This is a genomic window from Methylophaga sp. UBA3613 (assembly GCF_002375415.1).
In the GTDB taxonomy this organism is placed as follows: domain Bacteria; phylum Pseudomonadota; class Gammaproteobacteria; order Nitrosococcales; family Methylophagaceae; genus Methylophaga.
This window is the reverse complement of sequence record NZ_DFLS01000008.1, coordinates 260,341-303,724: the sequence shown is the minus strand read 5'-3', so window position 1 is coordinate 303,724 and position 43,384 is coordinate 260,341. Positions and strand designations below refer to the sequence as shown.

General features: G+C 44.4%; 40 protein-coding genes and 1 riboswitch (1 of these 41 cut by a window edge). Of the genes, 7 read left to right on the top strand and 33 right to left on the bottom strand.

The genetic code is table 11. The features are described from left to right. Positions 1-340: 340 nt before the first annotated feature. Positions 341-943, bottom strand: coding sequence for a transcriptional repressor LexA (lexA, locus tag B3S93_RS11305; RefSeq protein WP_292355543.1), 603 nt, complete (start codon positions 941-943; stop codon positions 341-343). Positions 944-1,964: 1,021 nt separating this feature from the next. Next, complete coding sequence (locus B3S93_RS11300; protein WP_292355541.1) at positions 1,965-2,102, bottom strand: hypothetical protein; 138 nt, start codon at positions 2,100-2,102, stop codon at positions 1,965-1,967. A gap of 19 nt (positions 2,103-2,121) precedes the next feature. Here B3S93_RS11300 and B3S93_RS11295 point away from each other — a divergent pair, with 19 nt between their 5' ends. Then, on the top strand, positions 2,122-3,012 hold the full coding sequence (locus B3S93_RS11295) for a pyruvate, water dikinase regulatory protein (protein WP_292355538.1): 891 nt from the start codon (positions 2,122-2,124) through the stop codon (positions 3,010-3,012). Positions 3,013-3,017: 5 nt separating this feature from the next. Next, complete coding sequence (ppsA, locus tag B3S93_RS11290; RefSeq protein WP_292355536.1) at positions 3,018-5,375, top strand: phosphoenolpyruvate synthase; 2,358 nt, start codon at positions 3,018-3,020, stop codon at positions 5,373-5,375. Between the two features lie 85 nt (positions 5,376-5,460). On the opposite strand, the gene B3S93_RS11285 is transcribed toward ppsA, so the two are convergent. From B3S93_RS11285 to lepA, 14 genes are all read right to left on the bottom strand, one after another. Further along, the gene (locus tag B3S93_RS11285; protein ID WP_292402182.1) at positions 5,461-6,603 is read right to left on the bottom strand and encodes a DNA alkylation repair protein; all 1,143 of its coding nucleotides are present in this window, start codon (positions 6,601-6,603) and stop codon (positions 5,461-5,463) included. Between the two features lie 80 nt (positions 6,604-6,683). Then, positions 6,684-7,274, bottom strand: coding sequence for a VPLPA-CTERM sorting domain-containing protein (locus B3S93_RS11280; RefSeq protein ID WP_292355532.1), 591 nt, complete (start codon positions 7,272-7,274; stop codon positions 6,684-6,686). A gap of 17 nt (positions 7,275-7,291) precedes the next feature. Next, a riboswitch (cyclic di-GMP riboswitch) is annotated at positions 7,292-7,371 on the bottom strand. 156 nt (positions 7,372-7,527) lie between these two features. Further along, on the bottom strand, positions 7,528-8,856 hold the full coding sequence (gene rlmD / locus B3S93_RS11275) for a 23S rRNA (uracil(1939)-C(5))-methyltransferase RlmD (RefSeq protein WP_292355530.1): 1,329 nt from the start codon (positions 8,854-8,856) through the stop codon (positions 7,528-7,530). 81 nt (positions 8,857-8,937) lie between these two features. Then, positions 8,938-9,537 carry a YdbL family protein gene (locus tag B3S93_RS11270; RefSeq protein ID WP_292355528.1) on the bottom strand — a complete coding sequence of 200 codons (600 nt, stop codon included), beginning with the start codon at positions 9,535-9,537 and terminating at the stop codon, positions 8,938-8,940. Between the two features lie 11 nt (positions 9,538-9,548). Next, the gene (locus B3S93_RS11265) at positions 9,549-11,606 is read right to left on the bottom strand and encodes a hypothetical protein (protein ID WP_292402181.1); all 2,058 of its coding nucleotides are present in this window, start codon (positions 11,604-11,606) and stop codon (positions 9,549-9,551) included. Next, positions 11,606-12,493, bottom strand: coding sequence for a cysteine synthase CysM (gene cysM / locus B3S93_RS11260; RefSeq protein ID WP_292402179.1), 888 nt, complete (start codon positions 12,491-12,493; stop codon positions 11,606-11,608). The genes B3S93_RS11265 and cysM overlap by 1 nt, the downstream gene beginning before the upstream one ends. 1 nt (position 12,494) lies before the next feature. Then, a complete protein-coding gene (acpS, locus tag B3S93_RS11255; RefSeq protein ID WP_292355521.1) occupies positions 12,495-12,875 on the bottom strand; it encodes a holo-ACP synthase in 381 nt (126 codons plus the stop codon). Further along, the gene (gene pdxJ / locus B3S93_RS11250; RefSeq protein WP_292355520.1) at positions 12,872-13,603 is read right to left on the bottom strand and encodes a pyridoxine 5'-phosphate synthase; all 732 of its coding nucleotides are present in this window, start codon (positions 13,601-13,603) and stop codon (positions 12,872-12,874) included. The genes acpS and pdxJ overlap by 4 nt, the downstream gene beginning before the upstream one ends. 12 nt (positions 13,604-13,615) lie before the next feature. Next, a complete protein-coding gene (recO, locus tag B3S93_RS11245) occupies positions 13,616-14,335 on the bottom strand; it encodes a DNA repair protein RecO (protein WP_292402176.1) in 720 nt (239 codons plus the stop codon). Between the two features lie 12 nt (positions 14,336-14,347). Continuing rightward, on the bottom strand, positions 14,348-15,253 hold the full coding sequence (gene era / locus B3S93_RS11240) for a GTPase Era (protein ID WP_292355516.1): 906 nt from the start codon (positions 15,251-15,253) through the stop codon (positions 14,348-14,350). Then, positions 15,250-15,933, bottom strand: a complete 684-nt coding sequence (gene rnc, locus B3S93_RS11235) for a ribonuclease III (RefSeq protein WP_292355514.1) — start codon at positions 15,931-15,933, stop codon at positions 15,250-15,252. The genes era and rnc overlap by 4 nt, the downstream gene beginning before the upstream one ends. After that, positions 15,930-16,316 (bottom strand): DUF4845 domain-containing protein, encoded by a 387-nt coding sequence (locus tag B3S93_RS11230; RefSeq protein ID WP_292355512.1) that lies wholly within the window; start codon positions 16,314-16,316, stop codon positions 15,930-15,932. Before B3S93_RS11230 ends, rnc begins: the two co-directional genes overlap by 4 nt. 387 nt (positions 16,317-16,703) lie before the next feature. Continuing rightward, positions 16,704-17,465, bottom strand: coding sequence for a signal peptidase I (lepB, locus tag B3S93_RS11225; protein WP_292355510.1), 762 nt, complete (start codon positions 17,463-17,465; stop codon positions 16,704-16,706). 13 nt (positions 17,466-17,478) lie between these two features. Continuing rightward, positions 17,479-19,275, bottom strand: coding sequence for a translation elongation factor 4 (lepA, locus tag B3S93_RS11220; RefSeq protein ID WP_292402174.1), 1,797 nt, complete (start codon positions 19,273-19,275; stop codon positions 17,479-17,481). 265 nt (positions 19,276-19,540) lie between these two features. Here lepA and B3S93_RS11215 point away from each other — a divergent pair, with 265 nt between their 5' ends. Beyond that, positions 19,541-20,896: an MATE family efflux transporter gene (locus B3S93_RS11215; RefSeq protein ID WP_292402173.1), complete on the top strand. Its 1,356-nt coding sequence runs from the start codon at positions 19,541-19,543 to the stop codon at positions 20,894-20,896. Positions 20,897-20,980: 84 nt separating this feature from the next. Here B3S93_RS11215 and B3S93_RS11210 read toward each other — a convergent pair whose 3' ends face one another. From B3S93_RS11210 to rpoE, 8 genes are all read right to left on the bottom strand, one after another. Further along, positions 20,981-22,999, bottom strand: a complete 2,019-nt coding sequence (locus B3S93_RS11210) for a TonB-dependent receptor domain-containing protein (protein ID WP_292402170.1) — start codon at positions 22,997-22,999, stop codon at positions 20,981-20,983. A gap of 115 nt (positions 23,000-23,114) precedes the next feature. Continuing rightward, positions 23,115-24,464 (bottom strand): sensor histidine kinase, encoded by a 1,350-nt coding sequence (locus B3S93_RS11205; protein WP_292402167.1) that lies wholly within the window; start codon positions 24,462-24,464, stop codon positions 23,115-23,117. Beyond that, a complete protein-coding gene (locus tag B3S93_RS11200) occupies positions 24,461-25,165 on the bottom strand; it encodes a response regulator transcription factor (RefSeq protein WP_292402164.1) in 705 nt (234 codons plus the stop codon). The genes B3S93_RS11205 and B3S93_RS11200 overlap by 4 nt, the downstream gene beginning before the upstream one ends. Positions 25,166-25,333: 168 nt before the next feature. Then, positions 25,334-26,764: a DegQ family serine endoprotease gene (locus B3S93_RS11195; RefSeq protein ID WP_292355498.1), complete on the bottom strand. Its 1,431-nt coding sequence runs from the start codon at positions 26,762-26,764 to the stop codon at positions 25,334-25,336. Next, positions 26,764-27,186 carry a SoxR reducing system RseC family protein gene (locus tag B3S93_RS11190; RefSeq protein ID WP_292355496.1) on the bottom strand — a complete coding sequence of 141 codons (423 nt, stop codon included), beginning with the start codon at positions 27,184-27,186 and terminating at the stop codon, positions 26,764-26,766. Before B3S93_RS11190 ends, B3S93_RS11195 begins: the two co-directional genes overlap by 1 nt. Positions 27,187-27,191: 5 nt before the next feature. Then, on the bottom strand, positions 27,192-28,163 hold the full coding sequence (locus tag B3S93_RS11185) for a MucB/RseB C-terminal domain-containing protein (RefSeq protein WP_292402161.1): 972 nt from the start codon (positions 28,161-28,163) through the stop codon (positions 27,192-27,194). A 2-nt stretch (positions 28,164-28,165) separates the two neighbouring features. Beyond that, positions 28,166-28,732, bottom strand: a complete 567-nt coding sequence (locus B3S93_RS11180; protein ID WP_292402159.1) for a sigma-E factor negative regulatory protein — start codon at positions 28,730-28,732, stop codon at positions 28,166-28,168. Positions 28,733-28,734: 2 nt separating this feature from the next. Next, positions 28,735-29,310: an RNA polymerase sigma factor RpoE gene (rpoE, locus tag B3S93_RS11175; protein ID WP_292355489.1), complete on the bottom strand. Its 576-nt coding sequence runs from the start codon at positions 29,308-29,310 to the stop codon at positions 28,735-28,737. Positions 29,311-29,438: 128 nt separating this feature from the next. Here rpoE and nadB point away from each other — a divergent pair, with 128 nt between their 5' ends. Further along, the gene (nadB, locus tag B3S93_RS11170) at positions 29,439-31,040 is read left to right on the top strand and encodes an L-aspartate oxidase (protein ID WP_292355487.1); all 1,602 of its coding nucleotides are present in this window, start codon (positions 29,439-29,441) and stop codon (positions 31,038-31,040) included. On the opposite strand, the gene B3S93_RS15590 is transcribed toward nadB, so the two are convergent. Then, positions 31,015-31,380 carry a protein YgfX gene (locus B3S93_RS15590; protein ID WP_349677842.1) on the bottom strand — a complete coding sequence of 122 codons (366 nt, stop codon included), beginning with the start codon at positions 31,378-31,380 and terminating at the stop codon, positions 31,015-31,017. The genes nadB and B3S93_RS15590 overlap by 26 nt on opposite strands. Before the next feature lie 148 nt (positions 31,381-31,528). On the opposite strand from B3S93_RS15590, the gene B3S93_RS11160 reads away from it, so the two are divergent. Further along, positions 31,529-32,437: a YgfZ/GcvT domain-containing protein gene (locus B3S93_RS11160; RefSeq protein ID WP_292402153.1), complete on the top strand. Its 909-nt coding sequence runs from the start codon at positions 31,529-31,531 to the stop codon at positions 32,435-32,437. A gap of 14 nt (positions 32,438-32,451) precedes the next feature. Here B3S93_RS11160 and B3S93_RS11155 read toward each other — a convergent pair whose 3' ends face one another. The 5 genes from B3S93_RS11155 to suhB form a co-directional block, all read right to left on the bottom strand. Beyond that, entirely contained in the window at positions 32,452-33,807 is a 1,356-nt protein-coding gene (locus B3S93_RS11155; protein WP_292402151.1) for a sigma-54-dependent transcriptional regulator, read from the bottom strand. Continuing rightward, entirely contained in the window at positions 33,804-35,399 is a 1,596-nt protein-coding gene (locus tag B3S93_RS11150; protein WP_292402148.1) for a sensor histidine kinase, read from the bottom strand. Before B3S93_RS11150 ends, B3S93_RS11155 begins: the two co-directional genes overlap by 4 nt. Then, positions 35,399-35,617 carry a PP0621 family protein gene (locus tag B3S93_RS11145; RefSeq protein WP_292355479.1) on the bottom strand — a complete coding sequence of 73 codons (219 nt, stop codon included), beginning with the start codon at positions 35,615-35,617 and terminating at the stop codon, positions 35,399-35,401. Before B3S93_RS11145 ends, B3S93_RS11150 begins: the two co-directional genes overlap by 1 nt. A gap of 64 nt (positions 35,618-35,681) precedes the next feature. Then, positions 35,682-37,514, bottom strand: coding sequence for a translational GTPase TypA (typA, locus tag B3S93_RS11140; protein ID WP_292355477.1), 1,833 nt, complete (start codon positions 37,512-37,514; stop codon positions 35,682-35,684). A 64-nt stretch (positions 37,515-37,578) separates the two neighbouring features. Beyond that, positions 37,579-38,373, bottom strand: a complete 795-nt coding sequence (gene suhB / locus B3S93_RS11135; RefSeq protein ID WP_292402145.1) for an inositol-1-monophosphatase — start codon at positions 38,371-38,373, stop codon at positions 37,579-37,581. Between the two features lie 224 nt (positions 38,374-38,597). Between suhB and B3S93_RS11130 the strand changes: the two genes are divergently transcribed. Beyond that, positions 38,598-38,897 carry an Lpp/OprI family alanine-zipper lipoprotein gene (locus B3S93_RS11130; protein ID WP_226073992.1) on the top strand — a complete coding sequence of 100 codons (300 nt, stop codon included), beginning with the start codon at positions 38,598-38,600 and terminating at the stop codon, positions 38,895-38,897. A 407-nt stretch (positions 38,898-39,304) separates the two neighbouring features. Here B3S93_RS11130 and B3S93_RS11125 read toward each other — a convergent pair whose 3' ends face one another. Then, positions 39,305-40,468, bottom strand: coding sequence for a L,D-transpeptidase family protein (locus tag B3S93_RS11125; RefSeq protein ID WP_292355471.1), 1,164 nt, complete (start codon positions 40,466-40,468; stop codon positions 39,305-39,307). A gap of 518 nt (positions 40,469-40,986) precedes the next feature. On the opposite strand from B3S93_RS11125, the gene B3S93_RS11120 reads away from it, so the two are divergent. Further along, complete coding sequence (locus tag B3S93_RS11120; RefSeq protein ID WP_292402142.1) at positions 40,987-41,769, top strand: outer membrane protein assembly factor BamD; 783 nt, start codon at positions 40,987-40,989, stop codon at positions 41,767-41,769. 25 nt (positions 41,770-41,794) lie between these two features. On the opposite strand, the gene B3S93_RS11115 is transcribed toward B3S93_RS11120, so the two are convergent. Beyond that, positions 41,795-42,133, bottom strand: coding sequence for a P-II family nitrogen regulator (locus B3S93_RS11115; RefSeq protein ID WP_292355467.1), 339 nt, complete (start codon positions 42,131-42,133; stop codon positions 41,795-41,797). 8 nt (positions 42,134-42,141) lie between these two features. After that, positions 42,142-43,384, bottom strand: the 3' portion of a protein-coding gene (locus tag B3S93_RS11110; RefSeq protein ID WP_292402139.1) for an NAD+ synthase. 401 nt of this gene lie beyond the right edge of the window; 1,243 of the gene's 1,644 nt are visible here — the last part of the coding sequence; its start codon lies off the right edge, out of view; it ends in the stop codon at positions 42,142-42,144.

Genomic DNA, 43,384 nt, shown 5'->3' with positions numbered 1-43,384 from the left:
GCCTTTTGTGAGATACATCCATGTATCTCACCCCGAAGAGGCTTGCGCTCAAAAACGTTCCTGACGTTTTTGTAGTTGTTCTAAATAAGCGACGAGCAAAACTTCCGCATCCTGCTCACGCCCCTGACCTACATCCTTGTAGGCCACGCAGAGTGGCGCTTTTAAGTCACAACCCGAAGGGCTGGGACTATTTTTGCGGCCGCCTACGTTGTCAATCACTTATGTAGGATGGCTACACTGCGTGCTTTCCGCCTTGTCGGACACAAAAATAGCCGCCAGCAGTGGTGGATATGAAAGATCAACAAGCCCTAGTTCAGTTTTTGGCAACTTTCATCAGTATTCAGGGATAGGTGCGTAACTGACCTACCACAACGCCCTGGATGCTGAGTCGCTTTGCATCGATCGTAACAGGCTCAAATTCGTCATTCGCTGGCATTAAGGTAATCGTTCCATCCTGGTTGACCAGCATGGTTTTCAGGGTCGCATCAAAACCATCGACTAAAGCCACAATCATGTCTCCATGTCTGGCCTGCCGGGTTGATTCAATCACCACATAATCGCCCGGCATAATACCTTTGCCAATCATCGATTCACCGCTGATTTTCAGGACATATCTACCCTTGCCTTTAAACATGATGCCAAGATCAATTTCTGATTCGTCGGCTACGGCCTCTATCAATCTGCCTGCTGCAATTTTTCCCATCATGGGGAGAATAAGCGATTGATCGGCCCCCTCCTGCTCAGTTAACTGTAAGCCCCGAGTTCTTCCCGATAATCGCTCCAGATATCCCCCGTCAATCAACGCCTGAATGTATCTGTGCGTGGTGCCTTGTGATTTGATTCCTAACCCTTCGGCAATTTCGGTAACCAAAGGTGCTTCATCATTTTCTTCAATGTAATGGCGAATAAAGTTGAGCGTATCTTGCTGTCTTTTAGTTAACATAAATTTTCCCCTAGCGAGAGAACATACCGAGAAGAGAAAATATAGAGAATCTTCTTCTTAAATACAAGCAAAATCTGTCATTTATCGTGCGTAGTCGCCATATCATTGAAAACGTAGAAAAACAGTTTATTTGAACTGGTATAATCTCCGCGCAAATGATATCGTTTCCAGTTAAAAATGAATTGCTACGAGGTAATCATGTTCAAAAAAATTGATGAATTTTTGATGCAAAAATTTCCACATATCATCTTACTCTTCACCGCTTTCTGGTTGGGGTTAGTGGCTATCGGGTGGTTTTTGTCTAAATAGTTACAACTGCTTTTTAGTGAAAAAAAACAACACTGGTTTGATTTGATCCAGATCAATGTCTTCTAGCCCAGCCAGCACGATAATCAACAACGAAAACTTGTTATTAAGCAACGTTGTTAAGGAGGATTATCATGCACAAGTTAGAAGAATGGCTGATGGAGCACTTCATTGAGTTTATTGTATTTATTTCAGTGGTCTGTATTGGCCTGGTAGCATTTGGTTTATTCATGTCCTGAATAGACCACTCTGTTTATACATTAAAGAGCTGGAGTCTTTAGAGGTAATAATTCCGGTTACAGTTTAGTATCTGATAATAAAACTTAATTTGCTTTATCGGATTGCTGGCTGAAAGATTGTTTCGGGGTCACATCTTTATGTAGGGCCGGGTATCAAAATACTGAATACGTTTCAGTTTACGTTTTGGTGTCTGATGGAATATTGGATGTCCGTTTCAAGCTAAAACAATCAATATCCAGTTTGTTAAAACTTAGTTATTATTCGGCATATTCCATTAAATGCTGAAGCATTTTTTATGCATTAAATAAAACACCTTATTATGCCTCCATTGTCAAATGAACAAATTTGGTGTAACCCTGCCAACGTCCTTTAATAGGCTCTAATACGCCAGTTTTGAAAGTACCAGATAACTTTATTTAGCTTTCTGAACGTCGCTAAATCAGCTTTCTAAGTGCAATACTACAGAGTTGAATTTTTAGTGTTCTATCGGTGCAGGATGAACGGCGATACCGGCTGATAAATTACCATACAAAGCGTTACCATCAATTGAGCGAAATTGATATTTGAGCTTATCTCTTCCTGCAACAAACTTTTTGTTGATCAATACAGCCATTTCAGCACATCATTATCTAATGAACGATGTAACCGAAAATAATACTCAACAAATCAGAAACGTATTTTTTGTATCAGATCGGACCGGTTTGACCGCAGAATCTTACGGAAAATGTCTATTGGCGCAATTTCCTGATATTGAATTCGAAACAATTACTCTGGCTTTTGTCGACACTAAAGAAAAAGCTGAGGAAGCACGCGAGCAAATTAATGCGCTTTGTGCCGAATCGCATTTGCCCCCACTGGTTTTCAGCACCTTAGTGAATAACGAAGCCCAAGAGATTATCGAAGACTGTGATGGATTTGTAATCAGTTTATTTCATCAGTTCATCGGTTCGATGGAAAAATTTCTGAATATTGAATCATCACAGAAACTCGGTGTATCGCGAATTTCAATTAGCGATACCACTTATCAGAAACGTCTGGATGCCATAGATTATGCGCTGACGCATGATGATGGTATTCGTCCCGATCAGTATGAAGAATCTGATATCATTTTAGTCGGTGTTTCACGATGTGGTAAAACACCCACCAGTTTGTATTTAGCAATGAACTTCTCCCTCAAAGTGGCTAACTATCCGTTAACCGTTGAAGATTTGGAAGCAGAAGAACTACCTGAGTATCTTAAAATTCATCAACATAAACTTGCCGGCTTAACTATTAAACCGGTGCCGCTGAGTCGAATTCGCCGACAACGCCGCCCTGATAGTAATTATTCCTCTTTGGAAATCTGTCAGGCAGAATTAGACAAAGCGATGATTATGTTTGAGAAAGTGAATATTCCGGTATTTGATACTACAAATACTTCTATTGAGGAAATATCCAGCCGTGTTGTTCGCTCTATGGGCCTCGCGCGTGAGCGCATCCGCGAATCAACCATTACATTTAATAAAACTAAAAATTTAAGGTAGTAGTCATGACCGAATATGTAATTCCACTTGATAAGTTGTGCATGAATGATGTCGGCAGAGTTGGTGGGAAAAATGCTTCTTTAGGTGAAATGTTGCAGAATTTAGCACCGTTGGGTGTAGCTGTTCCAAGCGGTTTTGCGACTACGGCAGATGCTTACAGAGAGTTTTTAAAGCATGACGGACTACAAGACCAGATAAACGAATTATTACGTGAACTGAATGTTGACGATGTCGTTGCACTTCAGAAAGCGGGTAAAACCATCCGTGAATGGATCATGACCATTCCTTATCCGGAAAAAATGGAAGCCGCAATTGATGAAGCTTATGAAAAGCTAGTAGAAGAATACGGTACTTCTACCAGCTGGGCGGTACGTTCATCTGCCACCGCAGAAGACTTACCCGATGCATCGTTTGCCGGACAACAGGAAACCTTTCTGAATGTTTCCGGTTTAGACCATATCAAGTTTGCTATCAGAGAAGTCTTTGCATCACTGTTTAACGATCGAGCGATTGCCTATCGCGATCACCAAGGATTTGAACACAGCGAAGTGGCTTTGTCTGCCGGTATCCAGAAGATGGTGCGCTCTGACATTGCTTCTGCCGGTGTGGCTTTTACCCTGGATACTGAAAGCGGTTTTCGTGATGTGGTCTTTATCACTGGCAGTTACGGTCTTGGCGAGATGGTGGTACAAGGCGCGGTTAATCCAGATGAGTTTTACGTGCATAAAACCACATTAACTGCTGATCGTCCTGCGGTATTACGCAGAACTCTGGGCCAGAAAGCGCTTAAAATGGTTTACTCAGGTGATGCAAAATCACCGGTTAAAACCGTTGATGTCGATCCCGAAGAACGATTGCATTTTTGTCTGAATGATGAAGAAATTGAATCATTGGCCCGCATGGCGATGATTATTGAAAAGCATTACCAAAGACCAATGGATATCGAATGGGCAAAAGATGGTAACGATGGCCAGATTTACATTGTTCAGGCTCGCCCGGAAACGGTTGAAAGCCGCAGTGTAAATGTTACTGAGCAATTCATTTTAAAAGATAAAGGTGAATTGTTGGCCCGTGGTCGCGCCATTGGTAGGAAAATTGGCAGTGGTCGGGTTCGGATTCTGAGCAGCCTCGATCAGATGGATCAATTTGAAGCGGGCGATGTATTACTAACAGATATGACGGATCCTGATTGGGAACCGATCATGAAAAAAGCGGCGGCGATTATTACTAATCGTGGTGGTCGCACCTGTCATGCCGCTATCATTGCACGTGAATTAGGTATCCCGGCTGTAGTAGGCTGTGGCGATGCTACTGAAAAAGTTGCTGAAGGCATTTCAGCCACAGTTTCCTGTGCCGAAGGCGATGAAGGTTATATTTATCAGGGACTGCTTGAGTTTGAACATCGGGTTCAGTCTTTGGACCAAATGCCTGAGTTACCCGTCAAAATTATGATGAATGTGGGGAATCCTGACCGTGCATTCAGCTTTTCACAACTCCCTAATGACGGTGTTGGTCTGGCTCGGCTGGAATTCATTATAAATAATATGATCGGTATTCATCCGAAAGCATTGATGGCCGCCGATAAAATGGATGCGGAAGTACAACAGGTTATCCGCGAAAAAACTACTGCTTATGGCGACCCGGTTGAGTTTTATATCAGCCGTATTACGGAAGGTGTTTCGACTATTGCTGCGGCATTTTATCCATCCAAAGTGATTGTGCGTATGTCCGATTTTAAATCGAATGAATATGGCAACCTCGTTGGTGGCGCTGAATTTGAACCACACGAAGAAAATCCCATGATTGGTTTCCGTGGTGCAGCACGCTACAGCTCTCCGGAATTCGAGGCCTGCTTTGAATTGGAATGTGAAGCGATCAAGCGTGTCCGTGATGTCATGGGTTTAACCAATGTTGAAGTCATGATTCCTTTTGTACGGACGTTGAGTGAAGCTGAAGCCGTCATCAAAATTTTGAAAAAGAATGGTCTGGAACGCGGTAAAAATGGCCTGCGGTTGATCATGATGTGTGAATTACCTTCCAATGCAGTACTGGCAGATCAATTTCTGGAATTCTTTGATGGCTTTTCAATCGGGTCTAACGATATGACTCAGCTGACATTGGGGCTCGACCGGGATTCTGCACAAATTGCCGCAGCATTTGATGAACGTGATCCAGCGGTATTGGCGATGCTGGAGATGGCGATTAATGCCTGTCACAAAGCAGATAAATACGTCGGTATCTGTGGACAAGGACCTTCGGATCATCCTGATTTAGCAGCATGGCTGCTTGAACGTGGAATCAGCAGTATTTCACTAAATCCGGATACGGTGGTCAGTACCTGGCAGGCGTTAGCTAAACAGTAAAATCGATTAAATTTGCACCAAACAAAATGAGCCCTCCGGGGCTCATTCTATTTCTGTTGATAATTTATTTGGTAGTATCTTTAATTCAATCAAGTACTAGATTCACCGTCGCCTGGTTATGAACCACGCCGTTGATAAGTATTTCAATAGTGTGTTGGCCACCATAGTATTGCCGGGTAGTCAGTTTTAAAAATCCGTGTGACTTCTTTAGATAGATACTTTCCTTGGCCGGTAAAGCGATGTTTTTCCATTTATAAACTTTCGCGGTGGTCTTGCCGTTGTTTTTGACATACCAGACACGATAATCCACCACCAATTGTTGAGCCTGACTGGTTTTAGAATGGATAGACAACAACATTTCCAATTTTTGACCCAATGTCACATCTTGCTCAGTTAAATCAAAGTCTATCTCAACGGCTGGGTGGTCACTATAACCCAGTAATGGGAATACAGCTGGCTCACCTGCCTTAATCAGACTGCGAAGCCCGTGACGGATAATCCAGCGACGTTGAGGTGTGGAATTTTTCAACCAATCACGACAGATATCGATTACTCGCTGTGGATGGTCTTTACTAATGTCATTTAAATTATTGGCAACAGATTTTTGGACATATTTACTTTTGTCATCTCTGAGCTGACTCAGTATTTCAAATACCGGCTGCGGGTCTTGTTTTAATGCCTTTAAATGCCCTCCCCAAGGTAATCTTGGCCGCATCCCTTCTGATGCCAGTCGCCGGACATGCTCATTCTCATCATCACACCATCGCAATAATTCTTTGAAGGTCAGCTCAAAATGTTGTTCTATGTAGGGTCTGATAGCAAATTCTGCAGTAAACAATGGTGTGAGATGCTTTAACACATCCAGTGCGATTGTCGGCTGCTGCAGCCCTTGCTTTCCAGCATAGTCAATTAATGGCCATGCCATAAAACTATGCCAACCTTTACTGGGCTCCTGATTGGGCCAGTGCGCGGCAACCTGCTTCAACCATTTGGCATTCACAGAGAAATCCTCAACCAGTAATACTGCCAAAACGTTACTAAGATGGTTGACGCGGGTTTTAAGTGGCATGGATTCCAACTGTGACATTGCCATAACCCTGAACTTATCGTCAGGAAAATCCGGTTGATAGCCTTTGATTAATCCTGCTAACACATCGATAGAATTGGCATTTATATGATCTTTTAATAAAGCTGGGGGCGATTCAGCTAACGGATCAGACTTTGCCATTTCAACTCACTCTTTTTTTCAGACATAAAAAAACCGTGGCTCGAAAGCCACGGTTTTTATTTTACGGTATTACGAGAGAGTTAAGCTTGTTGGTTTGCTTTTGTTCTTCTGCGAACAGCCATAAAGCCCATTAAACCTGAACCGAACAACCATACCGCTGCTGGTAAAGGAACCTCACTAATAGGCGGACAGTAGACGCCAGAAACTTCCAGTTTTGACCAAAAAACGTCTTCTGAATTATCGGTGAAAAGCGCTTTCAGTGATAAACCATCAATAATTTCATCAAAAAGACTAGAGCTTAATGAAAAAACATCGTAACCGCCATCTAGCCAGCCAATATGCTCAAGTCCAGTGCCATACCAATTATCTGTATAAGCGAAAATTTTATCCCACCCGAAAATAAAAAAGTTATCAGCATTAGATTTTACAGTTAAAGTTGCTGATTCAATTGTCAAATCAGCTACATCGATACTATCGAAACCCCAGTAAGCGTATTTTCCACTGTTATTAATATCGCCAGTCGTCAAGGTAGTTGAGAAAGGCTGGCTATTATCACAGAGATCACCATTATCACAGTAATGTGGTTTAGGATGATAAAAAGTGGCTGATGCAGTTGTAGAAAAACCTAACATCAAAAGTGTCGCGGCAAAGATTGGTGTTAATAATTTCATTTACATTTCCTTCCTGAAAATGCAACCCGGCTATCTTATTAAGGAAGACCCGTGGCTTTCCGTCTCTTGGCTCACACCAAGGTTGGCACTCAAATATTTAGTATTGCTCCGGTTCATTCCTGGAGCAATGGTGCCTATATTAAAGGAAAAATTTCCTAAAACTATTGTACCTTGGTACTAAATAGGGAACTTTTTTAACTTCAATTTCCGAGTACTTTGTGAACCATTTAAAACTACTAGAAATATTTTCCCATCATTTTTGAAATAATGCGATCGATTCAACATGACTGGTATGAGGAAACATATCCATGATGCCGGTTTGTACAAGCGTATATCCATATTGATTCACCAGTTCACCGGCATCACGGGCCAGAGTAGCGGGGTTACAGGAAACGTAAACAATGGTTTTGGCGCCCAGATCAGCAATCTGACCCAGCACTTCAAACGCGCCGCTTCTGGGAGGATCCAGTAATACTTTTGTGAAACCTTCCTGTGCCCAAGGATAATCTTTCAATTGTGTTATCGTTAAATCAGCCATTTCAAATACAGCGTTGTCCAGACCATTCATCCCGGCATTTCTCTGTGCATGTGCCACTAGAGATTTATCCCCTTCTACCCCAATCACACTTCGGACACGTTTTGCCAAAGGCAGGGTAAAGTTACCCAAACCACAAAACAGATCCAGTACCCGATCGGTTTCCTGCAAATCAAGCATCTCAATCGCCTTGGCAATCATTTTATGGTTGATAGCGGCGTTGACCTGAGTAAAGTCGCCCGGGGCAAATTCCAGTCTGAGACCTTCTTCAGGTGCATAATGCAATTGTGGTGCTTCAGGCCATAATGGACTGACGGTATCCGGCCCGCCTGGTTGTTGATAGATCCACAAATCCTTTTGCTGACCATAGTTAATCAATTTTTGCTTATCTGTTTCACACAATGGATCCATGTTCCGGAAAACCAGAGCTGTATTGGCATCATCCATCGCCACTTCTATTTGTGCGATTCGGTTATAGGCTTCAAGGCTGGCAATCATTTCCCCTAGCTCTTCCAGGCGTAATCCAACGCGTGGATCCAATACTTCACATTGCGTTAACTCAGCCAGATAAGGTGACCCTTTTTCTCTAAAGCCGACCAGCACTTTTTCTTTTTTGGTCACATAACGGACACCTAAACGAGCTTTACGTCGATAGCCCCACAGAGGGCCAGTTAACGGTGCTAACCAATTCTCTGGTGTCAGTTGTCCAAAGTGCGAAAGCTGTTCCTTTAAGGTGTCTTGTTTCAGGCTTAACTGAGCTTCTGGTGACATATGCATCAAACTGCACCCACCACACACACCAAAATGTTGGCATTTTGCTTCAACGCGATCCTTGGAGGCAGACTCAATCGAGATTACTTTGGCCTCATCATATTTTTTATGCAGCCGGGTATATTTAAACGACACATTTTCACCCGCCAACGCACCGTCGACAAAGACGGTTTTACCCTCAATTCGGGCAATGCCACGACCATCATGAGAAAGACTCTCTATAGTTGCCTGAACAGCTTCTGTAGGGAGCCGTTTTCTGTGATTACGTCGTGCCATTTGTTAAACCTTTAAACGAAAATTACATAAAAAAAGTCCGGTCATGCTTTTGCATAACCGGACTTAAACTTGATTGAAAAATTATTTTTGCTTCCAGCTGCCGCCTTGCTGATACCACCAACCTTTGGCTGCATTGCTTATCCAGCGTCTGGCAAAGGTTTCCTGGATATCAGATTCCCATTCAGGATGCCCGTTAGCACGGGCTATTTCAGCGTATAAGGCGTTACGATCCTGATTCTCTTCAGCGATCAGAGTATTTACTGTATTACGATCTTTTAATGGCACTGCAGAGGCATCACGCAAGGTAATCAGACCATTACTGGTTAATCCCACCGCACCGGTTTGATAAAAAGGATGCAGTTTCTCATGGCGCTGTTTCATTTTTGCCTGCAAAGCATTAATTGCCGGCGAATTAATATTCAAATTGGCTTCTGCCTGCGCCGGTGAGACCAACCAGTTCAATACCTGCATTGCAAGCGGCATATTCTGTTTTAAAGCACTAGTACTGTCTTCCGATTCAGTCGGTTGTGGCTGCGTCGGGTTTTCGCGTCCCCATACATCTTCAATAATTCGATCTGCAGCTTTTTCAGCAGCCGCTGCCGGAAAATAGATATTGATTGTCACACAGGAAATCAGCATTAACCCTGCGGTAGTGCCCGTTAACCATTTTAATAAACCCATTCGATTTTCCTTTATTGAATAACTGGCCCGTCGCTTTGACTGACCGCTTTTAATCTGGCGATTAATTCTGGCCAATCCACCTCACGGTTATAGCCAATCACATTAATCCATGGTGGCAGGCCGCCACCTTTAACAATATAGTACCCTTGCTCAGCAGGTTCTATACCATCCATCTGACAGACAGAATTCATCAAACGACAACTTAGACCAATTTTGCTATAGGAAAAATCTTCAAACAGGCCCATAAACCCACGCGATAAAATGGCAGCCGGACCACCACCAATCTGCGAAAGATTATTGACGGCACGCTGACTTATTCGCCGCCGACCTGGATCCTCTTCTGGTGTCTCAAATAATGCATCAAATTGCACCGGTTGCCAGTTTGATAAGCGTAAATTATGGATACGACCATCTAATTTGCCGCTTATATTACCAAAATCGAAAGTATTGGTGAGCGTCTGTAGATCCAGACGGTTAATATCGATATTGGCATACAACTGAGGCAGGCTTCCGAATGGCTGTTGTAAACGGAGATCTCTAATCACCGTCGTGCCATCAAATAATTTCAGTAACAATGCTCCATCGACAGTGATCTCTTCATCAGCATAACTGACTTTGGGGATCATGCCGGACAATTTACCTTGAAGCGTTGGCCAGCCCAGTAAAGGACTTAATTGATCCATTGAAATCGGGCTTAATAATCCCTCAAACTGCCAGCTTCTTCCCTGCTCTTCATCAAGACTTAATTGAAAGTCATTCAGTGATAATGCTCCATCCAGAATAGGTACTGACAAATTGGAAAATTGAATCTGATTCTGACTCGCTTCTGCCTGTAAGGTTGAGCCACCCAATGGCAAGGATAAAATAGAAGCCGAGTTCCAGCGTAAATCAATCGGTATCACTGACTCCTGGTTAGTCCATCCCAGTTTTCCTTCAAGGTTATCAATAGCAAACCGTCCAGCATCATCGACTATAGTGACCGACTGTAAATTCATTTGAAACAGATATTGCTCTGGCTGCCATTGCAAACTGGCTGTTAACTCCCCGCTGGTTTGCAAATGACTCAGGGACGAACCTGGAATAAATGGTTGTAACCAGTCTTTATATAATTGTGCTAAATCAGTGCTACGGAGGTCCATTTGCAGATGTGTTAATTGCGTTGCCTTACCATTTAACTCTGCATTGGCTGAAATGGAAGTGCTTTGTGAAAATTCAACATCATTTATCTGCCATGTTTTGTTGGCATTATTGAATTGTCCTTCACTGCTTAACGTGACAGAGTGTTCAGCCAAATCCAAAAAGATCGGTTCAAAGTAGGTCTGGCCCTCATCGATAGTCAGCGTTTGCTGCCATGACCAGCGATCATTTTCGATTTGCAGTGCCAGTTGTATTTGGGCCGCCAGAGCTTCGCCAGCATAACTTCCGCTGGGATCAGCAAACATTACATCTCTTAGTTTTCCGGAAACGTTTGCCGAGGCTAAGCGTGTTTGATTACCGGTAAGTTCTGCATCAATATCCATTAGGGCATTGATATTCCATTGCGAAAGTAATTCCAGTTGCTTTTCATTAACGTATGGACCGATAAATTTAACCAAACTCTTTAACGCAACATTTTCCCCGGCCACCTGAGCTTGCCATTGACCCTGTTGGTAATCCGCCTGAACATCCATGCTGCCTTGATCCAGCTGGATACCTGTTAAAGTCAGTTGATAATTTTCTTCTTCTGCACGAGATTTAATATTGAATGCTATTTTTTGGTTGCCCCAAATAGCATGGGTGAAGTCCAGTTGACCAGACTGACAATCTATTTGCCCGGATAACCAGCGTAAGGTTTCACAGCGCAGTCTGACATTTTTTAACAGACCTACTGGTGCTGTTAACTGTAATTGTTTGGCTGTGGCAGTAAGCGCTAATCCGGTGGATTGTAAATTGACTTCAACTTGCAAATCAGTGATGTCGACTTGCTCGCTTGACCAGGAGCCGATCTGAATAGCTGCCTGTTCTATTGCATGTAACTGGGAGGTCGCTACCAGTAATAAAACCAATAAGACTAGAGTCCTGGCTAACATTAGTCTGCCGGAAACACACCTGTAGAAAGATAGCGGTCACCACGATCACAAATAATGCAAACGATAACAGCATTGGAAACCGTTTCCGATAATCGTAACGCAGCAGCAACACTGCCACCTGATGAAACGCCACAGAAGATGCCTTCATCACTGGCCAGTTTGCGCATGGTGTCTTCAGCAACTTCCTGTTCTACATCAAGCGTCATATCTACTCGTTCCGGCTCAAAGATTTCTGGCAGATAAGCAGCTGACCAGCGTCGGATACCCGGTATTTTTGAGCCTTCGACGGGTTGAACCCCGACTATCTGAACTGCTGGATTCTGTTGTTTCAAATATCTGGAAACCCCCATAATGGTGCCAGTTGTTCCCATGGCGCTGACAAAATGGGTTACTTCTCCATTGGTATCCCGCCAGATTTCAGGTCCGGTCGTTTCATAATGCGCTAATGGATTATCAAAATTACCAAACTGATTCAGAACTTTGCCTTCCCCCATCGCCTGCATCTGCAGCGCCAAATCACGTGCGGATTCCATTCCATCGGTTAAAATAATTTCGGCACCATAAGCCCGCATTGAAGCCCGCCGTTCCGAACTCATATTTTCCGGCATAATCAGAATCATCCGATATCCCAGAATAGCGGTGACCATTGCCAGCGCAATACCGGTATTGCCACTGGTCGCCTCTATCAGCGTATCGCCAGGCTCAATATCACCTCTCAGTTGAGCATGGCGAATCATGCTGGCAACCGGCCGATCTTTAACCGATCCGGCAGGGTTATTACCTTCCAGCTTAGCCAAAATCGTATTACTGGTATTGCCGGGCAATCGCTGTAAACGGACCAGAGGTGTATTGCCTATGCAGGATTCAATGGTGGGATATTGTGACATTCTAACCTTCCACCAGGACAACATAGGCGGTGGCATAATCACCATCGTCACTCAGACTGAGCATAGCTGTCTGGATATTTTTTTCTGACAATAACTGTTCGGCATAAGCATTAAAGACCAGTTCCGGTTTGCCCAGACTATTATTGCGAACGGCGATATGTTGCAGGCTTAACCCATCCCGAAAGCCTGTGCCCAGGGCTTTGGCCGTGGCTTCTTTTGCAGCAAACCGTTTAGCCAGAAATGCGGCAGGTTGCTGGTTTTTTTGAAACTGCTCGAATTCGCTCACATCCAGAATACGCTGTGCGGCTTTATCGCCGTACTTTTTTAACATTTCTGCGATACGGGGAATATGCACTAAATCCGTGCCAATACCACTAATCATGAATGTCGTGCACCTAACATCAGTTTTTTCATTTCCCGGACGGCTTCCTGAAAGCCGGTAAAGAATGATCGTGCCACAATGGCGTGGCCGATATTCAGCTCCACCAGCTCTTTAATCTCTGCGATGGGTCTTACATTGTGATAATGCAAACCATGACCAGCATTCACCTGCAAGCCCATAGCATGGGCTTTTTCAGCAGCTTGACGAATGATTTTCAGCTCATGCTGGGCTTCAGCCGCTGAACTGGCCTCTGCATAACGACCGGTATGTAACTCAATGACCGGCGCACCACAGGCCGCAGCAGCTTCAATTTGTTTCATTTCTGGATCAATAAATAATGAAACAGTAATGCCGGCTTCTGCTAATCGCGAACAGGCGTCATGCATTCTGGATTGTTGTCCGGCAACATCCAGCCCACCTTCCGTGGTTAACTCTTCTCTGCGTTCCGGTACCAGACAGCAATCAGCTGGACGGTATAGTTCAGCGATGCCAAGCATTTCTTCGGTTACCGCCATCTCCAGATTCATTTTGGTTTGCAGAATATCGGCCAGCATTCTGACATCGCGATCCTGAATATGCCGGCGATCTTCGCGTAAATGCAGCGTAATACTGTCAGCACCGGCTTGTTCGGCTTCAATAGCTGCCTGAATCGGATCGGGGTAACGGGTACCGCGGGCTTGTCTTAACGTGGCCACATGATCAATATTAACGCCAAGATAAATCGACATGATGTTCCTTAATTAATTCGCTGTTTTAGGGCCGGCATAACGTTGCATTTCAGCAAACAACTGCCGGCTTTTCAGCGGTTTGCCATCCAAATGATAGTTTATTATCAAACGCATTAAGTGTTTTGTTTCATTGAGGCTAACCGGATCACTCAGTTTTTCCTGCTGTAGCTGTGACAAACTGGCTCCTGAAATAATCCTTTTTCTGTCATTTGCCAGACAAGGTTGCAACCCAAGCTCCGGCTGATAACTGTAATGCTGTTCATCGGACACTGGCTCACCCTGACTATCGTTGTTCAGGTCCAGCCCATAACCTAACGCTTCCAGCAATCGCTTTTCAAAAAGTCTTAACACTTGCTCAGCCTTCTCAGCCTGCTGTAAGCCATCCAAAGCTTTTTGATATGCATCAAACACCATTGGTTCTTCTTGCTGCTGGGTTAACAATCTGACTAATAATTCATTGATATAAAGACCGCATAAAGCAGCATGACCCTGCAACCAATAAGGTGCGCTGGTCGTTTCAATTTTGCTTATTGTCAGTAAGTCACCTCTTCCAAACCAGTTTACCCAAAGCGGTTGGAATAATTGGAGTGGGTTGTTGTGACGGCGTTTGTTTTGGCGCATGCCGCGGGCTACCAAGCTTAATCGACCATAATCTTCAGTAAATACATCCAGCAAAAAACTGGTTTCCCGATAAGGACGTTGGTGTAAAACAAATGCCTGGGTGAATTCCACCGTAATGCCTAATCAGAGATCGTCGTTATAGCCCAGATTTCTGAGCATGCGCTCGTTATCAGACCAGCCCTCACGCACTTTGACCCATAATTGCAAGAACACCTTACAGTCAAATAACTTTTCCATATCTTCTCGGGCATCTTTACCGACTTGCTTGAGTAACTCACCTTTTTTGCCAATAACAATGGATTTCTGACCACTGCGTTCTACATAGATAACAGCGCTGATACGGTACATGCCGTTATCATCTTCAAACTGTTCGATATCTACAGTTAGTGAATACGGTAATTCCTGGCCTAAATGACGGAACAGTTTTTCACGAACCATTTCAGCGGCCAGAAAACGTGAGCTACGGTCGGTGAGCTGATCTTCATCAAAGATCATCTCGCCTTCTGGCATTAATTTATATATCGATTCTTCAAGAGATTCCAGATTGATGCCTTTGCGGGCTGATAATGGCACGATATCAGTAAATTTAAACAATGCAGCAAGCTTTTCTACCTGTGGAAACAAAGTAGCTTTATCTTCCAGTTTATCTATTTTGTTCATCACCAAAATGACTGGCTTGCTGGTCCCCTGCAGTTTTTGCAAAACCCGCTCATCTTCCTCAGTCCATTTCATACCTTCGATTACAAACACCACCACATCCACATCTTCAACGGAAGCGGCTGCAGCACGGTTCATATAGCGATTCATGGCCCGTTTGCCATCACTGTGGATACCAGGTGTATCAACGTAAATGAACTGTCCCAATTCCGAAGTTTTAATCCCCAGAATGCGGTGACGGGTGGTTTGCGGGCGACGCGAGGTAATACATAACTTTTGACCCAACACCCGATTAATCAGGGTGGATTTGCCGACATTGGGACGGCCTATAATGGCTACATAGCCACTGCGAAAAGCAGGTTGATCATTCATAATTTTGACTCGATTAGCGTCAGGGCGCGTTCAGCGGCTTTTTTCTCAGCCTTACGATGACTGCTTCCCTGAGCCACCACTAATTTATTCAGCAAACTTACCTGACAAGAGGCTTCAAAAACAGGCTGTTTATCAGCGGATTCAATTTCTCTCACACTGTATAGCGGCAAAGGTAATTTGCGGCTTTGTAGTAATTCCTGCAAGCGGGTTTTGGGATCTTTTATGGTTTCAGTAACATCAATAGAATCCAGCCGTTCATCATAAAGACGCAGAATCAACGGCTTGACGATATCAATGCCACTATCCAGAAACAGTGCACCTAGAATGGCTTCTAAGGCATCGGCCAGAATTGACTCACGGCGGAAACCACCACTCTTCAATTCCCCCTGTCCGAGGATTAACACATCACCCAATTTGAGTTCACGGGCTATTTCCGCCAGGGTTTCCCCTTTCACCAGGCTGGCACGCAGGCGACTCATCTTGCCTTCCTTGGCTTGGGGAAAACGATTAAACAGTTCTTCGGCAATCACGAAACTCAAAATCGCATCGCCCAGAAATTCCAGCCGTTCATTATTTTTTGGATCAGCACTGCGATGTGTCAGTGCCTGCAATAACAATGTTTCATTTTTAAATTGAATGCCAAGTTGCTGGCAGAGTTTTTTCTGTTTGATGCTTGTCATCGATTTGTCGGTTCCGGTTCCACATCCACTTCTGTCACAAAATGCCCAACTAAATCAATGTGGGCAAAAAACGGCTTCCGCACTTCATAATCAAGCACTATTTTGGTGACATAGGCATTGCTTCTGCCACGGAATAATTCGATATTTTCTTTTTTCACACTGGAGATATAACCGGTATTAAACCTTTTACTCAGTAGTAACATTACTTGTTGATTGCTCAGCTTATTGTTTTTTAATTCGGTTTCCATAGACTTCATGATTTGCAAAACACCATAGTATTCCTGGTACATCGGTACCAATCGCATGGTTAAAGTGGCAAAAAATGCGATGATTGCCAGTACTATCACCCAACTGATTAGTGTCATTCCCTGTTGTTTTTTCATGATGCACTCCTAGGTCTTGTTTATCTTTCACATCCACCACTGCTGGCGACTATTTTTGTATCCACCAAGGCCGAAAGCACGCAATGTTGCCTTCCGTCATAAGTTATTCACAACGCAGTCGGACGCAAAAATAGTCCCAGCCCTTTGGGTTGTGACTGAAAAAGCGTCACTCTGCGTTACTCGTCGCTTATTTAGAATAACTAAAAGGCGCTCCTCGTGCCTTGATTTACACTTTTTCAGCTCACAACAGAGGCGGATATGAAAGATAAAACAAGCCCTAGAGTCTAATTATCTTCCCTCCCCATCACTGCTGGAGGCTCCTTTCATCAAACAAGGTGGAAATGATGTATTAGATTCTAAAATCATTTCCAATGGAAAAACTCGCTCTTAGTTAATAGAGCTTCCCACCCTTGACCAGACCAAACCACCCTGGTCCCAATCCCAGCTCATCCAGACAAAGAAGGCTTTGCCGACAAGATTTTCTTCCGGCACAGTTCCCCACACACGGCTGTCATTACTATTGTCGCGGTTATCACCCATAACAAAATAATGGCCTTCCGGAACTGTAACCTCACCTTCCATTGATTGACGTTGCGGATCCAAAAATATTTCATGAGGTTCAGCGTCCAGAAATTCATGCTTCAGCTGTACTCGCGGCGCAATGATACCCAGCATTTCTACTGGTTTATCAACTACCTCGGTTTTAACTTCCTGACCATTTATGTACAACGTTTTATTGAAATAACCAACTTTGTCGCCCGGTAAGCCAATTACCCGTTTGATATAGTCAATTTCAGGTTGTTTGGGATAACGGAATACCATCACATCACCGCGTTCCGGCGAACCGGTATCGAGAATTTTAGTGTTAATGACCGGCAGCCGAACGCCATAGGAAAATTTGTTCACCAAAATAAAATCGCCGACATGCAAAGTCGGCAACATAGATTCTGACGGGATGCGGAACGGTTCAGCGATAAACGAGCGAATCACCAACACCAGCAACAGAATGGGGAAAAATGATTTGGCGTATTCAACAATCGCCGGTTCATTGTCATTTACTTTACGTTTAGGTGCTAACCAAAAGCGGTCCACCAACCATATCAGACCGGTTATCGCGACCAGTAACACCATTATTGCTGGGAAACTCACTTGACGCTCCTTATTAAGATTTCTTGGATAACTGCAATACCGCCAAGAATGCTTCCTGCGGCACATCCACTTTGCCGATGGATTTCATTCGTTTTTTACCGGCTTTTTGTTTTTCAAGCAATTTACGTTTACGAGAAACGTCGCCTCCGTAACATTTTGCCAAAACATTCTTCCGCATTGCCTTGACTGTTGAGCGCGCAATAATGTGTCCGCCAATAGCGGCCTGAATGGCGACATCAAACATTTGTCGCGGGATCAGCTCTTGCATTTTTTCAACTAACTGACGACCACGAGAAACGCTTTGATCTTTATGCACTATCATTGACAAAGCATCAACTTTTTCGCCGTTAATCAACACATCAAGTTTCACCAGAGGTGCCGCCTGAAAGCGGATAAAATGATAGTCCAATGAGGCATAGCCGCGGCTGACCGATTTGATGCGATCAAAGAAATCGATCACCACTTCATTCATTGGCAATTCGTAACTCAGTGCAACCTGTTTGCCCATGTAATGCATGGATTTCTGTACGCCACGTTTTTCTACACACAGGGTAATGACCGCTCCAAGATAATCCTGCGGCACCAGCATGTCAGCCGCTACGATAGGTTCACGGATTTCTTCAACGGAACCGGCATCAGGTAATGAGGCCGGATTTTCGATCTTAATTACATCACCTTTTTTGGTGACCACTTCAAATACCACGGTCGGAGCCGTGGTAATCAGATCCAGATCATATTCACGTTCCAGGCGTTCCTGGATGATTTCCATATGCAAAAGACCGAGGAAACCACAGCGAAAACCGAAGCCTAAAGCCTGAGAGTTTTCCGGTTCAAAAAACAGTGATGAATCGTTTAATCGTAATTTGCCCAGTGCTTCACGAAATGCATCGTAATCATCACTGCTAACAGGAAATACACCTGCATAAACCTGCGGCGTTACCGATTTAAAGCCCGGCAACATTTCCGTCGCACCATGTTGAGCTGTCGTTAAGGTATCCCCTACCGGCGCACCATCAATTTCCTTGACCCCGGAAATAACATAACCCACTTCACCACAATTTAAAGCAGTGCGTTTACTGCGCTTGGGCGTAAATACGCCGACTTCGTCAACCTGATATTCCTGTCCGGTGGACATAACTTTGATTTTATCGCGGGTTTTCAGTCTGCCCTGTTTGATTCGCACCAAAGAGATAACACCGACATAGCTATCAAACCAGGAATCAATAATCAGTGCTTTTAATTGACCTTCTGGATCGCCTTGTGGTGGCGGAATACGCGCAACCAACTCTTCAAGGACTTCATCAATACCGACACCCGTTTTGGCACTGCAGCGTACGGCATTCAGTGCATCCACACCTATAATATCCTCGATTTCCTGAGCGACTCGATCGGGTTCTGCAGCAGGTAAATCAATTTTGTTTAACACGGGCAGAACTTCAAGGCCAAGATCGATAGCGGTATAACAGTTGGCCACACTTTGCGCTTCAACCCCTTGAGCAGCATCAACGACCAGCAAAGCACCTTCACAGGCAGCCAGTGAGCGGGAAACTTCATAGGAAAAGTCTACGTGGCCCGGCGTATCGATAAAGTTGAGGTGATAGGTTTCACCATCTTTTGCCGTGTAATCCAATGAAACACTTTGCGCCTTGATGGTAATGCCGCGCTCTTTTTCGATATCCATCGAATCAAGCACCTGTTGCGACATCTCACGTGCAGTCAGACCGCCGCAGATTTGAATAAAGCGGTCTGCTATGGTGGACTTACCGTGATCAATATGAGCAATGATTGAAAAGTTTCTGATATTTTTCATTGAATAGCGATTATGAACGTGTCGGAGGTTGAAATGACGTGTTGCAAAATGTGTTCAGCTCCATGTTTTAAAATGTGTTGCCAACGCGAAACACGCATCGAACAAATGACCCGGTATTATACGCACTTAACTGAGTTATAACGATAATAAATACCGCATTACTCAATCGTTTTGATGTGCTCCGGTGAAAAGAGCGCTGCTAAAATAAAAAGAATTATTAGCATTCAGCGATCCCCGACCCTACTTCTTTGAAAATGGAAACCAAATGCAGGCTAGCCACACCGACAATGACGTCCTCAACGGTCCGATTATTTCCACTTTTCTCCGCTTTGCCATTCCATCCATTCTGGGCTTGTTGGCGATTACCACCGCCAGCATAGTCGACGGAATTTTTATCGGGCAGTTTGTCAGTTCGGCGGGTCTGGCCGCCATAACGTTGTTGATTCCATTTTTTACGCTGATTTTTGCTATTGCTCTGATGTTTTCCATTGGTGGGGCTGTTCGTGCCGGTAGTTATTTGGGGCAAAACAATATCGAAGCCGCTGCTACCGTGTTCAGTAAATGCCTGATAAGTATTTTAATTGTCAGTCTGCTGTTTATGGGGTTTTCACTCATTTTGGATCGACAAATACTAACGTTATTGGGTGCGCCGGATGAATTGATAACGTTGGTTCTGCCTTATTTTCATATTATTTGTGTGGTACTGGTTCTACAAGTGACCAGCATGGTGCTGTATTACTTTATCCGGCTGGATAACCGCCAAAAACTGGGGACATTCGCTTTGGTTGCCGGGGCGTTAATAAACATTGCACTTGATGCGCTATTCATTATCAGCCTGGAAATGGGGTTAAAGGGTGCGGCTCTGGCAACTCTTGCAGCACAGATCGTACAGATGCTGATTCTTTCAACGTATTTTCTCAGCAAAAATAGACGCTTAAGGTTACTTTTAATGCCGGGAAACTGGTCGGAAGTGACTAAAGTCGCTTACAACGGGCTATCAGAATTTGTGAATGAGCTTTCCGGTGGAATGGTGATTTTATTGCTTAACTGGCTACTGATTATCTATCAGGGGGTCAATGGTTTAGCGGCGTTTGCAGTGATTAACTATCTTATTTTCATCAGTCTGATGATTTATTACGGTATAGCAGATGCTCTGCATTTATTAATCAGTCAAAATCATGGTGCTGCTCAGGCAAAGCGGATTCGAGACTTTTTAATCACCGCTATGTCATTGGTACTGGTTTTATCACTTTTATTAATTAGTGTTTTACTGCTTTATCCACAGTGGTTGATACAATTGTTTTTGCAGGATAATGCCGTGGAAAGCCAGCAGTTATCTGCCCAGTTTATTATGCTGGTTTGGCCGTTATTTGTTGTCAATGGACTGAATGTCACGTTATCCGTGTATTTAACCGCTATGCAAAAGCCGCTACCATCTATGTTAGTTGCTTTAACCCGAGGCTTACTACTGCCTGCAGCTTTATTATTATTGTTTGTCACATGGTTGCCAGATAAACAGTTTCTTATTGCCCTTCCGCTGGCCGAATGGCTGACTTTTATTCTGGCTCTGGTGCTTTGCTGGAAATATTCTCCCAGCAATATTATTGAGAAAAAAAGTTAACCTAAATATAGAAAAAAGCCGGATGTCATTGCAACATCCGGCCAAAGCTCATCAAGCATTTTCAGGGAAAACCTGCTTTATGAATTAGAATTGCCAGGCCACGCTCAGACGAACATCACGTCCGGGTTCATTGTAGCCTCTCACTAAACCATAACCTGGTAAGCCAGTGAAATCGGCTACGCTCGCATGATCAATATAATTTTTATCAAAAATATTCTGTACCGTAAGCGTTATCCGTACATCTTCTGATAATGACGGTCTCCATTGCGTATAAAAGTCATGGATGCCATAGCCAGGCTGGTCAATTTCTGCATCTGGAAATGTGGTTTGAGCCACAAAATCAATATCATCACGGCCTTTCACAAAACGCGCATTCCAACCAAAATTCCATTGTGAATTAAGTTGGTAATCAAGTTGAGCAATGAATGTGTCACGAACCGTATTAGCTATACCGTTATGATCATAAGCATTCGCTTCCACACCATCCACTTCGGCATCGTTGTAGTGATAGCTGACTCTCGCCATTAAGCTATCCCAGCGATGACCTATTTCCAGAATATAACCATCTGACTCTAAATCACCCAAATTATCAAAGATATTTCTGGCTGGGCCTACCGTTCCTGAAACGCCAATAACGTCTTTGATTTCACTTCTATAGGCTTTGGCAGAACCAAACCATGTTGCTGAGTCATAGGCAACACCGAATTCGATATTCTCTGCCTTTTCGGGTTTCAAATCCACGGCTTGCGTTGTAAAGCCGAGTTTAAACGCATCCTGTGCCAAAGGACCTTTAAAGGCTTCAGCATAAGAAGCAAACACACTCCAATTATCGGTAAAGTGAAAATTTAGACCCACATTAGAACTGAGATCACTTTCATTATGAGATGTATTTCCAAAATCTGTATCTAATTCATAGTCATCGTAACGAAGACCCGCGGTTAACAATAATGCATCGGTTAACTGGATATCATCTTGAAGATAAACACCCTTGACCTTTGACTCATCTTTGTAATTCTCGCCATCCCCATCGGCGCTAGACTCATCTTTACGATAATCAACTCCATAGGTGATTTCATGCATACCCAAGATAGATGTATTACGTAAATCAAAACCAGTACTCTCGCCTGTGCCGGTGAAGGGACCGAAAAATCCGTCCTGAAAAAACTCTGTTTCGGTATTGTAAAGAGTCAGTGCCAGATCCACATAAGCATTATCAAGGGGGTTCAGCTCATAATTGAAAGTGGCTGTTTTCCTGTCACTATCAATTGGGTATATCAGATTCCCTCGGTTAGCTGGTGCTCCTGCTGGTGGAGGACTAAATATCCATTGAGGACGCTGGGTTCTATCGCCCTCATCTTTATGGTTTTCGTAACTCAGACGTACTGTTTGACTGTCAGTCAAGTGTCCGACAACTTTTGCAAACAGATACTCTTGATCAGCTTCTGTACCTGATACTTCATCACCATTTCCATCTTCGTAATTGTCGACATCTGATTGCGTATAAGAAACCATGCCGCTCCAGTCTTCGGTCAATTTCCCAAACAGAGTAGTACTCGTTTTAAAACTATCAGTATTGCTGGAGAACATGCCTTTTACCAGACCACCGAAGTTTTCACCCGGCTTCAGCATATCTTCTGGATCTTTGGTCACAAATTTAACTGAACCGCCTAATGCTCCTGGACCTGACAACGCATTTCCTGCCCCCGCATTGACTTCAACGCGTTTTAATAATTCAGGTTCAATACTGATTCGACCTGCGTGGTGAAATTGACGAGTCGCCTGCTGTGCACCATCAATAGTGATATTTAACAGCTGATCTTCAATACCACGAACATAGAGTTTTTGGGCAAACCCAGGACCACCGCCAATTGTCACTTCAGGCGACTGACTGAAGAGATCTTGCAAATCAGTTGCCTGTAGTTTTTCAATTTGTTCTGCTGTGACGCTATTGAGCTCTGGGGTAATAGTATTCCCCGTCACTTTAACGACATCTAGTTCAATACTTTCACTCTCTTCTGCCCAAACAACCTGACCTGCCAAAGCAGAAGCTATTGCCAATGTTAAAATCGTCGGACGACTTACAATACTCCGTTTTATACTCACACCAACCTCGCGAATAATAATCATTATCAAATAGAACAGATTCGCATTCTAGTCAGTGTGAACGGAGATTAAAACCAAATTTACAATTGTTACAATTAATTGAACTTGAGTAGGTTTAACTTTTGGAGGTCAGCGGCAATTCCATGATCATTGTTAATCCACCGTGCTCATGAATCTGTGCCCATAACTTTCCGCCTGTCGCTTCGACTTGACGTCTTGCAAGTGCGAGACCTACCCCGAACCCTTTATAGGTTTCAGATTGAGATCCCTTTATACGGTAAAACGGTTTGAAGATATTTTGCAGTTGTTCTCTGGCGACACCAGCTCCCTGATCATCAATCTGTAAATTGTAACGGTCTTGGTATCGTTTCAGCGTTAAGCTCACCGTTCCTTTTAGCGGTGTGTGCGAAAGAGCATTACGTAATATATTTTCAATCGCATGTCCTAAAGCACGATCACTGCTTTGCTGAAGATAAGCTGTTTCCGGTGTATGAACAGTAATGACGTGCCGGGGGAATTCAAATCGGGCATTCTCTACAATGCTGTCAATCAAGTCGGTCAAGTCCAGTGATGCATTTTGTAACGATGGTTGCTCATTCTCTAACCAGGCCAGGGTTAAAGTATCTTCCACTAACTCACGCATTTGCTGGCATTCATGACGGATACGTTGCAATGATTCATCGTCTGGAGTGGATTGTTCAGCGATACTTAATGCCAGTTCAACGCGCGTTAACGGGGTTCTTAATTCGTGTGATAAATCGGAGGTTAGATGACGTTGGGTCTGGATTTGTGTACCAATTCTTTCTGCCATGCTGTCAAAAGTACTGGCTAAAGCCGCTATTTCATCATTGCGTTTGCCAAGGTCATCACGCACTCTCACTTGATAATCACCCTCACTGAATTGCTTAGTGGCGGTTTCGAGTTGTCTTAATGGTGACATGACGTGCCGATAAATCACCACACTCAAGATAGCCAGCAAGAGCATCGGTAAAGCAATTTGTAGTAACAGACTGGTATAGGTCCAATAGCCTCCGGGTCGCATACGTTGTGGCAGACGAATCAGAAAATGGGTATGCCCATCTGCAAAGGTAATATCCATAATCGGATTTTGAGCAAAATATAAATGGATCTTCCAACTGATATCTCTACCCAATGCAAAATTTTCGACAAAATAGTCATCCATCTCACTACCTGCCAGTGGTGTGAGCTTTGAACGGATCAGTGCAACCCAGGTATCTTCCTGATGCTTTATATAGTTGATCCAATTTGCCAGTTTTTCATCCTCACCTTGCAGATACAGCATTTCAGCATGTCTTGCATAATCAATTAACTGCTGCTGATCCTGTTTATCAATAAAACTCATATGCTGCTCGGTCTGCAGAATTAAATGATGGATTATCCAGAACAAGGCAATTGTTCCAAGCGTAATAGTCAGGGACAGTTTCCATAACAAGCGCCTTTTCATAACAGGATATAGCCCGCCCCATGGACTGTTTGCAGCCGGTCAACCGGCATGCCAACATCGATTAATTTTCGTCGGACCCGACTCATATGCATATCAAGGCTTCGATCATATCGACTGAAGTCGCGCTCCATCACCAGACGATAAAGCTGTGGTTTACTGAGCAGATGATTAGCGTGCTGCATTAGCGTCCACAGCAACTTGAACTGGATGGGCGTCAGCTGCACTGCATGCTCATGAAAAAAAACCTGCTGTTTCTGCCTGTCCAGCGTCAAACCTTCGTGTTGTAAAACAGACCAATTCAACTGTTGATAGCTGGTTGTGCAGGCTCTTCTGAGAATTGCCTCAATGCGGAGCACCAATTCAGTAAAATTAAATGGTTTTGGCAAATAATCATCTGCCCCATTTTTAAAACCCAGAATGCGCTCTTCTTCAGCACCATGAGCGGTAAGAATAATGACAGGCGTTTTACGAGTTTGTCGTAGCGTATTTAAAACAGAATAACCATCTCGTTCAGGCAGACTGATATCAAGCAAAATCAGATCGTAATGCTCACTAACCGCAGCAAGCAATCCATGTTCACCATCAAAGCATTGAGAAACGATAAAACGCTGTTTTTCCAGCAGCTGTTTTAGCTGATGATTTAGCACTAAATCATCTTCAATAATCAGAATGCTGTTGGAAATTTTATTTTTGTTGAACATGTAATGCAGGACTTTCTATCTAGATGATAATAATTATCATTAATGATAAAGCAAAATGATTCAATAAGAAATTTTGTTTTTTAAGTCCACCTATCGAACAAAAAAAAGCAGCTGATGGATTTCCATCAGCTGCTTTTGTGGTATCAACCAGAATTACTTAATTAAAATCTATTCTGGAATTTTTAACGCCAGGAACTGTGATGCACCAGAACGCTGAACGAGTACAGGTATCGCTTTATTAGTAGGCAACTGTTCAGCCAACTCCATAAATTGTTTTGCATCGACAATCTTTTGATTGTTTATGCTTAGCAATATGTCTCCAGGAACAATACCGGCTAGTGCCGCTGGACCTGATTCAATTTTTCTGACTTCAACACCAGACTGATTGGGCCCTAACTCAGCACGTTGCTCTGCTGTCAGGTCGGTGACTTCAATTGCTAGACGACTATTGTAAAATTCACCTGTACGAGGCGCTGCACCACTAGCAACTTGCTCATCTTCAGGAAGTTCTTCCACGACCACCGAGAGCGTCATTTTCTTGTTATTACGCATGATCTCGGCTGTGGAGTTTTTACCGATTTCAGTACGACCAACAATTGGCGGTAAATCCGATGAACTATCCACAATGCGATCATCAAATTTCAGAATCACGTCACCCGCTTCAAATCCAGCTTTCTCAGCAGGACTTCCCGCAACAACACGGGAAACTAACGCACCACGTGGTTTGCTTAACCCAAAGGATTCTGCCAATTCACGTGTAACATCCTGAATAACAACACCTAACCAGCCGCGACTCACATAACCTTGCTCTTTAATCTGCTCGACCACATTCATCACAGTATCAACCGGAATAGCGAATGAAACCCCCATAAAACCACCGGTGCGGCTGTAAATTTGTGAATTTATACCAACAACCTCACCATCCAGGTTGAATAATGGCCCTCCAGAGTTACCCGGATTGATTGCCACGTCCGTTTGAATAAATGGCACATAGCTATCACTTGGCAGGCTACGCCCCAGCGCACTGACAATACCTGCTGTAGCCGAATAATCAAATCCAAAAGGTGAACCAATTGCCAACACCCACTCGCCAACTTGTAAATCGTTGGAATCGCCGAGCTTAACGGCTTTCAGATCCATGCCTTCGGCATCAACTTTCAATAAAGCAACATCACTGCGTTCGTCGCTTCCTAACAATTCTGCCACCAGCTCAGTACGGTCACTGAAACGGACAATTATCTCATCAGCGTCTTTAATGACATGATGATTTGTCAGAATAAATCCATCCTCAGAAAGAACAAAACCAGACCCCAGTGAGTTTGGTTGGGGGGCACGTGGTTGTGAAGGGTCACCAAAGAAACGTTTAAAAAAATCATCAAATGGTGTTCCTTCAGGCATTTCCATGCCTGGTGGAAGTTGTTGTGATGAGGCCATTTCTTTTGGCTTACTTGTGGTACTTATATTAACGACCGCATCGCCATTTTCAGCCACCAATTCAGTAAATTCGGGTAACCCCCCCCGTGCCTGAACGGCTGAACTCAACATTAACCACATCAGCAATGCCATTACCATTGCACCTGTTGTTTTGTATTGCGTCATTATTTTTCCTCTATGATTTGAGTTTCAATGGCCACTTTTTGATTTTTGAGTCGAGTTTTGACCCAATAAAAGCCAAATATCAGACCAGCCAATCCACCAATAATTTCCAGCAATTCATTTGCAAAGATAAATCGACTGATGACTGCGCCCGCGAACATAAATAAAATCGGTAGCAGATACATCATGAAAGCACCGTGCAAAAGCGCTTCTTCCGGAATAGAAACATTCATTTGCTGACCAGGCTCTACGGCTTGCGTCTTGGGTACGGCAATGGTTGAAAAACGCCTACCTACATGTTCACTTAGCAAACCGGTACCACATCCTTTTTTTACCTGGCATTTATCACAGGTAGATTGTCGTTCGGCCTGCAACCAGATAGTTGATTCATCTGTACGTAGAACTGTAGCTTTTTGTTCAATCATCTTGGTTATGGACCAGCATATTCAATTGCTGCACCAATTTTTTCGACTGTTACAGCAGGTACTTCACCTACAACTGTCACAAAATGCGAATGTATCACGCTACCAAATGCATTTACGGCTCCCATGTGAGACCCTCCATGAAAATGGTTATGTTGGGCAAGCATTTTTTCAATAAATACCGATACTGAACTCAATCCATCACTGTAGACCCGCTGCTCAACATGTGCACCATTGTTGGCTCGCAGACGATTTTGATGGGCAACAAGGGTAAAACCATCCGGTAACCATTTTGACTGCCAATGGGAGAATGCGACTAAATCCTGGGTAGTCATTTCACCGGGCTCGGTACGATGCCAGATCATTTCGTTGCCCGACATCTGCGGCGCCAGCTCAGCATCTGCTATCTCAATTCCAGTTTCAATATCCGTAAATTCAAAGGTTTCCAGCACCTCATTATTTTCACCGATTAATTCTGATTTGAGTAATAAATCAGTTTCTTTATCCATCCACAGTCGATAGCCATATCGATAATTATCAACCGGTTTGATATCAAGTCGCTGCGTTAATTTACCCGCAATGCGGTCTTCTCCACCGAGTTTTAATTCATAAAAGGGAGTCGCTGAACGCAATCGCCGAGGGAGATCACTGGGAAATCCACGGCCTAAAGGTCTTTGACTGACGTTAACTTGCTTCCCATCCGGGTTGATACAGGTAACCGTATCATTGGAACGGAGGACTTCACGAGCTGAACCATTCAGTGAAACCAGTCTTTCAGATTCATTGCCATCATCATTACGATGATAAATACGCACTGACTGGAAAGTTTTACCACTTTGATAGGCAAAAACGCCTTCATAATTGAGTTGCTTTGCTGCCTGGCTCATTCGCTCGAGTAATTCAATCGAAGCGGATCCTGCCTGAACTGCCGGAACAAACAACACCAGCAACGCAACGCAAAAACGAAATCGCTGGAACATTCCTATTGCTCCGTGCCATAAGAAACGACGCGACCGTAAGAAAACATCCCTGATGTGCCAACATATTCATTATGATCCACCAGATAATTATTAAGTCTGTCTTCAATTTCCGGTTCGGCGACAGTCCAGCGATTAGATTGACTAACCATAGTCGCTGGTGATTCATTCGCCACGACACTGGCTACGGGCACGCCGTTGAATCCTGTTTGCTGCTGTACAACGCCGACCACAGCAAGTGCTCCAACGGATGCAGCCATTGCCAGACCTGTTGCCTGTTTCCAGAAGTTTTTTGGAAAACGCAATAATTTTGCGGTAGGTTTATTTTGAGTAGGAATTGAATAAACCGGTTCAGCTTCCAGCGCAGCAGAAATGCGCGTTGTTAGCTCTAACGGTGCTTGTGTAATGCTTCGCGTATATCCATGCAGGATATCGCTTGCCTGCTGAAATCGCATAAATGCTTCACGGACGCTGCTGTCATTGTTAACTAATTCCAACGCCTGTTCGAGTTCACTACCGGTCAGCTGGCCATCAACCAAAGCAGACACTAATTCGAGATGATTAATTGCCATTGTTATTCCTCTTCACCCATCACTGACTTAACTTGTTTATCGATAGCTTCCCTAGCCCTGAATATTCTTGACCGGACGGTGCCGATCGGACAGTCCATCGCTTCCGCGATTTCTTCGTAACTCATACCTTCAAATTCTCGCAACTTGATAGCTGTAGCGGTATCTTCCGGCAAATCTTCAATTGCTTGCTGGATAGCCTCTTCCAACTCTACACACATGAGACTGTTTTCAGGGGTCTCAAATTCCTTAAGTTCGGGCGCATCGTAATAATTTGTTGCATCCATAGCATCGACATCACTCATTGGTGGTCGCCGCGAACTGGCAGTAAGATGATTTTTAGAGGTATTGATAGCGATACGATAAAGCCACGTATAGAACGCACTGTCCCCGCGAAAGTTCGGCAACGCACGATAAGCTTTAATAAAAGCTTCTTGCGCTACATCCATTGCTTCAACTGGGTCATGCACAAATCCGGTTATCACATGTATGATTCGCTGTTGGTACTTCATTATCAACAGATCAAACGCCTTTTTGTCGCCCGCCTGTACCCGCTGAACTAATTCCTGATCCACGTTCATTTATATATCCGGCCTACTCCGACAAGCCGGAGACAATTTCTGTTTAATGCTAGATTGACCAATGTCATTTATTTTTGTTCCACAATCAGTGCACAATAATTGTTGGCATTCTACCTTTAACAGGACCCATGACGACAACTCATCATTTTGATCTGCTGATTATCGGCAGCGGAACAGCAGGTCTGACCCTGGCTTTAAAGATGGCAGACAAGGCCCGTGTTGCCGTTCTATCCAAAAGCCAGCTTGAGGAAGGTGCTTCACTTTATGCTCAAGGCGGCATATCAGTTGTACTCGATAAAGCCGATTCTTTGCAATCCCATATTGATGATACTTTGCGCGCCGGCGGCGGATTATGCGACGAGGATGTCGTTCGTTTTACGGTTGAACATGCGCGAGAAAGTGTCGAGTGGCTGATTGAACAGGGTGTTTCTTTTACCCGTGATGATATGACCACCGAGACATATCATCTGACACAGGAGGGTGGTCACAGTCATCGGAGGGTTATTCATTCGGCTGATGCAACCGGTCGGGCGGTGGAAACAACACTGCTGGATAAAGCCAAAGCGCATCCGAATATTTCGTTGTTTCCTTATCATATCGGTATCGATCTGATTACGACCCACAAACACCTTGCCACTGAAGAGAATAGTTGTCTGGGTTGTTACGTGCTGGATATCAAAAAGGATCAACCCAAAACCTTTTTGGCTCCAGTCACTGTGCTCGCCACTGGCGGTGCCGGAAAAGTGTATTTATACACCAGTAATCCAGACGTATCGACCGGGGACGGAATTGCCATGGGCTGGCGCGCCGGCTGTCGAATTGCCAATATGGAATTTATACAGTTTCACCCAACCTGCTTATTTCATCCCAAAGCCAAATCTTTTCTAATTTCTGAAGCGTTGCGCGGTGAAGGTGCCACCTTGAAGTTAGCAGATGGCACAAGGTTTATGCCGGCATTTCACCCGCAGGCTGAACTGGCCCCAAGGGATATTGTGGCGCGCGCAATTGATCATGAAATGAAACGTCTCGGCCAGGATTGCGTTTATCTCGATATCAGTCATCAGTCCAAAGAATTTATTACCACGCATTTTCCTACTATCTATAAACGCTGCCTGCAATTCGGTGTGGATATGGCGAAGGAACCCATTCCGGTAGTCCCTGCAGCTCATTATACCTGTGGCGGTGTTATGACGGATATGCGAGGAAGAACGGACATTGACGGCCTGTATGCGATTGGCGAAACCGCTCATACGGGTTTGCATGGTGCCAATCGAATGGCCAGTAATTCATTACTGGAATGCCTGGTATTTGCCGATGCGGCAGCACGCGATATATTGAATCGCCCCAAAATTACTTTGCCTGATAATATTCCGCATTGGGACGAAAGCCGTGTGCACCCTGCCAAGGAAGCTGTTGCGATAAGTCATAACTGGGATGAATTACGTCGCTTTATGTGGGATTACGTAGGCATTGTTCGCAGTACTCAGCGACTTAATCGCGCCCGCCAGCGTTTGTACCTGTTGCAACAGGAAATTGATGAGTTTTACAGTCAGCACCATATAAGCAATGATTTGCTGGAATTGCGTAATCTGGCTGATGTAGCGGAATTGATCATCGAATCAGCGATACAGCGTAAAGAAAGTCGTGGTCTGCATTACACGCTTGATTATCCGGAGACATCGGATAAAACCGCCAGTAACAGTATTATTGCTGGAAAAAAGCCAATCTGAGCCGCACGCGTAATTGTCGAAAATGTTCCTGATCAACCGAATCGTTCGGGATAAGAAGTGAAAGACGTTTTTTGTTCAATGATTTGAAATGGATAATGACGGCGAACCGGTTGACCCACGCAGATTCGAGTAATAAATCCGCTGTTTTTGAACTGTCGGCATACCCTATCTGCCAATATTCATTCATAGTGTTTATCAGTGTGACAGGCCGTTTCCTGTATTCCCGGAGATAACCCAACCGACGGATATGCAAAAACTGACATATAAAAACCCCTGTAATAAATACTATTTTAACGACTGGTATAACAGTTAATAAAACTATACTTATCACTGCCAGCATATGTGCAAGCAGGCTGTAAATCAGTAAAAGTCGTGATCTCCCTAATGGGAGATAAAATCCTTTTTTCTGCTCCTTCATCCTTGTTCTCCCAAACTGAGGGCCTGTTACAATTGCACGGTACTAATCCTTTAAGCTAAAGAGTAAATTCATGACCGCTGACTATCAATCCATTTTGCAACAACAGGCATCAGCTCCATTGGCAACAAGAAATGATGAAAACCATTACCTGATTCCATTACCGAGTTATGGCGTAATAACAGTAACGGGTGAAGAAGCTGCCAACTTTTTGCAAAATCTCCTGACCAATGATGTCAAGCAACTGGAACAACAAGCTTCGCAGATTACGGCTATGTGTAACCCAAAAGGTCGTTTGCTGGCGCTTTTTCTGCTGGTTAAAACAGAGAGTGGGTATCAGCTGGTATTACCTCAGAGCCAGTGTGCTTTCCTGGCACAGCGGCTGCAAATGTTCAAATTGAGAAGCAAAGTTGAGATTGCAGACTGCAGCGAAACTCTACAGGTATGTGGGCTGCAAGGTAACGATCCATCGACTTCGGCAATCCCTCTACCTTCACAATCCCGTGCTTTGCTGATCGCCTCCGTTGACCAGATGACTTCTGATTTGGAAGATCTGATGAGCAAAGGGTGGCAGCTTGCTGCAGAAGCCAGTTGGTTTATCACAGAGATTGAAAGTGGGATTCCGGTCATTTTTCCGTCAAGTCGTGAGCTGTTCACCGCACAACAACTCAATCTGGATTTAATAGGTGGTGTGAGTTTCCGTAAAGGCTGTTACCCCGGACAGGAAGTTGTCGCGCGTTTGCATTATCTTGGTGAACCCAAACGTCGTTTGTTTCAGGCCATAGCCAAAACAGATACCCTGCCTGAAATTGGTGAGACCATTGTGGATAAGGAAAAAGCCGTGATTGGCCATGTTGTTAATGCTATTCACGGTGATGAAAACCAGCTGTTTCTGCAGCTCAGTTTAAAGCTTGATGGAGCCAATCAGGATTTGTATTTGAGTGATGGCACCGCGATTGAATCGGTGCATGCTTACGTTTAGGGCTTGTTGATCTTTTAGTCCAAGTCCAGCTTTTTAAGTTTGTATCGTAAAGCCCGGAATGTAATTCCAAGCCGTTTGGCAGCAGCTGTTTTATTCCAGCGGGTCTCATTCAGTGCTTTTTCAATAATGGCCCGTTCCTGCTCTTCCAGATGGGTTTCCAAATCCTGATTCAACACAGGCATTGATAGCTCTGACACCTTGGGAACAGCATGATTTATCTGATTGGTCACTGGCAACATCAGGTCTTCTGCTGTTATTTGCGTTCCCTCAGCCCATGTCAACGCACGCTCAAGCGTGTTTTCCAGTTCTCGTACATTGCCCGGAAAAGGATATTGTTCTAATGAAGCAAGGGCTTCAGCAGTTAATGTTATGACGTCCGAATGGGTTTTACCTGCCAGTTTCAGCAGAATATGCTCTGCCAGAATGGGGATATCGGCTTTGCGCTCACGTAATGGCGGCACCTGCAATTCAATTACATTCAACCGGTAAAACAAATCCTGCCGGAAGGTGCCATTATCGACACACTCTGCCAGGTTTTTATGTGTTGCCGATAAGATTCGGACATCCACATTTATCTCTTCATTCCCCCCCACCTGGCGAATAGCTTTTTCCTGTATTGCCCGTAACAGTTTTACCTGCATCATCAAGGGTAAATCGGCAACTTCATCCAGAAATAACGTGCCACCATGAGCATGCTGGAATAATCCCTGTTTATCGGCAACTGCGCCGGTAAAGGCGCCTTTTTTGTGACCGAAAAACTCGCTCTCTACCAATTCATTGGGTATCGCCCCACAGTTTACCGGCACAAACGCTTTATCCGACCGTGCGCCGAGATCATGAATCAATCGGGCAACCAACTCCTTGCCTGTCCCTGATTCACCACTGATATAAACCGGGGCCTGACTACGGGCCAGTTTAGCGACCTTGCCCCGTAATTCACGCATCAATTCGGTTTCACCCAATAAACGATCACGTGAACGCCGGTCATTTTTATGTGGCCGATTGGGTGACAATTTCAAAGCTGCATCCACAAGCTCACGTAAAACCTGCAGTTTCAATGGCTTAGAGACAAAATCAAAGGCGCCGGATTTTAATGCAGAGACCGCTAAATCCATATTGCCATAGGCAGTAATCACCGCGATAGGTAATTCCGGATAACTGACCTGTATTTTTTTTACTAGCTCTAAGCCATCACCATCAGGTAATCGCATATCGGTAAAACATAAATCAAACGATTGCTGAGCCAGAAGTCTTTCCGCTTCAGCAATGCTCTCTGCAGTAACACAGTCTATCGACATGCCTGACAGCGTCATGGACAGTAAATCGAGAATGTCCGGCTCATCATCGACAATCAATGCTTGTGGGTTCATTGGATAAACTCTTGTCTTTGCAGTGGAAAACTAATTCTGAAACAGCTGCCAAACTCCGGCAGGTAGCTTAACCTTGCACCATTGGCCTGACATAGCTCACGAGCCAGATATAACCCTAACCCGGTGCCACCTGTGCGTTCCGAATGAAATGGTTCAAACAGATGTTCCATGGCTTGAGGACTTACGCCTGCACCGTTATCAATCACATCGATATGAATATTTTCGGATTGCAGAGTAATACGGATTTCAATGGGCATTTCCTGTTCTTTATCCGCATAGTGCCATGCATTATCAATCAAATTCCATATTACCTGGTGCAATTGTTCTTCATCGGTACAGATGCGGGCCAACGGTGCTGATGAGGTCAGTACTATTTGATGAGGCGGGATGTGTTTAATTTCACAATATTCATCCACCAGCTTTTCCAGCCAGGGGCTTAATACCACCACCGTTGGCTCGACATTTTTGCGTCGGCTCATTTCCAGAATGGTTTCAATGATATTGTTCATCCGAACACTATGTCGTTGAATAATCCCGGTCAGCTTGCTGACAGAATCATCATCGCGCAAGGATTCAGCCAACAACTCACTGGCATGACTGATAGCACTTAAGGGATTGCGTATTTCGTGGGCAATACTGGCTGTTAAACGACCTAAGGAGGCTAATTTTAATTGTTGCGCCTGTTGTGCCATTGCCGTGGTATTTTCAATAAATACTAGAACTTCACCTGAATCCAACTGGGTTGCACGGGCCAGTAGTTCAGGTAAATCAGCTCGGGCATGAAAAGGTTCAAATGGATCGGGTAGATGCTGTTTCCAGCGCCAGATTTGTTCAGCCAACTCAGGAATATACTGTTTGAGTAAAAATTGTGAAGGGACGTTTTCGATTCCCATAAACTGCGAGGCTGACTGATTACAAAGTGAAACCCTGCCTTGATCATCCAACACTAATACAGCGACCTGCATGCGACTGATAATGTGCTGATTCAGGCTCGCCAGTTTATTCAGATCCTGAGCCTGCTGTTCTGCCAGCAATTGTGAGCGTTGCATGGTTCGGGAAAGTAACTGCGCTAAAACGGCGGTAATAAAAAATATCGCCCCCAACATTCCGGCTTGGGCAAAATGGCTTTGCCCCATTCCAATGAACTCCGCATAAACGGCTTCAAGCAAAACCGATAATGTGGCTATGGCAGCAATAAATACAGCCAATCGGCCTGGGATTAAAGCACCACCGGCAACCACTACTACAACCAGCAATGCACCCAATCCACTTTGTAAGCCGCCAGCAGCATGAATAATTAATGCCAGCGCGATGATATCTATAATCAGCTGAATGCTGCATTGCGTGACAAATACCCCCCAGTGTCGACTGGAAAATATCATCAGCAATACAGCGACCATCAGATAACTGAGGCTGACAAAGTGATGTAATAAGGGATATTTATTACCGATGAACTCTGGGGCTAACTCCAGATAAAAAACAACAAACAGAATCGCTGCGAGAAATAGGCGGTAGCCGGAAAATAATGTCAGAGCACGCCAGGAAGCCTGATCCTGCTCTGATTTACTGGTGGTAAAGTATTCTCCAGCCATTATTTTTGTTGCTGATAAGCCTCAAGATGCTCTGTAGTACAAAAAAAATGCTGATTTTTCTGAATGGCTTCCTGTTCCAGTAAATGCAAACCACATTGTTCACAGCGCACCATTTTCTCAGCTTGTTCGATTTGTTTTTCACTTTTTATCCGCCGGTATAAATTCCGAAAGATTAGATATAACAACAGGCCTATCGCCAGCAGGATTAAAATTCGCATGTTTTACCTCAAAAAAAAGGGCATCCGATATAGGATACCCTTTCTTGATCAGTTAACGATAGAACTAGCCGCGTGAAGCGCGTTTACGCTCGTGCTCCAGCAGAAGTTTTTTCCGTACTCTGATAGATTTAGGCGTGACTTCCAGCAATTCATCTTCACCGATAAATTCCAGCGCCTGTTCCAAACTCATACGAATTGGCGGAACCAGAGCAATTGCTTCATCCGTACCAGAAGCGCGAACATTGGTTAGCTGTTTACCTTTCAGGGCATTAACCACCAAATCGTTATCACGTGAATGAATACCGATAACCATACCTTCATAAACTTCATCACCATGGCCAACAAACATACGGCCACGCTCCTGGAGGTTAAAGATAGCAAAAGCAACTGCTTTACCAACACCATTGGCGATTAACACGCCATTCTGGCGTTTGCCAAAGGTGCCCGGTTTCACTGGAGCATAATGATCAAATACGCTGTAAATTAACCCTGTACCCTGGGTAGCAGTCAAAAATTCAGTACGAAAACCAATCAAACCACGTGATGGAATAATAAAGTCGAGACGGACACGACCTTTGCCATCTGGTGCCATATCTTTCAACTCACCGCCACGAGTACCCATTTTTTCCATCACTGTACCCTGATGTGTATCTTCAACATCAATGGTTACCGCTTCGTATGGTTCTTCTTTGGTGCCATTCACTTCACGAATAATCACTTCAGGACGTGAAACACCCATCTCAAAACCTTCGCGACGCATGTTTTCAATCAATACGGAAAGATGTAATTCACCACGACCGGAAACACGGAATTTATCCGGATCTTCCACCAACTGTTCGACTTTTAATGCCACATTATGGATTAACTCGCGATCCAGACGTTCACGGATTTGTCGGGTAGTAACAAACTTGCCTTCTTTACCGGCAAACGGGGAATTGTTGACCTGAAAGGTCATGGTGACGGTAGGTTCGTCAACACTTAACGGTGGTAATGCTTCAACAGCACTAGGGTCACATAACGTATCAGAAATATTCAGTGGGTCCAGACCGGTAAACGCAATAATGTCGCCGGCATGTGCTTCTTCTACTTCCTCACGGCGTAGTCCCATAAATCCCATAACCTGCATAACGCGACCATTGCGTTTTTTGCCTTGCGGATCAACTACGGTAACCGGCATATTGGTTTTCACTTTACCGCGCTCAATACGGCCGATACCGATAACACCAACATAACTATTGTAATCAAGTGAAGTTACCTGCATACGGAAAGGACCTTCAGGGTCAACCGCAGGAGGACTCACTCTATCCACAACCAGTTGGAATAAAGGCGTCATATCACCCTCACGAACCGTATCTTCCATACCGGCAAAACCGTTCAATCCAGAGGCGTAAATGACATCAAAATCCAATTGTTCATCGGTGGCGTCTAGATTGGCGAACAGATCAAATGTTTGATCCAAAACCCAACCTGGACGAGCACTTGGTTTATCAATCTTATTGATGACGACGATCGGTTTAAGACCTAATGCCAACGCTTTTTGAGTCACGAAACGCGTTTGCGGCATCGGACCTTCTGAAGAGTCAACCAACAACAACACTGAATCAACCATCGACAAAACACGTTCAACTTCGCCACCAAAATCGGCATGGCCTGGTGTATCCACAATATTGATGCGGTAGTCATTCCAGCGGATCGCTGTATTTTTGGAAAGGATGGTAATACCACGCTCACGTTCCAAATCATTGGAGTCCATTACCCTTTCCTGTAACTCTTCATGTTCACTGAAGGTACCGGACTGACGCAGCAACTGATCGACCAGGGTTGTTTTACCATGGTCAACGTGCGCGATGATGGCTATGTTACGTAGTTTGTTTATATCTCTAGAATTATTACTCATAAAATCAGTTCATTAAGGCATGGCTGGCATGCGCTGTTAAAAAATGTCCCGTTGGGGACCACAATCACTTCAGATTATCCACCACAAACGGGGCAATACTTTTTTGCAGATGAGCATGGAGTGATAAATTGCCCGCAACAACGTGCCCTTTATCTAAAACCTTGTCACCGCCGGTGAAGTTCGTTACCGCCCCCCCCGCTTCTTCAACCAACAGTTTACCGGCGGCCAAATCCCAGTTTTCCAAGCCGATTTCCCAATAACCATCGACTCGTCCGGCTGCAACATATGCCAGATCCAGTGCTGCTGAACCGGCACGGCGAATATCCGCTACTTTAGGAAAAACCGCGGCAAACATTTGCATATAAGCATCAATATGTTGCGGATATTTGAAAGGAAAGCCGGTAGCAATCAATGCCCCGTTGAGATCTTTACGTTTACTGACGCGCAGACGACGGTCATTCAGTTTGGCGCCTTCACCGCGGCTGGCAGTAAACAGTTCATCGCGCATCGGATCAAATACCACTGCATGATCAATACGGCCTTTAACCATGACACCAATTGATACGCAGTAATGCGGAAAACCATGCAGATAATTTGTTGTGCCATCCAGCGGATCGATGATCCAGACAACATCATTTTGTCCTGTTTCACCTGACTCTTCGGCCATAATTGCGTGTTCGGGATAGGACTTTTTAATTGTATTAATGATTTCCTGTTCCGCAAGGCGGTCAACATCAGTGACAAAATCATTCAAACCTTTAGCGGTAATTTCCAAATGATCGACGTGTTGTAAAGAGCGCATAATCAGGCTACCTGCCTGACGAGCCGCACGTACGGCTATATTAAGCATCGGATGCATAGAACAAATTTTTCCAGAGCAAAAAAAAGAATGCGACAGAAATAGCAAGATACTATTCCAGTCTAAAAAAAGAGAGCATAATTATACCAACTATCGCCATCGGTTCGCAGTTTAAATTTGTGGCAATAGACAGCATAAATATTTCCTGCTAGCCTTTTAACAGGCTTGCATTTACAAACGAAATGGAAATGCTACCAACCCTAGAACACTTTAAGGAGATACAAATGAAATCATTAGCTAAACTGAGCGCCGTTATCCTGCCGTTGGCATTACTGACTGCATGTGCAAATACTGCTGAAATGGAAGCATTAAAAGGTTCAGTAGAATCTGCACAATCAACAGCTGATTCTGCTTTAGTTGCAGCTCGCAACGCGCAAAGTACTGCTGATACTGCACAACGTACAGCTTCTGACGCTGAATTGGCTGCAATGAATGCACAAAAAGCGGCTGAAGATGCACAAGCACAAGTTGATGCTTGCTGTGCAAAAATCGATCGTATGTTTGAAAAAGCAATGAGCAAATAATCTAAACAATTATTTTTCAAAGCTTAAAAACAGAAAAGCCGGGATTTATCCCGGCTTTTTTGGTTGTGCAGTTTGTAATGCTAGGGGTTGTGAGTTGAAAAAACGCCCATCAAGGCACGAAGAGCGCCTTTCGTGAGATACATCCATGTATCTCACCCCGAAGGGGCCTGCGCTCAAAAACGTTTATCTCCATGGATGGAGTGTATGCAATAGCAATGTCTGGAACATTGCTTGTCCTGACGTTTTTGTAGTTATCCTAAATAAGTGACGAGCAAAGCTTCCGCATCCTGTGCTAACGCCCCTGACCTACATCCATGTAGGCCACGCATAGTGGCGCTCTTTCAGTCACAACCCGCAGGGCGGAAAACTAGCCGCCAGCAGTGGTGGATCTGAAAGATAAACAAGCCCTAAAACATTTCTTCCGATAAATGCGCTGGCCAAACAGGAATACCTGCCGCAGCCGAAATTTTATCTGCCGCTTCACGCGCGGCTTCCAACGTGTCAAATGGGCCCACCACTACTTCATCTACAGCCTTATTTTGCAACGGCCAGAATTTGTCCTGCATATTCAAAGCTTCTAATGCCTTTCGCATTTTTGCTCCGGTTTCCAGCTTTAAGCCGCCGTGAACAAACCAGACATTATCAACGATCTTTTCTTCCTGCTGATTGAGTTGTTTAACCACACCATCTGAGGTCATCACAATCTCTTCAGCAAATGGCCAGTCCTGCTCTGACAATACTGAATCCTGAGCATCCAAAACGGCCATCACCATCGGTGTCATATTCCCGCTCACACCATCATACATTTCAGGTATGGGCTTCTGCGCTTCCAAAAACAGCTTTCCATTCGCTACGGCAGCCTTATAAGGTTGATGCAGAATATTCACTTGGGTATTTAAAGAGACTAGGCTATACAGATGTTCAATATCTTCAGGATATAAACGAATACAACCACTGCTCACCCGTAAACCAACACCATATGGCTTGGCTGTACCGTGAATCAGATAACTGGGGTTAGATAGTCTCATAGCTCGTGTGCCAAGGGGATTATCAGGACCTGGCGGTACAACAGCAGGCAGGATATCGCCTTGCGCAGCATGTTCCTTACGAACGGACTCCGGAGGCGTCCATGATGGGTTCTCGCGTTTTTGAATAATCGATAACTTCCCTAATGGTGTATCGCGACCCTCACGACCAATGCCGATGGGATGCGTCACTACTCTTTGTAATTGATCACCTTGTTTTGGCAAAAAATAATATAAGCGCATCTCCGGGATATTAATTACCACACCTTTTCTCGGCGCGTCAGGAATAATAAAACGGTTGGGGATTAATACCGGTTGATTATCACCGGGTAACCACGGGTCCAGATTTGGATTTGCTTCCACCATATCGGTATAGCCCAAATCAAATTTACGACCAATATCCAGTAACGTATCTTCATGCCGGCTGTAGACAATAAGGTTGTGTCCAATGACACGCGCTTCTTCATCAGCTAATTCAAACGTTGTAGCACCGACTGGCAGCATCAATAAACCGCTCGCCAAACCGATAAATAAACGACTAATCATTAAAAACCTATAGAGTTAAGAGTGAATAAACAGCGGCTATTGTACAATGTTCCGCGAAAACTGTTACTACTGGGTCTTGCTTGACGAATAAAAAGTCTCCAGCAGTGGTGGTTATGAAAGATTAACAAGCTCAGGGTCTGTTTATCTTTCATAACCGCCTCTGTTGTGACTGAGAATGCACCAATCAAGACGCGAGGAGTGAAGTTTAGTCACTCTAAATAAATGACAAGCAAAGCTTCCGCATCCTGCTTACGCCCCTGACCTACATCCATGTAGGCCACGAAGAGTGGTGCATTTTCAGCCGCAACCCGTAGGGCTGGGGCTATTTTTCCGCCCTACGGCGTTGGTAATAACTTATGTAGAATGACTACGTCGTATCATTACCGCCTTGTTGGACAAAAAAATTGCCACCAGCAGTGGTGGTTATGAAAGATTAACAGACCCTAGTGATGATTTGCCCGCTTAAACAGTCTACAATCGCAGGCTGTGAATTTTTTGTTTTATACAGATAGAAGCCCATGATGAAATACATTCTGCCGTTGTTCCTGTTATTCACACTTACCGCGTGCTCCTTCTTTTCAGGTAGAGACCCGGTGGTTGCTGAAGAAAGCTGGACTGTAGAGCGCGTTTATGCCGAAGCTAAAGCAGCCCTGAATATTAATGATTACCGCACGGCAATCGAATATTACGAACAACTTGAAGCACGCTTCCCGTTTGGTGAGTATGCGCAGCAAGCCTTACTGGATTCTGCTTATGCTTATTACAAAACAGACGAGCCTGAAACGGCTATCGCCACTCTGGACCGCTTTATGCGAGTGTATCCGCTTAACGAAAACATTGATTATGCAATGTATCTGCGAGGTCTGATTAACTTTAACCGTGATATGGGGATCCTGGAAAAATATATTCCACGTGATGAGACTCAACGGGATCCTGGATCAGCATTGCAGGCGCTGCGTGATTTCACCACGCTGGTCAACCGCTTTCCCACTAGTCGCTACAGTGATGATGCAGCTCAACGTGTAGTGTATCTACGAAATCGCCTTGCCCAGCATGAATTGCACGTGGCAAGTTATTACATGCGCCGAGCTTCCTATCTCGCAGCGGCCAATCGCGCTAAGTATGTTATTGAGAATTATCCACGTACTCCGGCCATGCCAGATGCTCTGGTGGTAATGGCAAAAGCCTATAAGATCCTGGAGCTAAATGATTTATCAGAAGATGCTTTACGCGTTTTGGAAGCAAACTACCCGGGACATCCAGGGGTAGCAGAGGTACGTAAGACGACGCTGGTAGAGTAACAGCGTCGTCTCTGAAATTAGTTGTTTAAATAGCGGCTTCGCCATCTTCACCAGTACGGATGCGAATGGCTCGCTCCAATGGTGAAACGAAAATCTTGCCATCGCCAATTCGTCCGGTATGCGCGGCTTTGGTAATTGCTTCAATACAGGCATCCACCTGATCATCTGCCAATACAATTTCCATTTTTACTTTAGGTAAAAAATCCACAACATACTCAGCACCACGATAAAGTTCGGTATGGCCTTTTTGTCTGCCAAAACCTTTAACTTCGGAAACTGTCATGCCAGTGACTCCGATATCGGACAATGCTTCACGTACATCATCCAGTTTGAACGGTTTGATAATGGCTTCAATTTTTTTCATGTGATTGCCTACTCTATTGTTGATGTTACGGTATACCCTGATGTTATCGGATAGCGACGATCTCTGCCAAATGCTCTTCCGGTAATACGAATTCCGGGAGGGGCCTGCCGCCGTTTATATTCACTACGATCTACCATTTTGATGACCTGTGCAACCGTTTCTGCATCAAATCCCGACGCCACCAAATCTTCAAAACAATCATCCTTGGCGATATAGGCTTCGAGAATTTCATCTAGTATTTCATAGGCAGGTAATGAATCCTGATCCACCTGGTCTGCTGAAAGCTCAGCGGAAGGTGGTCGACTTATGATGCGTTCAGGAATGATCGGCGACAAACTGTTGCGATAGCGAGCAAGCTTATAAACCAGCGTTTTATACACATCCTTTAATGGCGAAAAACCACCCGCCATATCCCCATATAAGGTGGAATACCCAACTGCCATTTCACTTTTATTACCGGTAGATAGGACCATCGCGCCAGTTTTGTTGGATATTGCCATCAGCAATACACCGCGACAACGCGCCTGAATATTCTCTTCTGTGGCATCAGGCTGGGTACCCGCAAAAACATCTTCCAACTCACGCAGAAATGTCTGAAACAGATTTTCAATATTAATGTTTCGATATTGAACACCTAATATCGCAGCCATTTGAGCTGCATCATCCAGGCTGATTTGCGATGTATAACGCGATGGCATCATCACGGCCTGTACGCGCTCAGCTCCCAATGCATCAACCGCCAATGCCATGGTTAATGCAGAGTCAATGCCACCGGATAAGCCAATGACGACACCCGGAAAGCGGTTTTTTTCAACATAATCACGCAAGCCACAGACTAATGCCTGGTAGACCGTTTCCAGCTCTTCCATCAACGGTTGCTGTGGCCCGCTGAGTTCAATTCCCCGTTCGGTTTTATGAAGTGTTATCGGTACCAACGCTGTAGCAAACTGAATAGCCTGTACACATTTTTCGCCTGCGGCATTTACTGCAAATGAGGCACCATCAAATACCAGTTCATCCTGTCCGCCAATCTGGTTCACATAGAGAACAGGGACATTATTTTCGCGTGCCCGCTGGCTTACTTCCGCTTCGCGTAATTGGGTTTTATCCTGTTTAAACGGCGAGGCATTGAGATTCACAATGATTTCAGCACCAGCATCGGCCGCCTGTGACGAGGGTTCAATAAACCAGATATCCTCGCAAATGGTCAGGCCAATTTTAAACTGATTAATTTCAATGATGGTCGCTTCC

What these genes read in the sequence shown, in the direction of transcription:
- lexA (WP_292355543.1), bottom strand. Translation starts at nt 943, where the DNA reads ATGTTAACTAAAAGACAGCAAGATACGCTCAACTTTATTCGCCATTAC.
- B3S93_RS11300 (WP_292355541.1), bottom strand. Translation starts at nt 2,102, where the DNA reads ATGGCTGTATTGATCAACAAAAAGTTTGTTGCAGGAAGAGATAAGCTC.
- B3S93_RS11295 (WP_292355538.1), top strand. Translation starts at nt 2,122, where the DNA reads ATGAACGATGTAACCGAAAATAATACTCAACAAATCAGAAACGTATTT.
- ppsA (WP_292355536.1), top strand. Translation starts at nt 3,018, where the DNA reads ATGACCGAATATGTAATTCCACTTGATAAGTTGTGCATGAATGATGTC.
- B3S93_RS11285 (WP_292402182.1), bottom strand. Translation starts at nt 6,603, where the DNA reads ATGGCAAAGTCTGATCCGTTAGCTGAATCGCCCCCAGCTTTATTAAAA.
- B3S93_RS11280 (WP_292355532.1), bottom strand. Translation starts at nt 7,274, where the DNA reads ATGAAATTATTAACACCAATCTTTGCCGCGACACTTTTGATGTTAGGT.
- rlmD (WP_292355530.1), bottom strand. Translation starts at nt 8,856, where the DNA reads ATGGCACGACGTAATCACAGAAAACGGCTCCCTACAGAAGCTGTTCAG.
- B3S93_RS11270 (WP_292355528.1), bottom strand. Translation starts at nt 9,537, where the DNA reads ATGGGTTTATTAAAATGGTTAACGGGCACTACCGCAGGGTTAATGCTG.
- B3S93_RS11265 (WP_292402181.1), bottom strand. Translation starts at nt 11,606, where the DNA reads ATGTTAGCCAGGACTCTAGTCTTATTGGTTTTATTACTGGTAGCGACC.
- cysM (WP_292402179.1), bottom strand. Translation starts at nt 12,493, where the DNA reads ATGTCACAATATCCCACCATTGAATCCTGCATAGGCAATACACCTCTG.
- acpS (WP_292355521.1), bottom strand. Translation starts at nt 12,875, where the DNA reads ATGATTAGTGGTATTGGCACGGATTTAGTGCATATTCCCCGTATCGCA.
- pdxJ (WP_292355520.1), bottom strand. Translation starts at nt 13,603, where the DNA reads ATGTCGATTTATCTTGGCGTTAATATTGATCATGTGGCCACGTTAAGA.
- era (WP_292355516.1), bottom strand. Translation starts at nt 15,253, where the DNA reads ATGAATGATCAACCTGCTTTTCGCAGTGGCTATGTAGCCATTATAGGC.
- rnc (WP_292355514.1), bottom strand. Translation starts at nt 15,933, where the DNA reads ATGACAAGCATCAAACAGAAAAAACTCTGCCAGCAACTTGGCATTCAA.
- B3S93_RS11230 (WP_292355512.1), bottom strand. Translation starts at nt 16,316, where the DNA reads ATGAAAAAACAACAGGGAATGACACTAATCAGTTGGGTGATAGTACTG.
- lepA (WP_292402174.1), bottom strand. Translation starts at nt 19,275, where the DNA reads ATGAAAAATATCAGAAACTTTTCAATCATTGCTCATATTGATCACGGT.
- B3S93_RS11215 (WP_292402173.1), top strand. Translation starts at nt 19,541, where the DNA reads ATGCAGGCTAGCCACACCGACAATGACGTCCTCAACGGTCCGATTATT.
- B3S93_RS11205 (WP_292402167.1), bottom strand. Translation starts at nt 24,464, where the DNA reads ATGAAAAGGCGCTTGTTATGGAAACTGTCCCTGACTATTACGCTTGGA.
- B3S93_RS11200 (WP_292402164.1), bottom strand. Translation starts at nt 25,165, where the DNA reads ATGTTCAACAAAAATAAAATTTCCAACAGCATTCTGATTATTGAAGAT.
- B3S93_RS11195 (WP_292355498.1), bottom strand. Translation starts at nt 26,764, where the DNA reads ATGACGCAATACAAAACAACAGGTGCAATGGTAATGGCATTGCTGATG.
- B3S93_RS11190 (WP_292355496.1), bottom strand. Translation starts at nt 27,186, where the DNA reads ATGATTGAACAAAAAGCTACAGTTCTACGTACAGATGAATCAACTATC.
- B3S93_RS11185 (WP_292402161.1), bottom strand. Translation starts at nt 28,163, where the DNA reads ATGTTCCAGCGATTTCGTTTTTGCGTTGCGTTGCTGGTGTTGTTTGTT.
- B3S93_RS11180 (WP_292402159.1), bottom strand. Translation starts at nt 28,732, where the DNA reads ATGGCAATTAATCATCTCGAATTAGTGTCTGCTTTGGTTGATGGCCAG.
- rpoE (WP_292355489.1), bottom strand. Translation starts at nt 29,310, where the DNA reads ATGAACGTGGATCAGGAATTAGTTCAGCGGGTACAGGCGGGCGACAAA.
- nadB (WP_292355487.1), top strand. Translation starts at nt 29,439, where the DNA reads ATGACGACAACTCATCATTTTGATCTGCTGATTATCGGCAGCGGAACA.
- B3S93_RS15590 (WP_349677842.1), bottom strand. Translation starts at nt 31,380, where the DNA reads ATGCTGGCAGTGATAAGTATAGTTTTATTAACTGTTATACCAGTCGTT.
- B3S93_RS11160 (WP_292402153.1), top strand. Translation starts at nt 31,529, where the DNA reads ATGACCGCTGACTATCAATCCATTTTGCAACAACAGGCATCAGCTCCA.
- B3S93_RS11155 (WP_292402151.1), bottom strand. Translation starts at nt 33,807, where the DNA reads ATGAACCCACAAGCATTGATTGTCGATGATGAGCCGGACATTCTCGAT.
- B3S93_RS11150 (WP_292402148.1), bottom strand. Translation starts at nt 35,399, where the DNA reads ATGGCTGGAGAATACTTTACCACCAGTAAATCAGAGCAGGATCAGGCT.
- B3S93_RS11145 (WP_292355479.1), bottom strand. Translation starts at nt 35,617, where the DNA reads ATGCGAATTTTAATCCTGCTGGCGATAGGCCTGTTGTTATATCTAATC.
- typA (WP_292355477.1), bottom strand. Translation starts at nt 37,514, where the DNA reads ATGAGTAATAATTCTAGAGATATAAACAAACTACGTAACATAGCCATC.
- suhB (WP_292402145.1), bottom strand. Translation starts at nt 38,373, where the DNA reads ATGCATCCGATGCTTAATATAGCCGTACGTGCGGCTCGTCAGGCAGGT.
- B3S93_RS11130 (WP_226073992.1), top strand. Translation starts at nt 38,598, where the DNA reads ATGAAATCATTAGCTAAACTGAGCGCCGTTATCCTGCCGTTGGCATTA.
- B3S93_RS11125 (WP_292355471.1), bottom strand. Translation starts at nt 40,468, where the DNA reads ATGATTAGTCGTTTATTTATCGGTTTGGCGAGCGGTTTATTGATGCTG.
- B3S93_RS11120 (WP_292402142.1), top strand. Translation starts at nt 40,987, where the DNA reads ATGATGAAATACATTCTGCCGTTGTTCCTGTTATTCACACTTACCGCG.
- B3S93_RS11115 (WP_292355467.1), bottom strand. Translation starts at nt 42,133, where the DNA reads ATGAAAAAAATTGAAGCCATTATCAAACCGTTCAAACTGGATGATGTA.